Raw genomic sequence first — 55976 nt, 5'->3', positions numbered from 1 at the left:
GTCAGTCATGCCGGGGACGGCAACACCCACCCGATCGTGATCTTCGACGCCGCGGACGAGGGGCAGGCCGCACGGGCCCAGCGTTCCTTCGACGAGATCATGGCGCTCGGGCTGGAGCTGGGTGGCACGATCACCGGGGAGCACGGGGTGGGGCTGCTCAAGCGGGACTGGCTGGCCCGCGAGCTGGGCCCGGTGGCGCTGGACCTGCACCGGCAGCTGAAGGCGGTCTTCGACCCGCTGGGAATCCTGAACCCGGGCAAGATGGTCTGATTTTCGACGGCGCCCGTCGGCAGCTTTCCCGGGCCCGGGCCCGCGCCCGCGACGGCGCCCGCGCCCGCGACGGCGCCCGCGCCCGCGACGGCGCCCGCGCCCGCGACGGCGCCCGCGCCCGCGACGGCGCCCGCGCCCGCGACGGCGCCGGTCCCTACGCCGTTTCAGTGTGACTTTCCGATGGTCTGCGAATGGCTGAAAAGTCGACATGGAAGGGTGATCGAACTTTTTCGGGGGCGCGTTCGCGACCCGTCTGCGCCGGGGTGGTGCGCTTGGTGGTTCGCAGGGCGTCGAAGCGCCGCTCCAGATCGCTCTCGAACCAGCGGCCGTCCGGGCGAAGGGCCAGCTCATTGGCGGTGTGTCGGCGCGCCGTCCGGTTCTCAGGTCGTTATGCGCGGCCTGGATGGATATCACGCGAACGGGCGAAATCCTCCCGTCGAGCTAGTGCTTTGTCGATTTGTTGCGGAAGTCTGTCTTCCGGCGTCGCAGCCCGCAGGTGTTCGTCTGGCCGGCGAACCCCGCACACCATGCTCGACATTGCACTCTGAACAGATTTCTGGAGGCTTACATGGCTCGCATGCACACCCGACGGGGGGCCGGAGTCCTGCTCGCCGGCCCGCTCGCGGCCGGTCTGCTGCTGGCGGGTGCCGGCGTTGCCGCCGCCGACAACGGCGCGGGCGCCGCGGCCGGCTCCAACGCCGGAGTGGTGTCCAACGTCGGCACCGGCAACGTGTTCGGCGGGGTCGACGGCAACTACGTCTCCACGCAGCAGACGGCCACCGGCTCCGGCGCCTCGAACCAGAACAACACCCTCGCGGCGAAGGACAACGCGGGCGCCATCCTGGCCGGACAGGGCAACAAGAACGTCAACGTCATCTTCGCCCCGATCGTCCCCTGACCGTACGGCCGCACCGAGTCCCATCGAGTACCACCGAGGGCGGGGGCGCCGGAGGTGGGTGGCCGCGGGTGAGCTGATCGCTCGCGGACGGGCTCGGACCGGACCGGTTCGGGAAAGCGGAACGGAACACCGGAACCACCGGAACAAGCAAACAGAGGAAACCGCGCATCACCAAGGGAACAGCGCATGACCGGCCAGCGGAAAGGGTCACCGCGAAACCGGCCTTGTGGGCGGCGCCGCCATCGGCACCGCCCACGAGTGCGTCCGGCGCCGTTCCCCGCTGCCCCGCTGCCCCTGCTGCCCCTGCTGCCACCGCCGTCCCCGCCGACCGGCCGCGATCCCTCCACCGAGGGCCCGCGCCCGGGTCCGTCGGCCCACGGCGGTACGGTTGCGCTCCGACAGCACACCGCGCGCCAGGGCTTGAAAGGGACGGCCCGGGCCGGGGTGGCGACCGCGGCAATCGGAAGGAAGGGCTCGCGATGGCGGCGGAGGAGGAGGGCCTGAGCGGCCCGGACGAGGCGAGGCACGCATCGGAGCCGGAGCCGGGGGCGGGGGCACGCCCGGAGCCGTCCGCCGAGTCGGCCTGCGCGCGCCGGCCCGAGCCCAGGTCCGTCCCCGAGTTGCTGCTCGGTCGCCCGCCGATGGCCCGCCCGCTGCCGTCCTTCGACCACGAGGCCGCCTCCGCCGCGCCCGGCCCGCTGTTCGTGGAATGGCTCGCCACCGCCCTGGACGCCGGGGTGCTGGACCCGCAGGCGTTCACCCTCTCCACCGTCGACGCGGACGGCATGCCGGACGCCCGGGTGCTGGTGCTGCGCGACGTCGACGCGGCCGGCACCGGCTGGAACTTCTCCGCCGCCGCCGACAGCCCCAAGGGCCGTCAGCTCGCCGACCACCCGGCCGCCGCGCTGACCGTCTACTGGCCGCAGCTGGGCCGCCAGGTGCGGGTGCGCGGCACCGTCGAGCGGGCCGCCGACCTGGTCGCCGCCGCCGAGTTCGCGACCCGCTCGCCCGCCGCCCGGGCCTCCTCGCTGGTCGGTCGGCAGAGCGAGCCGCTGGCTTCGCTGGTCGAGTACGACGAGGCGGTGGGCGTCGCCCGGCGCCGGCTGGAGGCGCACCCGGACGTCGTTCCGCCCGGGCACGCCGTCTACACCCTGTGGGCGCACGAGGTGGAGTTCTGGCAGGGCGACTCCCAGCGCCGGCACGTCCGGCTGCGCTACACCCGCACCGGCCCGGTCAGCTCCCCGGACTGGTCGCGCACCCTGCTCTGGCCGTAGGACGTTCGGACCCCGCTCCGGCCGCCGGGCGCCCGAACGCCCGGGTCGGCGAGGGCCGGGTCAGCGACGGCCGGTCAGCGTGGCGCCCACGCTGGCCGCCACCACGCAGCCGATTCCGGCCAGCTGCGGCGCGCCCAGCAGTTGGCCCAGCACCACCAGGCCGACCAGCGCGCTGACCGCCGGCTCGAGGCTGACCAGCACGCTGAACACCCGCTGCGGCATCCGGCGCAGCGCGGTCATCTCCAGCGCGTACGGGATCACCGGCAGCAGCAGCGATACCCCGGCCACCGAGGCGAGCAGCAGCAGCGGCGAGGCGCCGGGTGCGGTCAGCCCGTCCCAGGCCTCGCCGAGCCCGAGCGGCGCCAGCGTCAGCGCGCCGACCGTCATCGACACCGCCAGCCCCTGGAACCCCTGGAAGGCCGCGCCGACCTTGTCGGTGAACAGGATGTACGCGGCGTAGCAGGCGGCTGCCCCGAAGGCGTACAGCAGGCCGACCGGGTCGAGCGAGCCGCCGCCGTCGCCCTCGCCGAGCAGGGTCAGCAGCACCACGCCGGCGGCCGCGAGCAGGGCCCAGAGCAGGTGGCTGGCGCGCCGGGCGAAGACCAGGGCGACCGCGAGCGGGCCGAGGAACTCGATGGTCGCGGCGGTGCCCATCGGCAGCCGGTCGATCGCCCCGGCGAACAGGCAGGTCATCCCGGCCGAGGCCATGCCGAGCAGGGCGGCCGCGCCGAGGTCGCGCGGGCGCTTGTCGCGCAGCTTCGGGCGGGTGACGGCGAGCAGGATGACGGCGGCGAAGCCGAGCCGCAGGAAGGTCGTGCCGCTGACCCCGAGCGGGCCGAAGAGCGGCTTGGACAGCGCGATGCCGGTCTGCACCAGGAACATCGCGGTCAGACAGAGAAGCGGCGCCGGGATCCGCTCCGGGCGCCGCAGGACCTTGCCGAACCGGCCACTGGATCGGCCGGGGTGGACCTCGGGTGGCGCCGCGGAGCCGGACGCCCCACCTCGTCGCCAGCTGCCCCGCTCGCCGGCAGGCTCGCCCTTGGGGGCGGGCGGCATGGCAAGGGCCTCGGCGACGGCGACGGCCGACGTCGAGGCGGTGGGGGTTTCGCTGGTATGGGAGGTGGGCATATCGGCGAGTTTGCCGTAAGGAGTGATGAACGGGCAAGCTCGTTACAAAAATCGGGACGGATGCGGATGGGTGCGCCCGAAAGGGTGGACCCGCGAGCGGGTGGCGGCGTGGCTGCCGCATTCATCCGATGGTCCGTCAGTACCAAGGCAGGGTGCGCTATCTCCGGCCCGCGGCCCTCCTCGCCGCCTCCCTCGTGCTCCTGCTGGCCACCGACGGGACGGGCGTGAGTGCCGAAGCCGTCGCCCCGGCCGCCGTCGCCGTCCCCCGCATCCGGGCCGCGACCCTCCCCGACAAGGGCGTCCCGCCACGGTTCCGCGAGAGCTGGAGCGGCCCCGCCTTCGACGTCTGCACCGCACCCCCGGTCGACACCCTGCGGACCTGGCGCACCGCCTCCCCGTACGGGGTGGTCGGCATCTACAGCAGCGGCTCCCAGCGCGGCTGCGGCCAGCCCCGGCTCACCGCCGATTGGGTGCGCCAGGCGCGCGCGATGGGCTGGCGCTTCCTGCCGGTGCACGTCGGGCTGCAGGCGCCGTGCGCCGACCCGAGTCGCAAGCCCAAGCGGATCGACCCGGCGAAGGCCACGCAGCAGGGCCGGGACGAGGCGGGCGAGGCCGTCCGCGCGCTGCGCTCGCTGGGGTTCGGCGCGGGCAGCCCGGTCTACCTGGACATCGAGGCCTACCCGATGCGCGACCCGGCCTGCGGACAGGCCGTGGTCGACTTCACCCTCGGCTGGACCCAGGCCCTGCACTCCGCCGGCTACCGCTCCGGCTTCTACTCCAGCCTCGACTCCGGGGTCGCCGACCTGGTCGCCGCCGCCCGGGCCGGCAGCTCCCCGCTGCCCGACGCCCTCTGGTACGCCCGCTGGGACGACCACGCCGACACGGCAGGCTCCGGCGCCGTCGACCCCGGGCTGTGGAGCCTCCACCAGCGCGTTCACCAGTACCGCGGCAACGTCGCCGAGACCTACGGCGGCGTCACCCTCACCATCGACCGCAACGAGGTGGACGGTCCGACCGCCGGCTGAGACCCCCGCCGGTAGGGTGGCCCCCGATCCGGCACAGGGGGGCGCAATGGCGAACGACCACGGACACGGCGGCGCGAACCGGCGCGACGGCGCGGCGGGTCACGGCACCGCCGGCGGCTACGGCGCGGTGCCGCCGCAGAACCCGTACGGGCAGCCGGCGCCGTACGGACAGAACCCGTACGCCCAGCCCGTCCCGCCGCAGTCGTACCCGCCGCAGTCGTACCCGCCTCAGTCGCACCCGGCACAGCCCTACCCGCCTCAGCCGTACGCCCCGCAGCCACCGGCTGTTGCCCAACCGCCTTACCCCGCGCCACAGTTCGGATCGGCGCCACAGTTCGACGCCGCCCCGCAGCCCGGCGGCTTCCCCGGCCCGGTGCCGCGCCGCAACCGTCTCGGCGTGCTGATCCAGTTCGTGCTGCAGTGGATCTACGCCCCGCTCTGGATCGTCGGTCTGGTGCTGCTCTTCGCCGTCCTGATCCTCGCGGACTACAACGGGGGCGGCCCCAGCTCCGACGGCTGGCTGAGGGTCAATCGCAGCTTCCTCCCGCCGCGTCGCGTGCGGGCCGAGCTCACCGGCCGTCCGGAGCACTGGGAGCGCTACGTCACCCCGCTCCTGGCGCGCCGGATCGCCGCCGCCGAGGCCAACCACGCGGCCGGCGGCGGCGAGGTGCAGGCCGACCTCGGCCGGGAGGTGTCGGTCCGGCTGGCCGTGCGCCTCTACCGGGGCCTCGGCGCGGACGGCGTGGTCCGGCTGGCCGAGCGGTACGGCTGGCGCGGGGTGCCGTCCGGTACCGACGTCGAGCAGGTCCGGCTGGTCCGCGGCTTCCCCGCCCCGACCGGCCTGAACGCCCCGTCCCCGCAGGACCCGCCCGCCGCCCCCGGCACCCCGTGGGGCCCGCAGCCGACCCGCTCCGCGCTGCTGCTGCCGTTCGTCTTCCTGTTCCAGATCGTCTACGTCCCGGTGTACGGCCTGGCCACCTTCTGGATGAACCGCCCCGAGCCCGACTACTGGGAGCGCTGGGGCGCCCGCTGGACGGTCGGCCCGCGCGCCTTCCGGGCCGAGTTCACCGACAGCCCCGCCGCCTGGGACCGCCACATCCGCCGCATCCTCGAACGCGACACCAAGCGGGAACTCGGCCGCACCGCCGACAGCTACCGCCGGGTCACCGCCCCCGACGGCACCTTCCTCCGCCGCGTCCAGCTCCACCGCGCCACCTACCGCGGGGCCGGCGCCCACCAGGCCCTGCGCATCGCCGCCGAGGACGGCTGGACCCTGGATCCCGCCTACACCCCCGACCCCGCGAACTCCCTGCGCCTCTGCCGCCGCGAACAGCACTGACCCTCCGTCCGACGGGGGTGGGTGGCCGCGACTTCGTGACCCTCGCAACGGGGCCGGAATGCTGACATCGGGTGCTGCGGGCGGCAAAATCGGGCATGTCCGCGCGCATTACCGCCCGGTAGGTGCCGCAGGCGCTGCCGTCAGTGCCGCCAGGTCAAGGAGGACCCGTGTTCAGCACGATGCAGGACGTACCGCTCACCGTCGCCCGAATCCTGGAGCACGGGTCCACGATCCACGGCCGCTCGACCGTCACCACCTGGGACGGCTCCGGACCGGTCGTCCGCACGTACGCCGAGGTGGGCGCCCGTGCCGCGCAGCTCGCGTGCGCGCTGCGCGACGAGCTCGGGGTGGCCGGGGACGACCGCGTAGCCACGCTGATGTGGAACAACGCCGACCACCTGGAGGCGTACCTGGCCGTCCCCGCGATGGGTTCCGTGCTGCACACGCTCAACCTGCGGCTGCCCGCCCAGCAGTTGTCGTTCATCATCAACCACGCCGCCGACCGCGTGATCATCGTCAACGGCACGGTCCTCCCGCTGCTCGCCGCCGTCCTGCCGGACCTCGCGCCCACGCTCAGGCACATCGTGGTGAGCGGTCCCGGTGACCGTTCGCTGCTGGCCGGCTTCGCGGGCGGCGTGCACGAGTACGAGGAGCTGATCGCCGGCCGCCCCACCGCGTTCCCGTGGCGGAGCGACATCGACGAGCGGCAGGCCGCGGTGCTCTGCTACACCTCCGGCACCACCGGCGACCCGAAGGGCGTGCTCTACAGCCACCGCTCGGTCTACCTGCACTGCCTGCAGGTCAACACCGGCGACAACTTCGCCTTCACCCCGCGCGACACCGCGCTGCCGGTGGTCCCGATGTTCCACGTGAACGCCTGGGGCATCCCGCACGCCGCCTTCATGTCCGGCGCCAATCTGCTGATGCCGGATCGTTTCCTCCAGCCCAAGCCGATGGCCGAGATGATCGCCGCCATCCGCCCCACCGTCAGCGCCGCCGTCCCCACCATCTGGAGCGGCCTGCTGGACGAGCTCGACGCGGGCGACTACGACACCTCCAGCCTGCGCATGGTGGTCATCGGCGGCAGCGCCTGCCCGCCGTCGCTGATGCAGGGCTTCCAGGAGCGCCACGGCATCCCCGTCATCCACGCCTGGGGCATGACCGAGACCTCCCCGCTCGGATCCTTCGCCCAGCCGCCGGGCGGCCTCACCCCCGAGGAGGAGTGGCCGTACCGGATCACCCAGGGCATCTTCCCGGCCTCCGTCGAGGCCCGGCTGATCGGCCCGGGCGGCGAGCGGATGCCGCACGACGGCGTCTCGGCGGGCGAGCTGGAGGTGCGCGGCCCGTGGATCGCCGGGGCGTACTACGGCGGCGCCGGGCAGGACCCGGTCCGCCCGGACGACAAGTTCTCCGAGGACGGCTGGCTGCGCACCGGCGACATCGGCACCATCACCGCCGACGGCTACCTGACCCTCACCGACCGGGCCAAGGACGTCATCAAGTCCGGCGGCGAGTGGATCTCCTCGGTCGACCTGGAGAACCAGCTGATGGCGCACCCCGAGGTGGCCGAGGCCGCCGTGGTCGCCGTCCCGGACGAGAAGTGGGGCGAGCGCCCGCTGGCCACCGTGGTGCTGCGCCCGGGCGCGACCGTCGGGCTGAGGGAGCTGCGGGCCTTCCTGGCCGAGCGGATCGCCTCCTGGCAGCTGCCGGAGCGCTGGTCGATCGTGGAGTCGGTGCCGAAGACCTCGGTCGGCAAGTTCGACAAGAAGGTGATCCGGGCCGCCTACGCGGCGGAGGAGCTGGACGTCACGGTGCTCGGCAAGGAGTAGCCGCCGGGACGGAAGAGGCCGGCCGCCCCCGTACGGAACGGGGGCGGCCGGCCCTTCCACGCGTTCGGGGCGTGTCCCGGTGTCTCGGCGTTCCTCAGCCCGCGGCGGCGACGCCCGCCTCGCCCATCGCGCCGATCCGGCCGAGCAGGTCCACGATCCGGCCCTGGACGTCCTCGCTGGTCGAGCGCTCGGCGAGGAACAGCACCGTCTCGCCGGTGCGCAGCCGGGGCAGTTCGCGCGGGTCGAGGCCCATCGAGGTGTAGACCACCAGCGGGGTGCGGTGCAGCCGGTCGTTGGCGCGCAGCCAGTCCAGCAGGCCGACCCGGCGGCGGCGGATCTGCAGCAGGTCCATCACCACCAGGTTGGGCTGCACGCTGCTGGCCCGGGCCACGGCGTCGTTCTCGTCCACCGCGTGCTCGACGTGCATGCCGCGCCGCTCCAGGCTGCTGATCATGGCGGCGGCGATGTCCGGGTCGCCCTCGACCAGCAGCACCCGCGGGGCGTGGTGCTCGCCGTCGCGCGGCGCGAGGGCGCGCAGCAGTACGGCCGGGTCGGCGCCGTACGCGGCGTCCCGGGTGGCCTGGCCGAGACCGGCGGTGACCAGCACCGGGACGCGGCGGTTGAGCGCCGCGGTGCGCAGCGACTGCAGTGCGGTGCGGGTGATCGGGCCGGTCAGCGGGTCGACGAAGAGGGCGGCGGGGAAGCCGGAGACCTGGGCGTCGACCTCCTCGCGGGAGCTGACGATCACCGGGAGGTAGCCGCGCGCCTGGAGGGCCTGCTTGGTCGCCGGGTCCGGCTCCGGCCAGACCAGCAGCCGACGGGTGTTGGCCAGTTCGCCACCGGCGGCCGGCGGCTGCTCGTCGGCGGGCCGGGCGTCGCCGGCCGGGAGCTGGGCCATCGGGCGCGGGGCGGTCCGGGCCTCGGCCGGGACGGACTGGTGCGGGACGGACGGCTGCGGGACGGCGGGCATCGGCGCGTTGCCGAGCGGCCGCGGCGGGGCGAGCTCGCCCAGGCCGGTGCCGACCGGGCGCGGGCCCGACGGGTCCTCGGCGGCGGGCAGCGCGGGCCGGGCGGGCTCCAGCGCGGTGCCGGGGGCACCCGCGTCCTGGCCGGACGGACCGGACGGACCCGTCGGAGCGGGCAGACCGGACGGATCGGAAGGCACGGGGGACACGGCCGAACCGGGGGCGCCCACCGGCGCGTCCGGGCCGGGCCCCGGCGGGACGGCCAGCCGACGGCGGCGGCCGGTCGGCGCGGAGGCCGGCTCGGGCGGCGCGGGCACGGGCGCGGGGCCGGCCGGCAGGGCGTGCTCCAGGCCGGGGTACACCGGAGTGTCGGTCGCCCCGGGCAGTGCGAAGCCGCCGGAGGAGTCGTCGGCGGAGGGCAGGGCGCGGCGCCGGCGGGGCTTGGGCCCGCCCGCGGTCTCCTCCGGGGTGGCCCCGTCGGTCGGGGTGCCGCCCGGCGGGGTGCCGTCGGCGGCCGGGGTGTCGGCGGGGGCCGGGCCGAGCGCGAGCGGCTCGCGCCCGCCGGACCGGTTCTGCGGCGCCCGCTCGCCCTCGACGGGCACGGCGTAGGCGGGGCCGGAGCGGCCGTCGTCCTTGCCCCACGGGTCGCTCTGCACGCCGTCGGGGCCGGCCAGGCCCTGACGGCCGTACGCCGGGTCGTTGCCGGTGCCGTTCCACTGCTCGGGGACGGCCCGCTCGACCCGGGCGGGGGCGTTCGGCCACTGGTCGGCGGCGGCGTCGGGCGCGAGGTTCGTGGGGTGCGCCGGGGTCTCGGCGGCCGGTCGGCCGCGCCGGCCGCGCCGTTCGGTGGCCGGGGGCTCCTCGGCGGGTGCCTGCTCGGCCTCCGGGGCCGTGCGGCCCGGCTGCTCGGCGGCCACGGCGGGCTCGGCGGCCGCGCTGCTGCTGGGCAGCTGCGGGATGCCCGGCAGCTCGGGCAGGACGGCGCTGTCGCTCTCCTTGGGCCGGTCGGAGCGGCCCTCGGCGGCGGCGCGTTCGGCGGCGGCCTTCGCGGCGACCGGGTCCAGCGGCAGTTCGACGACGTACGTGGTGCCGGCCTTGCCGGGCAGCTCGTGTGGCTGGAGCACGCCGCCGTGCCGCTCGACCACCGCGCGGGCTATCGGCAGGTGGACGGGGCTGCCGCCGACGCCGGGGCCGCGGATCTCGACCCGGGCGACCTCGCCGCGCTGGGCGGCGGCCAGGACGACGGTCGGCGGCTCGGGGGCGGGTGGCAGCGCGGGCGCCGCGCCGCCGACCAGACCGGGCACGGCCAGCCCGGGGGAGGGGGTGGTGGGGGCGTCCAGCGCGAGGCGGACGCCGCTGACGTCGGCGACCAGGTGGGCCAGCGCCTGGGCGAGCCGCCGTTCGTCGGCGATCACCTCGACCGCGGCGGCGTGCACCGAGAACCGCACCCGGCCCGGGCCGACCAGCTCGCCGGCCTCCTCGACGGCCCGGCGGACCACCGTGTCCAGGGCGACCGGCACCCGTGCGGCGGCCTTCCGCCGGCCCTTGCCGTCCTTGGCGTCCCGGCCGTCCCCGCCGTCCTTGGTGTCCTGGGCCTCCGCCGTGCCGCTCTCGCCGGCCTCGCTGCGCTGGTGGTCGAGGACCCCGTCGATCAGCTTCCCGAAGCGGCGGCACTCGTCGGCGAGCCGGCGCAGCGTCCAGTTGGCCTCCGGCCAGAGCTGCCCGGCCGGGTCGGCGGCGAGTGCGTCCAGCCGCTGGTTCAGCGCGTTCAGCGCGCCGCCCAGTTCGTTCTCCAGGACGGCGGTGAGGTGCTCGTTGCGGGCGATCAGGGCGAGTTCGCGGCTGCGGTCGGTGAAGGTCATCACCGCGCCGACGAGCTGGTCGCCGTCCCGGACCGGGGCGGTGGTGAGGTCGACGGTGACCGGACGGCCGTCCTTGCGCCACAGCACGGTGCCGCGCACCCGGTGCTTGCGCCCGGAGGTCAGGGTGTCCAGCAGCGCGGACTCCTCCAGCGCCAGCGGGCTGCCGTCGGCCCGGGAGTGCTGGATCAGCGGGTGCAGCTCGCGCCCGCCCAGCTCGCTCGCCCGGTACTCCAGGATGTGCGCGGCGGCCGGGTTGACCAGCACGCAGCGGCCTTCGAGGTCCACCCCGAGCACGCCCTCGGCGGCGGCGCGCAGGATCATCTCGGTCTGCTTGTGCTGGCGGCGCAGCTCCGCCTCGACGCCGAGCCGGCCGGAGAGGTCGCGGACCAGCAGCAGGAGCAGGTCGGAGGAGGACGGCGAGCGGGAGCCCTCGCGGTACGGGTCGTAGGGGACGAGCGGGGAGAGCGCGTAGCCGCGGCTGGTGTCGTTGTCGTCGGCGAAGTCGTTGCCGGAGACCTCGACCGGGAAGGTGGTGCCGTCGGTGCGGTGCGCGGTCATCCGGACCGGGCGCTCGAGGGCGTCGCCGTCGCGGGTGGCCGGGCGCATCGAGCCGGGGATCCGGCTGGGGTCGAACTCGGGGAGCAGGCCCAGCACGCCCATGCCGACCAGGGAGGTGCCCGGCGCCTGCAAGGCATGGACCGCCGCGTTGTTGGCGTCCACGACGGTGCCGTTGCTGTTCACCAGCAGCAACGCGTCGGGCAGGGCGTCGAGTATGGCGGCGAGGCGAGCAGCGCCTCGGATCGGCCTGCTGCTCACGTCGACAGGTCTCCTCGGCTCGGGGCAGCTCCTCCGGATACGGCAGTATCTCATTCTTCTTTGCGGCGGGGACGACCCGCCTAGTAACGTTGGCGGTGGTTGGTGCCGAACCCCAGGGTTGTGGCATCATCATCGACACACGGAACGGGTCCGCTTCGCGCGGGTGTGCTCCATGTGGGGAGGCTTCGCCTAGTCCGGTCTATGGCGCCGCACTGCTAATGCGGTTTCGGGGTTATTCCTGATCGAGGGTTCAAATCCCTCAGCCTCCGCCAGTCGGGAGCCCCCGTCGACGATCTCGTCGGCGGGGGCTCTTCGCGTTCCCGGGGCAGGGCGGGCCGGGTCCGTGCCGGTCCCCAGCCCTCCCCGGTGCGGGCCGGGACCAGGCCCGGAGCAGGCCGGGAGCAGGCCGGGAGCAGGCCCGGAGCGGGCCCCGGGCCAATCGATTTCGCCCCACGTCGCAGGTCATGTAATGTTGTCCCCGCAACGCCCCGGAGGCAACGTTCACCAGGGCGAGCGCTCATAGCTCAACGGATAGAGCACTTGACTACGGATCAAGAGGTTGCAGGTTCGAATCCTGCTGAGCGCACCAAACTCCGCAAGATCGGGTTCGCCCGTTCCTTGCGCTCATAGCTCAACGGATAGAGCACTTGACTACGGATCAAGAGGTTGCAGGTTCGAATCCTGCTGAGCGCACCAGCGAGAAGCCCCCGGCCACCGGCCGGGGGCTTCTCTCGTTTCCCGGCCCTCGGCCCGCTCGCCGCGCCGACGGGGGCGTGCCCGGCCAGACTCCGCCCGGCGGGCGGGCCGGTCGGACAGATTTCTCCGATGAATGGTCAGGTCCCGGCCGCTGGGGTCCGCTGAATTAGCCGGGATTTCCCGTTCCTACGTCCGTCCGGGTGTGCCGATTACCGCCTACCGGATGGAATGCGGCGGTTTCGGGCAGGTCCCGTCCGGCCGCCCGGACGGCCGCCAAACGGGTGGGACACGGTCGAAAGCGCAGGTGTCGCAGGATGACCGGTCCGGGATCCGTGATTCCTTTTTGTCGGATCTTGTGCCCAGACTGCCCGTCCTCGGCAGCCGACCGCGAAGGAGAGCCGGATGAGCCGACAGTTCCCCCGCACCGCTGCCGCCCTGGCCGTCCTCACGGCCGGACTGCTGACCGGCTGGAACGCTCCGCTCTCGGTGGCCCAGCAGTCCCCTGACTCCTGGTCGGGGGACCACCGGGCGGTGCTGCCCTCCGGACTTTCCGTCCGGATCGATTTCGATGCCTCTCCTGGGGTGGCGGTCACCGCCGGATCGGGAGAATTGGCGGACCGATCCGCCGGGGGTCATTCCGCCGCCCGCTATTCGGACGGAATGCACCCCGGAAGCCCCGCGCAGACCTTCGAGCTCACCCCCAGCGGTCCGCAGACGGACGGTTCCTGGAGCACGGCGGGGACGCTCCGGCTGACTTTCTCCCGGCCCGTCCGCAATCCCCGGCTGCACCTCAGCGGGCTCGCCGCCGTCGCCACCGGGAAATCCGGCACCACCGGCACCGCGACCCGGCTGACCCTCACCGGCGGCTCGCCCACCGCCCCCACCCTGGTCAGCCGCACCGACTGGCCCGGCTGGACGGTCGACGGCACCACCCTCGCCCCCGCGGGCCGCGACGGCGCCTCCGACGGCGCGCCCGGCTCCGCCGCCGAGGGCTCGCTGGAGCTCGCCGGGACCTTCCGCACCGCACTGTTCCGGATCGAGCAGCGCTCCACCGCCCGGGCCGGCAGCGCCACCGCCCCACCCGTCCTGCGCCAGGCCTACACCGTCACCGTCGACGAGGACCTCGGCACCGCGCCGCAGGCTTACGGCAACGCCTCGCACGTGGTCTCCGACCTCTTCCTCGGCGCCGACGCCGCCAACCCGTCGCGGCGCGCCCGGAACCGCTCCGCCGAGGCCGCGGACGACGAGCCGTTGGTCCGGCTCGACCACGGCGCCTCCCTGCGCAGCCCCTTCGCCGGCCCGCCGCCGCCCAAGCTCCAGCCCGGCCGCGGCGAGTACCGGGGCGCCGACCCGTCGATCAGCTTCCCCGCCGAGGCCGCGATCGGCCGCTACTACCGGCTGACCGTCCCGGTCGCGGTCGGCGACCAGCCCGCCACCCTGGCCGGCTGGATCGATTTCGGGCACACCGGACGGTTCGAGCCCGCCGGGCGGGTGCAGACCGAGGTCCTGCCCGGCGCCGACACCGCGACCCTGGAATGGACCGTCCCACCCGGCGCCGCCTCCGGCGAGACCTGGGCCCGGCTGCGGATCGGCCGCGACACCAGCCAACTCGTCCCCTCCGGCGGGTTCGCCGACTCCGGACAGGTCTCCGACCAGCGGATCAAGCTGACCGTCGGAGCCGCCCGGCCGGAGATCGCCGAACCCGTCGACGGCACCGTCCTCGCCGACGCCCGCCCGGAGGTCAGCGGCGAGGGCGCGGTGGCCGGCGCCACGGTCGAGATCCGGGAGGGCGACGCCGCGCTCTGCAAGGCCAAGGTCGGGCGTGGCGGCGACTGGTCCTGTCGCCCCGCCGCGGCGCTGCCCGCCGGCCCGCACAGCCTCACACCGGTCGAGACCACCAGCGGCGGCGTGGTGCTGCGCGGCGAGCCGGTCAAGGTCACCGTGAAGACCGCGCCGCCGACCGCCCCCGCACTCACCCTCCCGGCCTACACCAATGACCCCGGGCTGCCGGTCACCGGCACCGGCGACGCGGGCAGCACCGTCTCGGTGACCGACCGCCCTACGGGTGGCGAGCTGTGCAGCACGGCGGTGCGGAGGGACGGCCAGTGGTCCTGCCTGCCGGTCGAGGACCTGACGGAGGGAAAGCACCAGCTCACCCCGGTCGCGGTCGACGCGGCGGGGAACCGGACGGCCGGGCAGCCGGCCACGCTGGTGGTCGACACCGTTCCGCCGGACCGGCCGGTGCTCAACGCGCCGGCCCCGGGAGCGACCCTGCGGGTCAGCCGCCCCACGCTCGCCGGACGGGCCGAACCGGGCTCGAACGTGCTGGTCACGGCCGGGTCGAGCACGAGCTCGGACCAGAGGACCGTGCTCTGCGGGGCGACGGCGGCCATCGACGGCAGCTGGACCTGCACCGCCAACCGGGACCTGACGGACGGCGAGCAGTGGCTGACCGTCACGGCCACGGACCTGGCGGGGAACGGGACCTCGGCGGACCCGGTGCGCGTGCGGGTCACCGCTGCGGCGGTGGCGCCGACTGCGGCGGTGTCGGGCTCGCTCAGCCCGTCGGTGCCGGGTCCGACGACCCCCGGCCCGACGGCGTCGGCGCCGGTCGCGTCGAGCACGACCGTGGCTTCGGCTTCGGCTTCGGCTGCGGTTTCGGCCGCGGCGAGTCCGAGCCCATCCGTTGCGGTGGCGCCCGAGGTGCCGGTGCCGGTCCCGCCGGGGGTGCTGCCGATCCCCGTGCCGCCGCCGGTCGCCCCGTCGGCTGCGGCGAGCCCGGTGGTGTCCGGCCCGTCGGCGGTTTCGTCGGGCACCGCGAAGCCGAGTCCGAGTGCGGTGGGTTCGACGGTGTCTTCGCCGAGGCCGGCTCCGGCTCCGAGCCCGTCCGTTGCGCCGGGGGCACCCGTTGCGCCGGTGGTTCCGTCGGTGTCCCCCGTCCCGACCGCTGCGAGCGCCGCGACTGCCTCTCCGACCCCGAGCCCGACCTCTGCCCTCGGTTCGTCCCGGGCGGCCGTCGTCGCCGTGATGAGCCGGCCGTCGCCGACCGGACCGGCCGGAGCCGCCGCCGGAGCCGCCGCTGAAACCGCGGACTCCGCCGAGGCCGCGGTCCGGCCGCTGCCTCTGCCGGAGGGTCCGCAGAGCGTGGTGGGCCGGTCCGGGGATTCCGGCTGGCGCGGTGGGCTCGCCGGGATCCTGCTGGTGCTCACCGGGATCGGGCTGATCACCCGTCGGGTGTTCGTCCACGGTCCTGGTGCTCGACGGCGCTGACCTGCGCCGAACTGTCCCGACCATCCGTTCATGTGCCTGCGCGTCAGGTCGGCTTTGGACGATTCGTCAGTAAATGTCGACACACCTCGGCTCAAATGTCGCATTTGATGACGTATGAACTTAGCCTGACCCTGGCACTGCCCGTCAGATCCGGGCCGCCCGTTGCGCGACACACCGACCCCAGAGGACCCGTGCATGGACGTCACCCGCGATTCTTCGCAGCGACCCGACAACCTGCCCCAAAAGCTCCCGCCGGCGCTGCCGGAACGTTCCGCCTCCGGTGCCAGTCCGCTGGCCAGAGTCACGGCGGTCACGATGGCCAAGGTCGCCAAACCGGTCGGCCCGGCCGACGGCGGCCCGGCGACCACCCCGATGGCCGTCGTCCCCGCGCCGTCGTCCGCCGACCCGGCGGACCTGCGGGATCCGCTGGAGACGGCGGCCACCCCGGAGACCGTCGAGCTGCCGGACGCCACCGCGGTCGGCGCCGCCACCGCCTCCCGGCGCCCGCCGCGCGCCGACCAGGCAGTGCGCGAGCACGGCGCCACCACGCTGCCCGGCTGGATCGCCCTGCTGGTGGTGCTGCTCGGGCTGGCCGGAATGCTGTTCCTCCTGCTGCGCACCGGCGTCGTCCCGCACTGGGACGTGCTGCCCGACCTGCGCGGCGCCGCCGCGCGGGCGAGCGGGCGGGCGGACGTGGATGCCACGTCGATCGCCGAGGTCAGCGCGGTCGGCCTGCTGGTGGTGGTCGCGCTCGCCGGGCTGCTGGCCAACGCGGGCGGCGAGACCCGGGTGCTGACCCGCTGGGGCCGCTACCGGGGCACCGTCCGCCGGACCGGTCTGGTGTGGGTCAACCCGCTGCTGCGCCGCCGTCGGATGGACGTGCGGCTGCGGCACTGGCGCAGTGAGCCGGTGAAGGCGGTCGACCGGACCGGCACGCCGATCGTGGTCCGGCTGCTGATCGTCTGGCGGGTCAAGGACACCGCGCGGGCGCTGCTGGCGATCGAGGACCACGAGGACTACCTGCGCGAGCAGATCCAGGCGGTGCTCACCCGTACCGCGTCCATGCTGCCCTGTGACAGCAACGCGGCGCCCGGGCCCGCGCTGCGCGACGGGCAGTGGTTCGCCGACGAGCTGACCAGGTCGCTGGCCGCCGAGGCCGCCCCCGCGGGCCTGGAGGTGTACTCGGTGCAGCCGCTGGCGCTGGACTACGCGCCGGAGGTCGCCGAGTCGATGCGCCGCCGCCGGCTGGCCGACCTGGACGCGGGCCTGCGGACGGTGCTGGTGGACGACGCGGTGGAGGCGGCGGCGCTCGCCGTCCGACGCCTGGAGCGCGTCACCGCGCACGAACTGGACGAGGCCGCCCGCAGCGCGCTGATGGAACAGCTGCTGGTCGCCTTCGTCGCCCCGGCCGGAGTGGCCGCCTCGGTACCGTCCCCGGCCGCCCGTGCCGGGCGGAAGGAAGGACGACCCGCATGAGGATAGCCACCGGCGCGTACGCCGAACCCGCCGTCACGGTCGGCTCGGTCGGCCTCGACGAGGATCCCGGCCTGATCGGCTTCGAGGAGCGTCTCGGCAGCATCCCCGCGATCGCCGGCTGCGGCTGCCCGAACTGCGCCCCCCGGCCGCGCACCGCCCACGGCGCCGCGGCGGCCGGCGGCAGCCGGATACACCGCGCCGTGCGGAGCACCTGTCTGGCCACCACCGTGCTGGCGGGCGCCGGCGTGGTCGGCCTGACGGCCGGTGCCGGGTCCGCGCACGCCGCGGCCGGGAAGCAGGGCTGGGACGGGTCGAAGTACTGGTTCAAGAACAGTGCGGGCGAGTGGCGCTGGACCGGACACTACGACGTCTACGCGAGCCGCACCGGCCGGTCCACCGGCTCGAGCGGCTCCGGTGGGTCCGGTGGGTCCGGCGGGTCCACCGCCTCGGGCGCCAAGGCCGTCTCCAACGGTTCGGCCTCCTCCTACGGCCTGCGCCAGGGCTGGGACGGGTCGAAGTACTGGTTCAAGAACGGCAGCGGCGAGTGGCGCTGGACCAGCCACTACGACGTCTACCTGAACCGCACCGGTCAGTCCGGCGGCGGTTCGGCCCCGGCGCCCGCCCCGCCCGTGAGCCGTCCGTCCGCGGACACCGCGCCGGCCTCCGAGAGCGAGGAGACCGCCGTCGACTACGCGCTCGCCCAGCTGGGCAAGCCGTACGTCTGGGGCGGCAACGGCCCGTCCGGCTACGACTGCTCGGGACTGGTGCAGCAGGCCTACCGGCGGGCGGGGATAAGCCTGCCGCGGGTGGCCGACGACCAGTACGCGGCGACCACGCCGATCAGCGCGGGGCAGCTGCGCCGCGGCGACCTGGTGTTCTGGTCGGACAGCGGCCGCGCCTCGGGGATCCACCACGTGGGGATATACCTGGGCGGCGGCACGTTCGTCGAGGCGCCCCGGCCGGGCAGGACCGTCCGGGTCTCGACCCTCAACTCGGGCTACTACCCGACCCACTTCGGGCGGCCGTAGCGCCGGGAGACGCCACCGGGCCCCCGACAGCATCGCGCTGTCGGGGGCCCGGTGGCGTGCGCGGGTCGGTGCTCAGGCGAGGGAGGCGGCGTCCAGCAGGGCGGTCTGCTCCGGGGTGAGCTTCAGCGTGGCGCCGGCCAGCAGCGGCGGGAGCTGCTCGACGGTGCGGGCGCTGGCGATCGGGGCGGCGACCGTCGGACGGGCGGTGAGCCAGGCCAGGGCGACGGTGGCGAGCTCGACCTCGTGCTCGGCGGCGACGGTGTCCAGCGCCTCCAACACCTTGGGCCCGCGCGGCTCGTCGAGGTAGCGGGCGGCGCCCTCGGCGCGGGCGCTGTCCACGCCCGCGCCGCCCGGGCGGTACTTGCCGGTCAGGAAGCCGGAGGCGAGCGCGTAGTACGGGACGGTGGCCAGACCGTGCTCGGCGACCACGTCGGCCAGCGGGCCCTCGAAGGTGTCGCGCGAGACCAGGTTGTAGTGCGGCTGGACGGCGACGTACTTCGCCAGTCCCTCGCGCTCGGCGAAGGCCAGCGCCTCGGACAGCCGCTCGGCGCCGATGTTGGAGGCGGCGACCGCGCGGACCTTGCCCTCGCGGACCAGCTCGTCCAGGGCGGTGACGAACTCCTCGACCGGGGTGTCGTCGTCCCGGTGGGTGTAGTACAGGTCGATCCGCTCGACGCCCAGGCGGCGCAGCGACGCCTCGGCCGAGGCCTTGATGTTGGCGGCGCCGAGGCCGCGCGCGTCGGGGTGCATGCCGACCTTGGTGGCGATCACCACGCCGTCGCGGTTGCCGCGGCTGCGCAGCCAGTTGCCGAGGACGGTCTCGGACTCGCCGCCGGTGTTGCCCGGGGCCCAGGCCGAGTAGACGTCGGCGGTGTCGACGAAGTTGCCGCCGGCGGCCGCGTAGGCGTCCAGGACCGCGAAGGACTGCTGCTCGTCGGCCGTCCAGCCGAAGACGTTCCCGCCGAGGGAGAGCGGGAAGACGGACAGGTCGGAGGTGCCGAGGCTCACCCGGCTGTGGTTTCCGGTCATGATCGCAGTCAACCCGATTCCGCAGTGGGGCATTCCGTGCGCCGGGTGGTGTTCACGAGCCTGTCGTACCACCGTCGCACGCCGGGGTGGTGCGCCGGCCGGGAAGGGGGTCCGGGCTGTGCCTGAGGTGGGCCGATTCGTTAGAGTCCCTGCCATGGCTGACAACGACTACGACCCCGCCGGCAGCACCCAGATGTTCCGGGCGTTCGTCGACGAGACCCCGGCACGCCAGGAGCCGGGCAACGTTTCCACCTACGGCCGCAGCACCAGCGGCGGCGGCAACCGTACCGGCGTGATCGCGCTGGTCGCCGTCGTCGTGCTGGCCGTGCTGGGCACCGTCATCTGGCTGGCGGTCAAGTGACCCTCGCGCGGGTGACCCTCGTCCGGGTCACCCGCGCGACGGGAGTGGAACACCTCAGCAGGGCTTGCGCCAGGCGTTCAGCTCGAGCTTCTTCTGCATCGAACTGAAGCCCAGCGACTTGGCCTTGGCGCAGAACTGGTCCGTGTCGAGCTTGTACTCGACATGGAAGACCGCCTTGCCCGCCTTGACGAAGGGTGCGACGCGGTCGCACTCGTCGAACTGCGAGCACTCCTCGTTGACCGCGAAGTCGAAGTCCGGCAGCAGCGCGGGGATCTGGTCTAGGTCGTTCTTCAGGCCGATGGCCAGGCCGCGTTCGTGCGCGAGCCGGGCCAGCATCCGGTTGTACTTGAGCTGGTCGTCGGGCGTCAGCGGGAAGCCGCTGTTCTGGTTGTAGGCCTCGATGGTGTCCGGCTCGATGGCGTCGAAGCCCTTGCTCTTGCACATGTCGAAGCGGGCGGCCATCAGCGGCTTCAGCTGGTCGAGCTTGCGGATGTCGAACCACTTCTCGCCCTTCCAGCCGGTGTCCGAGCCCTGGAGGGCCTTGGCGAAGGCGGTGGCGTCCGGGCGGAAGTTCTCCCAGGAGCCGGCGTTGAGGTAGCAGATCACCTTGCGGCCCTTGGCGTGCAGCGCGGCCACCACCGAGGCGTCGTTCTCGAAGCCGTCGATGTCGTAGACCGGGACGTCCACCGACTGGTCCACGGTGCCGCCGCCGAGCTGCCACTGCCAGGCCAGGCCCGGGGTGGGCTGCCAGCGGGCGCCGGTCGGCGGCGGGGCGGTGGTGCCGGGCGGGGTGGTGCCCGGGGGAGTGCTGCCGCTCGGCGTGCCCGGGGTCGCGCTCGTGGCGGGGTCGCTGGGCGTGCCGTCGGGGGTGCCCGGGTCGGTGGTGCCGGGGGTGCCCGGGGCGGTGGCCGCGGGCGGGGTGCTCGGGGAGCCGTCGGCCGAGTCGCCGTCGTCCTCCGAGCCGGAGCTGCTGCACGAGGTGGCCAGCAGGGCGGTGGCGGTGGCGAGGGCCAGGGCGGCCGGCAGGAGCCGGGTGCGGCGGTTCACGGTAGTCGAACTCCGGATCGGGTCAGGTCAGTTCAGCAGCGGTCAGACCGTACGGCAGAGTGCGCCAGGGGTTCTCCCCGGCGCCGGGGACGGCGCAGCCGACACCGGCCCGACGGGCGGCGATCAGGGCGGTGGCGTCCTGGGCGTGCTCGGACGGGACGTCGTAGACCAGGTGGCAGAAGCGGGAGGCCGCGTGCCGGCCGGTCCACAGCGGTTGCGTCATCGCGCGGTAGGTGTCCCAGTCCCCCTCGAAGGTGACCAGCAGGTCGGCCAGGCCGACCTCGGCGTAGCCCGGGTCGGGGTGCTCGCCGTGGCCGAAGATCACGGTGCCGCAGCCGGCCGCGCGGGCCGCCGTGGCCAGCCGCCGGTAGTGCGCCAACGCGCCCGGGTGGGTGGTCACCTGGTCGAGGTAGACGCCGGTGATGCCATGTCGCTGGCGGTACGTCAGGATGTCCGCGACCACGGCCGCGTGGGACCTGTGGCCGTAGTCGGTGTCGGTGTACCCGACCAACGGCAGTCCCGCCGCGCGGAGTTCTTCGGCAGCCTCGGCGAAGACGTTGTCCGGGACCTCGCCCGGGCCGTCGGCGAGGTTGAGCACGACGGCGGCGATCCGGTCGGGGTCGGCGGCGGCGACCGCCTGCCAGGCCGCCGGGTCCACCGCGGGGTGGACGTACAGCGGCACCAGCAGGCGGCCGTCGGGGTGGTGCCCGGTGGTCATGCGACCACCGGGGTCGGCGTGGGCTCGGCGGTGCTGAGCCACAGGTCGCGCAGGGTGTCGGCGAGGTCCGTCTCCGGGTGCCAGCCGAGCTCCCGGGCGGCGGCCGAGACGTCGGCCTGCTGCCAGGAGACCGCGGCCGAACGCTCGGAGCCGGCCCCGCTCTCGTCGATCCGGCCGGTGAAACCGGCCGCGGCGACCAGGCCGTCGGCGATCGCCCGGACCTGCTTGGCCTGCCCGGAGGCGAGGTTGAGCACCCGGGGGAGCGGACGGTCGGCCGCGACCGCCAGGCCGACCGCCTCGGCGACGTCCCGGGCGTCGACGAAGTCGCGGTAGGCGGAGAGGTCGCCGACCGTGACCACGCCGTCGGTGCCCTCGGGCGCCACCCGGCGCAGCTCGGCGGCCAGCCGGCCGGGCAGCGAGCCCGCCGGTGCGCCGGGGCCGACCGGGTTGAACACCCGCAGCACGACGGCGTCCAGCGGCGAGCCGGCCACCGCGAGGGAGCCGGCCAGCTTGGTCGCGCCGTACACGCCGACCGGGCGGGCGTCGGCGTCCTCGGGCAGCGAGCTGCCCTGTGCGCAGACGCCGTACTCGCCGGCCGAACCGATGTGCACCAGGCGGGCCTTCGGGACGCCGAGCTGCAGCGCCTCGCAGAGCACCGCCGGGCCGCGGGCGTTCACCTCGGCGAGCTTGACCGCGCTGCCGGCCACCGCGCCGGCGAAGTTGACCACCGCGTCGGGGGCCAGCGCGGCCAGTTCCTCGCCGAGCGGGCCGGCCTGGGCGGTGGCCAGGTCCAGCCGAAGGTCGTGAGTGGACCGCCGGCCCGCGGTCAGCACGGTGGCACCGGGCAGCGACCGCAGGACGGTGGTGGCGTGACGGCCCAGGAAGCCGTCGCCGCCGAGGAGCAGGATTCTCACGCGGCCCGTCCGTCGCTCTCGGCGCCCGCGGCGGCGGGCTCGTCGGACGTGTCGTCCGGGGCGGTGCGGGCGGCCGGGAGCGGCAGCTCCGCCACGCCCGGCACGACGCCGACCGACTCGAAGGGCATCAGGACCGGGCGGATGGTCGAGAACTCGGCGTTGGCCCGGTCGTAGTCGTCCGGGCGGCCGATGTCGAGCCAGTAGCCGCCGAAGTCGTACGCGGCCGGCGGGGTCTTGGCGGCCAGCAGGTCCAGCACCAGCTCGTCGAAGCCCAGCGGCAGGCCGGGGGTGTACTTGGCGAGCGCCGAGCGCGAGACGCCGTACACGCCCATCGAGACGCGGTAGTCGATGCTGGGCTTCTCCTGGAAGCCGGTGATGGTGCCGGAGTCGGTGGTCAGCACGCCGAAGTCGATCTTGACCTGGCGGGCGTAGGTGGCGATGGTCAGCGGGGCACCGGACGTCTCGTGGTGCTTGAGCACCCCGGCGAAGTCCAGGTCGGTGAGGATGTCGCCGTTCATCACCAGGAAGTGCTCGGGCAGGCGGTCCTGCATGGTGAGCAGCGGGCCCATGGTGCCGAGCGGGCTGTCCTCGACGGCGTAGCCGACCCGCAGGCCCCACTGGGAGCCGTTGCCGACGTAGGCGCGGATGATGTGGCCGAGGTGGCCGATGGCCAGGGTGACGGTCTTGAAGCCCGCGGCGGCGAGCTGGCGCATCACGATCTCCAGGATCGCGTGCTGGTCGCCGATCGGAACGAGCGGCTTGGGAAGCGCGGTGGTGTACGGGCGGAGGCGGACGCCCTTGCCGCCGGCCAGGATCACTGCGTGCATGGTTTTTCCCCCACGGAAAGGATGTGCAGGCCACGAACCTTGGTTACCAGGACGAACATGATCGTGAAGGCGGTCAGACGTTGTAGATGTCGGTCTTGTAGCGAGCCAGGTTGGCCGGGTCGCGGAAGAACTCGATGGTCTGCTCCAGGCCCTGCTCCAGGCTGAACTGCGGGGCCCAGCCAGTGGCCTTGCGCAGCCGGGTCGCGTCCGCGACCAGGCGCATGACCTCGGAGTTGGTCGGACGGATGCGCTGCTCGTCCTCCTTCACCACCAGGTCGACGCCCATCAGCTTGCCGACCAGGGTGACCAGGTCGCCGACCGAGATCTCGCCGCCGGTGCCGGCGTTGAAGGTGCGGCCGACCACCGTCTCGGCGGGCGCGGTGCCCACCGTGCGGAAGGCGTTGGCGGTGTCCTTGACGAACGTGAAGTCGCGGGTCGGGCGCAGGTCGCCCAGGGTGATCTCGGTCTGGCCGGCCGCGACCTGCGCGATCACGGTCGGGATGACGGCGCGCATCGACTGGCGCGGGCCGAAGGTGTTGAACGGGCGCAGGGTGACGACCGGGGTCTCGAAGCTGGCGTGGTAGCTGTCCGCCAGCCGGTCCCCGCCGGCCTTGGAGGCGGCGTACGGGGACTGGGTGTTGATCGGGTGGTCCTCGGTGATCGGCACGGTCTGCGCGGTGCCGTAGGTCTCGCTCGTGGAGGTGTGCACCAGGCGCGGGATCTCCAGGTGGCGCACCGCCTCCAGCACGTTCAGGGTGCCGGTGACGTTGGTGTCCACGTACGAGTGGGGAGCGCGGTAGGAGTACGGGATCGCGATCAGGGCGGCCAGGTGGTAGACCGCCTCGGTGCCCTTGACCAGGCCGTTGACCGAGCCCGGGTCCCGGACGTCGCCGAGGATGATCTCGACCGAGTCCAGCACCTCCTCGGACAGGGTCTCCAGCCACCCGAAGGAGGAGAAGGAGTTGTACTGGACCATCGCGCGGACGTGGTGCCCGTCGGCGACCAGGGTCTCGACGAGGTGGGAGCCGATGAAGCCCTCGGCTCCGGTAACCGCGACGCTGCTCATGCGGGGTTCGCTTTCTCGATCTGCCGGGGCGGCCGGACGCTCTGTGGTGGTCGGCCGCCGGTGGCCCGGTGGGTGTCTCAGGTGAAGCGGGTACAGCGGTGCACGCGAAGGAGGCGTGCGGGATATTCGATGTGGATCAGAACTGGTTCGGATGTGGTGCGGGTGGTGCGGGTGGATCAGCGGTGCTGGGTGGTGCGGCCGAGCGCGGGCCCGGCGATGGCGGTGAGGAGGACGGCGGCCGCCCCGCAGCCGGTCAGCTGCAGGACGATCGGATCCACACCGGTCAGCAACCCGGCGCTCTCGGCACCCGCGGCGGCCAGACAGATGAGGGCGGTGCTCCAGCTGAACCCGAAGGCGTTCAGCAGCAGCGCCAGCCAGAGCGAGCCGCCGAGGAGCAGCATCGCGCCGAGCTGCGGCACGCCGAGCGCGGGAGCGCCGGGCCACAGCACGGTCGCGGCGGCGTCCAGCGCGGCCACGGTGGTGAGGTAGATGAACAGGCAGCCGAGCAGGATCCCGCCGGTGCGGCGGGTGAACTGGCCGCTCGTGTGGCTGATGCGCAACGCGGCCACCGCCATCGCCCGGTAGCGGAAGAGCAGCCACTCGGCGAGACCGAGACTGAGCGTCAGCGCGATCATGGCCGGGCCGGTCGGGGTGGTCGACGTCGCCTGCGTGGCGTGGCCGCCGGTCTGCACGGCCTGGTGGATGGTCGTGCCCAGGCCGGCGATCAACGTGAGCGCGCCGCAGGCCAGGCCGAACAGCAGGTGCGGGACCTCCTGGCGGAGCGGCAGCTTCAGCGACACGGACTCGCGTTCACCGCCGCGGACACAGACCAGCAGCTCCCGGACGGCCAGCCCGGTGGCCAGCACCACCGAGGCGAGCAGCACGACCGTACGGACCACCTGCGGGACGTCCGCCGCCAGCACCACGCCCGCGCCGACCGAAGCCGGCGCCAGCGCCAGCAGCAGGAACTTCTCCCGGCCGAGCACCAGCAGCACGGTGGCCGCGCCCAGGTAGCAGGACTGCCCGGCGGCGAAGCACAGCGCCCCGAGCGGCCCGCCCACCACGTACGCGGCGGCGGCCGCGATCAGCGCGCCGAGCGGTGCGCCGACGGTCAGGCAGACCGCGGCCTCCCGACGGCGCAGCCGGCCCAGCCAGCGGTACGCGCGGTGCGCCAGGGCCTGGTTGAAGCCCCAGCTGACCAGCGTGGCGATCGACAGCGCGAGCATGCCCGAGGGCAGGCCGAAACGCATCCGGGCGGTCGCGAACAGGTTGGCGCCGAGCAGGTAGCCGAGGCCGGGCAGGGCGAACACCAGGCCGCGCACGACGCAGCGCCAGGGGTCGGCCCGCCAGGGATTGGCGAACTCGGAGCTCTGGCCGGGGTAGCGGCGCGGGACCTTCTCGAACAGCTCCTCGGCGACGGTGAACGCGTCGGGGCGGCCGTACAGCAGGGCCGCCTGCTCGTCCGAGAGGCCGTCGGACTCCAGGATGGCCGCGATCTCGTACGGGTGGACGGCGTCGGCGCAGATGTCCCGCAGACGCTCGGCGAGTTCGTCCAGCGGGTCCGCGGAGAGGCCGAGCTGCTCCTCGGGCCCGGGCTCGGGCTCGGTCGGGGCGGGACGGCGGAGCTTGAGCGGCAGCGTGCGCAGCTGCATCGTCCGCTCGGAACCGCCCTCGTCCGGAACAAGACGCAAAGGACCGCTCATGCGCCCACCTCGCTCGGCTCGGGCCGGGCGGTGGCCAGCTGCTCGTCCCAGTCGGGGCTGGGGGCCTGGTCGGTGACGGCCACCATGCCGCCGGGCATCCAGCGGGCGGTGCCCAGGAGCTCGGTGTAGATGCCGCGGAAGCCGTCGATGTTCTGGCGCAGCGTGAACTGTTCGATCACCCGCAGTCGGGCTCCTTCGCCGAGCCGGGCGCGCCGTTCGGCGTCGCGCAGCAGCTCGATCGCGGCGGCCGCCATCGGCTCGGGCTCGCGCGGCGGGACGACCAGGCCGGTGTCGCCGACGGCCTCGCGGACGCCGCCGACGTCGGTGGAGACGGTCGCGCGGCCGCAGGACATCGCTTCGATCAGGGTGAACGGGAAGCCCTCGCTGATGCTGGAGAGCATGACCACGTTGCCCGCCGCGTAGGCGTCGGTGATGTCGGCGACGCGGCCTTCGAAGGCCACCGAGTCGGCTATGCCGAGTTCGGCGGCCAGGGTTATGCAGCCGTCCCGGTAGGCCTCGCCGCCCTTGGGCGTGCCCCCGAAGAGCCGCAGCCGCGCCTCGGGGATCTCGCGGTGGACGATGGCGAAGGCCCGGATCAGCGTCTCCAGGTCCTTGATCGGGTCGACCCGGCCGGCCCAGCTGAGGGTCGGGGTCTCGGGTTCGGGGCCGGCGGGCGGGAAGGCCGCCGGGTCCACCCCGTTGTAGACGGTGCGGATGTGCGCGGACGGCGTGCCGCCGCGCTCCTCCCAGCGCCGGTTGTACCGGTTGCCGGGGGTGACCAGCGCGGCCACCCGGTAGCTCTCCTCGGCGAGCATCCGGTAGAAGCCGAGCAGCAGCGCCTTGACCGGCCAGCGGTACGGGCCGGTGCGGTAGCCGAGGTAGCGCTCGCGCAGGTAGATGCCGTGCTCGGTGAGCAGAAACGGTACGCCGTACTGCTGGGCGGCGATCAGCCCGGGCAGGGTGGCGAGGCCGCCGCTGGCCGCGTGCGCGACGCCGTCCTTCGGCGGCTCGACCGAGAGCGGCCGCAGGGCGTGCTCCAGCAGGTCGGTCGCGTTCAGGGCGTCGTGCAGGGTGGGCCGGGAGACGGCGGTGGGCAGGTAGTCCCGGGTCCACACGTGCTGGAGGGTACGGAGCGCACGCTCGCTGCGCAGCGCCGGGCTGAGCAGCCCGCGCCGGGCGAGGTCGGCGAAGCCGTACAGCTCGGTGCCGAAGTGCGTGGTGTAGACCGGATCGAGGATGGAGTGCAGGAAGCGCTCGTACGCGTTGAGGAAGCGCCGCATCTCCTTGCCGCGGGGCGGCCTGGCCTCGGAGGCCGGGCCCCACAGTGGAGCGGTCGTGACCGACTTGACGTTGGCGGGCAATTCCCAGGCCAGTGCTTCGTGGCCGGTCCCGGTGACGGCGATGACGTCGAAGTCGACGTCCGGCATGCCCTGAACGAGCTGGTCGCACCAGACACTCACGCCGCCGTGCTGGTGCGGATACGTCCCCTCGGTGAGCAGGGTGACGCGCATCTCCTGTCCCCCCTCCTGTTCTTGCGTCGGTTCCGGCCTGGGTGGCCGGAACGGGCGCCGTGGCGGGGTCGGGCCGGTTGTCCGGTCCGACCCCGTCAGCGGCTGGTACGGGTTACCGGTTGCCGGAGCGTCCGGTGGTGCTGATCGGCGTGGCCGTCCCCCCAGAGGCCTTGCCGTTCTTCGCCGCGGTCTTGTCGCCGCGGCCGTTCTGGCCCTTGTCGCCGTGACCGTTGTTATCAGCGGTCACGCCCTTGCCGGGCACCGGGGCCCCGCTGCCCGGCACCAGGGACGGGGCCGGCTTGCGGGTGGTGTCGCTCGGGCCCACCGGGACCGGGGTGGCGACGCCCTGCGGGACGACCGTCTTGTCCGCCGGCGCCGGGGCCGGGACGGACTTGGCGGCGACGCTCGGCGCGACGGGCGCCGGGGCGGCCGGGGCGGACGGCAGCTGCAGGGTGATGTTGCTCTGCAGGGCGCCCGGGGACACCCAGCCGGAGAGCGTACCGGCATAGGACGAACCGAAGGCGGTCGATCCGATGGCCAGCTTCTGAGCGGTTCCGGTCGGCATGGTGGCCTGGACCTGAACGCCGGCCGGCGCGTTGACCGTGACGGTGTTGCCGACCCGGTAGGCGGTGATCTGGCCGGCGGCGAGGGCCGTGTTCCAGGCCGCGCGCTTCTGGAACTCCTGGCCGATCTCGCGCTCGCCGAGGTTCACGATCGGGGTGTTGGCGGCGTACAGCGACCGGTAGGTCCCGAGGATCTTCTCCAGCACCGGGTAGAGGATCTTGTCCTCGGACAGGTTCGACTGGTGGATGAAATGCGGCCGCGGGTCGTTGTTCAGCACGTGGCCGAGGTCGATCCGGGCCTCCAGCGGCACGATGTACGACTGGTAGCCGGTGTTGACGTCCAGCGGCGCCGACAGGCAGGTCGAGTTGGCGTTGTTCTCGCAGACGCCGCTGCCGCCGTTGGCCTTGCTGGTGTAGATCCAGTTGTACTCGTCGGCCTCCTCCTTCGCCGTGCCGGCGTTGTAGAAGACGTTCATCGGGTACCGCGGCACGGTCAGCGTGGAGGAGCCGACGGCCCGCTGGGCGGGCTCGCGCGAGGCGTCGCTGCCGGTGAACTTGATGCCGTTCGCGGCCAGCGCCGGAGCCAGGTACGGGTTGTCGCTGGTCTCCTGCGGGGCGGTCAGCAGGCCGGAGTGCTCGCCGGTGACCAAGGCCTGCGGGTCGGGCTTCAGACCGTTCGCCGTGGCCCAGTCGAAGTTGTTCTTGATCTGGGTGGAGATGGTGTTCTGGTCGACCCAGACCGTGCCGCCCGAGGCGTTCTTGGTGCAGACCCACGGCACCACCGAGACGTCCTGGACGCAGCCCAGGTACGGGTGGGTGTACGTGTGGTTGACCCAGCGGTAGCTGTTCTGGTCGGCGATCATCTGGTTCGCTGTCGGGTCCACGGTGGTCGCGTGGTCGGCCTTCCAGTCCTCGCTGCCGCCACCGTTGAACACCATGTCGAGGGTGAAGTTGTTGGCGGTCTGCCACTGCTTGAGGTACTGCGCGTCGGCCTGGGTCATCCGGATCGGGTTGGCGGTGTCCGGGGTGCCGGGCGGGCAGGTGACGTCGCCGGGGGTGCACTTCAGCACGGTGTCCCAGCGGTCGTCGGCCAGGAAGACGTCGTCCACGTGGGCCGCGAAGTAGTTGCGGTCGTAGCCGAGGTGGACGCCCTGGGTGATCCAGTCGACCATGCCGCGGGCCAGCAGGCGGTACTGCTGCTGGTACTGGTTGTAGACGAAGGTGACGACCAGCTCCTTGCGGCCGTCGTGGGTGTACTCGCCGACCAGGGACCCGCGCGAGGTGGTGCTGGGGATCGGGGCGTCGACCAGCGGGACGAAGGAGGCACCGGCCGGGAGGTTGGCGAGCGGGGCCGCCAGGTAGCCGTAGCTCTCACTGACGCTCGGGTCGTTGTCCTCGAACGGGACACTGCCCTTGAGGTACCCGAACGGTCCCGAAGTTCCGGCCGAGGTGGTGGCGCCCTGGAATCCGTCGAGAGTACCGACGAAACCGGGATTCTGAGCGTAGTTCAGCCCCACCGCCGGACTGGCCCACGTGTACGCGTCGATCTGGCGGATGTTGAAAGCGGCTTCGTAGCTCGCGATGGCCGTCATCTCGGCGACACTGTTGGGGAAGGGGTTTTCGTTGGGCAGCACGATGCCCTGGAACTTCCCCCGGGGCTGACCGTTCACCGTGTCACTCAGGAAAGCGGAGTTGATGACGGGACGGTTGGGGTCATTGAGGCTGATGACCTTGTACGGCGTGCCCTGGCTCTTCAGCTCTGCGGTGATGGCCGCGACCGAGGGGCCGCCGTCGTCGACGACCAGGATGGTGAGGTCGATCCTGGGCGGCGTGGTGTCGCCAAAGGCCAGGGTGGTCTGCAGGCCGCTGGCCAGCAGAACTGCCGCCGCGCACGCGGCGACTCTTCGGGTCGCTCGACCCATGGTTGATCCTCCCCTTGGGCCAGGCGTCGCGCTGCTCGGCGCTCGCCTGCCCGTGTAGCTGTTCGCGGGCAGCAGGCTGCCCGGGGCCCATCCTGGTCGAGGGTCGGCCGTGCGAGGGACCAAAAGGGCGAGAGTGCAGCGAACCTGTTACCAACGTTCATGGCGATGCCATGAAGGCGCTGATTGTGACCGGAACTGTACCGGTGGCGCAAATAATGAATTGAAAATGAAAAACCGGAAGCTGAGCGCTACACGTGGTTACCGACGGTGCGGCTCGTCGGTGCGGGCGCGACACCTACACTGTCGTCGTTGCGCATGACACTCTTGCACATCTTGCCGATCCAATGGGCAGGTTCATGCAATATCGGGCACCGCTGTGCCATGTGACAGTCCGAATATGCAATGGGGGCGCCCGTATGGCCGATCAGCAGACCGAGTCCGGGAGAATCGGGGGCGCACGGATATCGGCGTCGGAACCGGCCGGAACCGAGCTGGTCGGCCGCAGTCTCGGGCTGCGCGGCGCGGTCAACGCGCGTGATCTGGGCGGGTACCGGACCGCCGACGGGCGGACGCTGCGGTGCGGGGTGGCCCTGCGCAGCGATGGCCTGAACCACGTCACCGCCGAAGACCTGGGCCCGCTCGGCGCGTTGGGCCTGCGCCGGGTGGTGGACCTGCGCAGCATGGACGAGATCCGCGACGCCGGCCAGGATCGCCTCCCCGGAGGCGTCATGTTGCATCAACTGCCGTTGCTGGCAAAGGACTTCGACATCTATCTGATGATCAGGGGAGCCCTGGCCGACCCCAGCCCGCAGCGGCAGCGCGCGCTGCTCGGCGAGGGCCGGGCGAGCGCGACGATGGCCGGCCTCTACCGCTGGTTCGTCACGAACCCGGTGGCACGCGAGCGCTTCGCCGCCCTGCTGCGCCTCCTGGCCGCCCCGGACGGGCCGCCGCTGCTGTTCCACTGCTCGGCCGGCAAGGACCGTACGGGATGGGCGGCAGCGCTCCTGCTGACCGCCCTCGGGGTGGACCGCGAGACCGTCGTCGCCGACTACCTGCTCACCAACGAGCGCTCCGCCGCGGTCGTCGACCGGGTGCTGGACGACTTCGCCGCCCGCGGCCTGATGCGCGAACCCGAACTCCTCCTGCCGGTCTTCCGGGCCGACCGCGCCTACCTGGACGCGGCCTTCGCGGAGGTCGAGGCCGGCTGGGGCGGCTTCGACCCGTTCTGGCGGGAGGGGCTCGGGCTGGACGACGACGTGCTGGCCGGACTGCGCGTCAACCTGCTGGACGGCAGCTGAAGTCGAGCAGCTGAAGTCGAGGGAGCGGCTCGGCCCTCGCTCGAAGTCGGGGGACGGGCTCAGCTCCCGCTGATCAGCCCTCGCTGATCAGACCCTCGCGGAGCTGGGTGAGCGTCCGGGTGAGCAGCCGGGAGACGTGCATCTGCGAGATGCCGATCTCCTCGCCGATCTGCGACTGGGTGAGGTTGCCGAAGAACCGCAGCATGATGATCCGCCGCTCGCGCGGCGGCAGCTTGGCCAGCAGCGGCTTCAGCGACTCCCGGTACTCCACGCCCTCCAGCGCGAGGTCCTCGTAGCCCAGCCGGTCGGCCAGCGGCCCGTCGCCGTCGTCCTCGCCGGAGCCGGAGTCGAGCGAGCTGGCGGTGTACGCGTTGCCGACCGCGAGGCCCTCGACCACGTCCTCCTCGCTGACGCCCAGGCAGACGGCCAGCTCGGCGACGGTGGGGGAGCGGTCCAGTCGCTGGGACAGCTCGTCGCCGGCCTTGGTGAGCGCCAGCCGCAGCTCCTGGAGCCGCCGCGGCACCCGGACCGACCAGCTGGTGTCCCGGAAGAAGCGCTTGATCTCGCCGACCACGGTGGGCATCGCGAAGGTGGGGAACTCCACCCCGCGCTCCGGGTCGAAGCGGTCGATCGCCTTGATCAGGCCGATGGTGCCGACCTGGACGATGTCCTCCATCGGCTCGTTGCGGCTGCGGAAACGCGCGGAGGCGTACCGGACCAGCGGCAGGTTGAGCTCGATCAGGGTGTCGCGGACGTAGGTGTGCTCCTCGCTGCCGGGCTCCAGTGCGGCCAGCCGCAGGAACAGCGAGCGGGAGAGCGTCCGGGTGTCCAGCCCTGCGCCGGGCGGTGCCTCGGGTGCCGGGTCGGCGCCGAGCGGCGTCTTTGGTGCGGCGTCGGGGCCGGGCGGCTCGACGGACTCGACCCGCTGCCGCGGGACCAGGGCCTCGGCGACGGCAGTGCCGTTGGCCTGACCAGCGTGGATCTCCGCAGTGCCCAGCTCTCCGGACATGCACCCACCCCCTCGTGACTGTCACTTGAACGGGGGCCCTCGCGCGGAGGTTCCCGGCGGGGCCCTCCCCCCTCCATACCGGAACACGGTGCACGGCAAACCCGAACGTCGCAAGATGTCACACGGGGGTAACGCGCTGCAATCTCATTCTTCCCAGGAGTTGCCGGTCCGAAGCCGGGTGAGGATCCGCGAGAGCAGCCGCGAGACGTGCATCTGGGACATCCCCAGCTCGGTGCTGATCTGGGACTGGGTGAGGTTGGCGAAGAACCGCAGCATCACGATCCGGCGCTCCCGCTCGGGGAGTTGGACCAGCAGGTGGCGGACCATGTCGCGGTGCTCGACCTCGGCCAGCGCGGAGTCCTCGTAGCCGAGCCGGTCGAGCAGGGCGAGCCCGCCCTCGTGCTCCTGGGCGGCCTCGAGGGAAGCCGCGTTGTAGGCCCGCCCGGCGTCCAGGCAGGCCCGGACGTCCTCCTCGGGGATCCGCAGGCTGGCGGCGATCTCCGGCACCTTGGGCGCCCGCCCGTGCAGCACCGTCAGTTCCTCCATCGCGCCGCTGACCTGGACCCACAGCTCCTGGAGCCGGCGCGGGACGTGCATGGTGCGGACGTTGTCCCGGAAGTAGCGCTTGATCTCGCCCAGGATGGTGGGCAGCGCGTAGGTGGGGAACTGGACGCCGCGCTCGGGGTCGAAGCGGTCGATCGCGTTGATCAGGCCGATGGTGCCGACCTGGACGACGTCCTCCATCGGCTCGCTGCGGCTGCGGAAGCGGGTGGCCGCGTAGCGCACCAGCGGGATGTTCACCTCGATCAGCGCGGCCCGGACCCGCTCCCGCTCGGGGGCGTCCGGGGGCAGCTCGGTGAGCCGCTCGAACAGCACCCGGGTCAGCGTCCGGACGTCCACGGCGGGCCGGCCGCCGGGGCCGCCGCGCAGGCCGTCCGGGCGCAGCTCGCCGGCCGGGCTGATGATCGCAGCCAGAACCTCGTCCACGGACACGTCACCCCTCCCATAGTCGACAACGGCGGCGGGCCCTGCGGATCGGGTGTCGCGGCTGGTTCACCACCTCGCCATGTCCGGCAAAACCGGTCATAGCATCACAAGGTGGGCACAGGTCGGGCAAGCACCCGGTGGAGGTGTGTTGGTCGGGTGTTCAACCTTTACCGGGTCCAGCGGTGAAGCGCCGCAAGGGTCGTTCCGGGACAGAGCACGGCGCCCCGTCCGGAGGTCGGACGGGGCGCTGCGGGCCGTCCGAGGGAAGGACGGGGACGGACTCCGGGCGGGAGCGGGCCGGGATCGGTTCGCGATCGGGCCGGGACCGGGCCGGGATCGGGTCGGACGGGGGCTCAGACCTCGATGTCGGCGATCACCCAGGTCGCGAACTCGCGCCACTGGCCCGCCGCGGCCTGGTGGGCCGGGTGGGTCAGGTAGGCCTGCAGGGCGGTGCGGTCCTCGACCAGGCTGTTGATCGCATAGTCGTACGCGATGTCCCGCTCGGTGGTGTTCCAGCCGCAATCCCACTCGCGCAGCTCGGGGATGACCGCGCCGAGTTCGGAGAACGCCTTGGCGCCGGCGAGCGCGCGCTCGTCGTCCTTGCTGACGCCTTCGTTGAGCTTGAACAGAACCAGGTGCCGGATCACGATTGCCGCTCCTCGCGGACGGGGGGTGAGGGTCCCGCCCACCGTAGCCGGTGTGCCGAGGTCGGTGGACGGCCGTCCGCCACCCGGGCGCGGGCCACCTGCCCGGGCCGGTCCACTCGAGCGGCGGTCCGCTCGGTCGGCCCGATCTACCTGGTCAGCCTGGTCACCCGGTCACCCGGTCTACCTGATCAGCCCGGTCATGAAGGTGCCGACCGCCTTGGCCGCGTTCGAGATGCCCTCGAACCCCAGCTGGACGAGTTCGGCGGACCGGGCCGGCGACGTGATGATCGAGTAGAGCACGAAGACGAGCAGGAGGACCATGCCGATCTTCTTCGCCTGCGCCATCGGGTGACCTTCCTCCCAGCTGTGGGCCGCCGTCGTTCGGTCCCCGAGCGGCCTGCAGGGGGCAGCTTATCCACCCGGACGGGCTATCAAGTGTGTGACGCGTTCGGCCGGCGGGACGAAGGTCCCCGCGAGTGGGGCCTTTCTCCGGGTGCCCGGCCGCGACCCGGGCGGCAGGATGGATGACGTACCGAGGATCTGGCAGGAATCCCCGGTACGTGGATCCGGAGCTCCCCGCTGTGGGACCGGCCGCCGCGGCTTCCCCCCGACGCGGTGCCGGTTGTGGGACTCCGTCGGGGGAGCGGTCAGTCCCCCCGAGCCGCTCCCCCTCCAGGCTCCGTACGAGCCGGGTGTCGGTGGTCGTCGGCCCGGTGTGCGGAGCCATTTCCATGTCAGAGGGCGGACACGTCCGAGGGTGCGTCCGTCCGAGGGCGCGCGGAAACGCCGAGGGCCCGTCCGGATCGGACGGGCCCTCGGGCTTTCTGGCGGTAGCGGTGGGATTCGAACCCACGGTGGAGTTGCCCCCACACACGCTTTCGAGTTCTGAGGTGGCGATCAAGGGCCTTGGTCGCCGCCCTGGTGAAGGCCGTCCCACCTCGTTCCCGCCGGTTTCCTGAACTGTGGCGAACTCTGGCGACCGGGGATGAACGAGACGAGAACTGAGACGAGAATCGTGGCCCGACCAGCGCCCCCACTACGAGTCATTCCGAAGTGATCGTGATCAGCTTGTCGATGGGCAAGGGGCCATTCGGGGGTGTGCTGCTGATCAGTGGACATGCAGGCCTCCCGCGCCAAGGCGGGCTTCGCATCCCCTGAGAAGCCGGCGAAGTAGATGACGCTCGCCGCGCAATGGAGGCCGGAGCTGGTGCTGCGTGTCCCGGGTCGCTTACGACAGCTGCCGAATCGCTCCGGGGTTCAACTCAGCTGGTCGCGCACGAGATCAAGGAATGCCTGTCGGCTCGGACGGATGTGCGCCCAGACCTTCTCGTCCTGCGGATCTTCCGGATCTTCGGGACCCTTCCTGATCACCTCCTGCACTGCCCACGCGAGGCTGCGTGCCGCTTCGCCGACCTCGGATGCGCACAGTACATGGATCGTCTTCTGCATCACCCACACCCTGTCAAGGACCTGCCGTGCCCGGGCCTGCCACTGCTCGTCAGCCAGGTTGTGGTGATACCGATCCACCGCGACTCGTTCAGCTTCCTGCACCGCAGACAGAAATTCGATGAGGTGAGTAAGCCGCTCGTTGCGGCGCGCCTCGGCACGTTCACGAGCACTGCGGCGCGCCTCGCCGCGTTCCAAGGCGCGTCCTGCCGAGCGCTGGGCCAGCATCGACATGAGCCCGCCGAGCAGGACGCCGATGAGCGGCGCAAGCGTTGTCCACACAACGTCCGACTATGACATCGATGGCGTGAACACGGTACGGGGTTCGGGCAATCTCGGGCGGGGGCCGGGACGCGGCCAGGTCGTCGCCGCCTTCGACAACGGCGGGCAGCAGACGGCGGAAGATCTGAGATCTTCGCGCTGCCCCTGGTCGCTCTTGGCCACAGCGCGGACCGGGAGATCCAGCACGGGCGGCCATGGCTGCGACGTCCGGTCTCGGTGGCGCGCTGGCCTACGGCGTCGCTGTCTGGCCTCCCACTTGCGGCCCGAGAAGAATGCGCCATGCGCCTACGGGTTCCCCCTGCTGAGCGCGTTCAGGTGCTCAAGGTACGTCTGCGTAGCCGCGACGGTCCTCCTGCTGCTCGGCGTGAGCGAGCGCGCGGTGATGGCCACCATGGGCTGGTCGTCCACCGCCATGGCCGCGAGGTACCAGCACATGGTGGATCCGATCCGCCGGGACATCGCCAAGCGGGTCGGCGGGCTGCTCTGGCAGTCGGCGGAGGCCCGCGCCGAGGCTGAGCCGGACGCCTCCGAGCAGGGCCCCGAAATGGGCAAGTGAGACGGAAACTGAGACGACGAACGAACGAAGCCCCGTCCGGATCCCGGGCGGGGCTTTCGTTTTTACTGCTCAGTGGCGGTAGCGGTGGGATTCGAACCCACGGTGGAGTTGCCCCCACACACGCTTTCGAGGCGTGCTCCTTTGGCCGCTCGGACACGCTACCGAGGGGAACTCTACCGGACGGGTGGCTCAGGGACGAAATCCTTCTCGGAGGGCTGTCGGCGGGCGCCGGGAGGGTGTTCGGCCGGGAGGGGGTTCAGCGGTGGGTGTCGAAGAACGCCCGCAGCTGCTCGCCGCACTCCTCGGCGAGGACGCCCCAGATCACCTCGGGGCGGTGGTTGAGCCGGCGGTCGCGCATCACGTCGAAGAGCGAGCCGGCCGCGCCGGCCTTCTCGTCGAGGGCGCCGTAGACCACCCGGTCGATCCGCGAGAGCACGATGGCGCCGGCGCACATCGTGCACGGCTCCAGGGTGACGACCAGGGTGCAGCCGGAGAGCCGCCATTCTCCGATCTTGGCGGCTGCCTGCCGGATCGCGACCACCTCGGCGTGCGCCGTCGGGTCGCCGACCGCCTCGCGCTCGTTGTGGCCGCGTCCGATCACCTCGCCGTCCGGGCCCAGGACGAGCGCCCCGACCGGGACGTCCCCGGTGGCCGGCGCCAGGGCGGCCTCGGCCATGGCGAGGCGCATCGGCGCCGACCAGCGGTCGCGGACCGGGTCGGGGCGGACGGGGGCGGGCAACGGGGGGACGTACGGGACGGGCTGCGCGGTGGATGCGGGCTGCATGGCATCCAGTGTCGGGTATCCGGCCGCTACCGGACGGCCTCCAGGACCTCACCGCAGCCCAGGGCCTCGGCGATCTGCTCCAGTGCGTCGCCCGGCACCGCGCCCTCGCCGCTGAGGGAGAGCAGTTCGTCGGAGGCCAGGCCGAACTCGGTGAGCAGGTGGGCGTCGCCCAGCGGGCCGACCGGGACGCCGCCGTGCGGCTCGGCGTCCTCGTCGTCCAGGTCCTGGGTCTCCTCGTCCTCGTCCAGCAGGTGGTCCAGGTCGCCGAACTCGCTCTCGCCGGCCTGGTCGACCAGTTCGTCGGTGAGGACGGAGCCGTAGGAGCTGCGGGCGGCGGCGGCGCCGTCCGACACGAAGATCCGCGGGTCGTCCTCACCGTCCACGCGGACGATGGCGAACCAGGAGTCCTCCTGTTCGATGAAGATCAGGACGCTGTCGTCGTCCTGCGTGGAGTCGCGGGCCAGGTCGGCCAGATCGGCCAGGGATTCGACGGTGTCGAGCTCGGTCTCGCTCACATCCCACCCGTCCTCGGAGCGAGCAAGCACTGCAGCGAAGTACGCCACCAGGGACACTCCCAAGATCATCGGTCTCGGCTGTCGGCGCGCTCGGGCAACGCGGAAAACTGGCCGCCCCCGCGCCAGAGGCGGCCCGCTTGTTCGGACCGTCCCCTCGGAATCGTGACAGAAAGCCCGCCCTTGCGGGGGGTGTTCGGCAGCGCGTCTTTGCAGGTCGTGTCGGAAGGGCCGGGCCGCGGAGGGCGGAGTCGCGCCGGGGCGGTCCGAAGCCGGTCGAAATTTGCTCCGAACGCCCGCCGGGGCCGATCGCGGCCTGCCGTGGGGCCAGCCGTGGGGCCAGCCGTGGAGCGCGCCGTGGACCTCGCCGCGGACCCCGCCCGGAGGCCCGTCAGATCCGGAAAGTTCGCATCCGCATGGCCTCGCGCATCCGCCGTTCCTTGGTCCGCCGGGGCTGGACCCGCTCCCGCAGTTCGCGCGCCTCGGTGAGCTCGCGCAGGAAGACGGCCCGCCGCTTGCGGCGCTCCGCCTCGGTCTCCGGAGGGTCGTGCGGCGGGCCCGGGCTCGGACCCGCCCCGCCGACGGGCTCGCCCGCCGAGCCGTCCCCGGCCTTCGGGTTGCTCGTCATAAGACGTGACATTCCCAGAACGGCCCGGTTGATACCACAGCAGACGCATCCGTCCGGACATTCGCCCTGCGTCACGGCGTGTCACGGCGGGGTGACCCGGCCCGTCGCCCGGTCCGTCAGCCGGCTCGTCACCCGGCCCGTCACCAGGTCCGATGCCCCGGCCGGGCACGGCGTGTCGTACAGGCGTCCAGACCCGGGCTAACCTCGGTACATGCGTCTCCACGTCGTCGACCACCCCCTGGTCGCCCACAAGCTCTCCACCCTGCGCGACGAGCGCACCGACTCGCCGACCTTCCGTCGCCTGACCGACGAGCTGGTGACCCTCCTCGCCTACGAGGCCACCCGGGACGTCCGCACCGACGAGGTGGAGATCACCACGCCCGTGGCGGTCACCCACGGCACCCGGCTCAGCTACCCGCGCCCGCTGGTGGTGCCAATCCTGCGGGCCGGTCTGGGCATGCTGGACGGGATGACCCGCCTGCTGCCGACCGCCGAGGTGGGCTTCCTCGGCATGGTGCGTAACGAGGAGACCCTGGAGGCCTCCACCTACGCCACCCGGATGCCGGACGACCTCTCCGGCCGCCAGGTCTACGTGCTCGACCCGATGCTGGCCACCGGCGGCACCCTGGTCGCCGCGATCAAGATGCTGATCGAGCGCGGCGCCACCGACGTCACCGCCGTGGTGCTGCTGGCCGCCCCCGAGGGCGTCGAGCTGATGCAGCGGGAGCTGGCGGACCTGCCGGTCACCGTGGTCACCGCCGCCCTGGACGAGCGGCTCAACGAGAACGGCTACATCGTTCCCGGCCTCGGCGACGCGGGCGACCGGCTGTACGGCACCGCGGGCTGAGCCCCTCAGGAACAGCAGGAACAGAACGACGAGGGCCCTCCGGCGTGCTGCCGGAGGGCCCTTCCGTTCGTGCCGTTCGTACCGGGTGTCAGCAACTGCCGTTCGCGGTCGGGGTGGGGGAGGGCTTGGTGGCCAGGGCGAGGGCGGCGGCCGCCTGGGTCTCGTCCAGCAGGGCGTTGTAGCTGTCGCCGATCACGAAGTCCACGCTGGTGTCGGTGCGGGCGTCGGCGGTGACGGTGGCTCCGGCGATCTGCGAGCCGACCAGGGTGCCGGCTCCGGCGCCGGTCGGGCCGGCGATCACCTGGGCGGTGCCGGGCACCTTCTTGTCCAGCTCGGCCGGGGCGTTGCCGACCTTGCCGATGGTGAAGCCGCGCTTCTTGAACTCCTCGGCGGTCCGCCCGGCCAGACCGGCCTTGGTGGTGGCGTTGTAGATGTTCACGGTGACCGTGGCGGGCTGCGGGACGGCGTGCGGGTCGCCCTGGGCGGCGGCGGGCGCGCCGGAGGCGGCGGGGGCGCCCGGGGTGGCGCCCGGCGTGGGGGCGGCCAGCGGCTTGCCGGACGCGGTCGCGCAGGCCTGGGCGGAGGAGTTCTTGTTCCTGCCCGTGAAGATGTCGTACAGCTGCAGGCCGCCGAGGGCGATCAGGGCCAGGGCGAGCAGACCGGCGAGTGCGGCGATCACCTTGCGGCTCTTCTTCGGGGGCCGGCCAAGCCGTGGGTAGGAGTTGCCGGTGATGCGGTACTGCTTCCCCTTGAGGCCTTGGGGAGTCAACATGCTCATGGTTTGTCTCCCCCTTGTACCGGGGCGGGGTCGGGATGACGGTCGGCCGGGTAGGGGCATCTCCCGGTGCGGGCGGATTCCCTGGTCGCGGCCGTAGTCAGCAGCGTAGTGCCGTACAGCTGCGAAGGTACTAAACGATCATCATCTGGAGTACCCCGGTACCCGAAAGGGGGTACCGGGCACACGTGGACCGCCCTCCGCCGGGGTGGCGAGGGGGCGGTCGGGAAGCCTGCGGTGGATGCGACGAGCCCGGTGCCGGCGGCCCGTCACTCCATTTCGAGGACGCGGGCGTGCAGCACCTGGCGCTGCTGCAGCGCGGCCCGTACGGCCCGGTGCAGCCCGTCCTCCAGGTAGAGGTCGCCGTGCCACTTCACCACGTGGGCGAAGAGGTCCCCGTAGAAGGTCGAGTCCTCGGCCAGCAGGGTTTCGAGGTCGAGTTGGCCCTTGGTGGTCACCAGCTGGTCGAGCCGCACCGGACGCGGGGCGACGTCAGCCCACTGTCGGGTGCTCGTCCGGCCGTGATCCGGGTACGGCCGCCCATTGCCGATGCGCTTGAAGATCACACGGAAAGCCTACCGTTTGGGCGGCGAATGGCGCAGCAGCCGCGACGGCGCCACGCGCGCCGGTGTGAACTGCGGGTGGATGAATGCGGCTGTTTGATGGGAAATGTCGCGAACATCGGCCCGGTACCGATCGGGTCCGGTTCCGGCGCCGAAGCGTTCCGACGCGTTTTGATGCGTTCCGACGCGTTGCGACGCGTTCCGATCCGCCCAGGAGTGTGCACCGATGTCCTCCGCCCCCACCCCCCAGGCCGTCCGGGAGATCGCCGACGGGTACGCCTTCACCGGGCCCGCCCTCGACCTCGGTGCGGTGCTGCTGGACGGCACCGTCTACGCGGACGCCCAGGTGCGCATCCCGCTGGGCGTGCTCAACCGGCACGGACTGGTCGCCGGGGCCACCGGCACCGGCAAGACCAAGACCCTGCAGCTGATCGCCGAGCAACTCTCCGGACAGGGCGTGCCGGTGTTCCTGGCCGACATCAAGGGGGACGTCTCCGGCGTCGCCGCGCCCGGCACGCCGAGCGAGCGCACCAGCGCCCGGGCCGCCGAGGTCGGCCAGCAGTGGGCCGCGCAGGGCTGCCCGGCCGAGTTCTACTCGCTCGGCGGGCAGGGCGCGGGCATCCCGATCCGGGCCACCGTCACCAGCTTCGGACCGCTGCTGCTGTCCAAGGTGCTCGACCTGAACGAGACCCAGGAGTCCTCGCTCAGCCTGGTGTTCCACTACGCCGACAGCAAGGGTCTGGAACTCTACGACCTCAAGGACCTGACCGCGGTGATCGCCTTCCTCGCCTCGCCCGAGGGCAAGGAGGAGCTGAAGACCATCGGCGGCCTCTCGGCGGCCACCGCCGGGGTGATCCTGCGCGCGCTCACCGTGCTGGAGAACGAGGGCGCCGGGGCGTTCTTCGGCGAGCCCGAGTTCGACACCGCCGAACTGCTGCGGACCGCGTCGGACGGCCGGGGCGTGGTCTCGGTGCTGGAACTGCCCGCCGTGCAGGACCGGCCGCGGCTGTTCTCCACCTTCCTGATGTGGATGCTCGCCGACCTCTACCAGGAGCTGCCCGAGGTCGGCGACCTCGACAAGCCCGAACTGGTGTTCTTCTTCGACGAGGCGCACCTGCTGTTCAAGGGCGCCTCCAAGGCCTTCCTGGAGGCGATCACCCAGACCGTGCGGCTGATCAGGTCCAAGGGCATCGGCATCTTCTTCGTGACCCAGACGCCACGGGACGTCCCGTCCGACGTGCTGGCGCAGTTGGGCAACCGGGTGCAGCACGCGCTGCGCGCCTTCACCCCGGACGACGCCAAGGCGCTCAAGGCCACCGTCTCGACCTTCCCGCACTCCTCGTACGACCTCGGCGAGGTGCTGACCTCGCTCGGCACCGGCGAGGCGGTGGTGACCGTCCTGTCCGAGAAGGGCGCGCCGACACCCGTCGCGGCGACCAGGCTGCGGGCGCCGCAGTCGCTGATGGGGCCGATCGAGGCGGAGGCGCTGCGGACGGCCGTGGACGCCTCGCCGCTGACGGCGCGCTACCGGGACGCGATCGACCGGGAGTCGGCGTACGAGAAGCTGGCGGCGCGGGCACCCCGGCCGGAGGCGGTGCCGACTCCGGTGCCGACTCCGGTGCCGACGGAGGGGGCCCCGGAGCCGGCTTCGGAGCGGCGGGAGTCCCGGGAGGCGCAGAAGGAAGGTGTGGGCGGGCTGCTCGGGTCGCTGCTGAGCAATCCGACGGTGAAGTCCTTCGCGCGCTCGGCCGGACGGCAGCTCGGGCAGGAGATCTCGCGCAGCCTGTTCGGGACGTCCAAGCGGCGGCGGTGACGCCCCGGCCGGAGTGGACGGATGGCGGTGGGGACGGCGGTGACGGCGGTGGCGGCGACGGTGGTGGCGGTGGTTCAGCCGGAGAGCGCGGCGCCGATCCGGTCCAGGGAGGACAGGCGCATCAGGCCGTAGTGGTAGAACTCGACCTCGGGGACGCCGAGTTCGCGCAGGGTGGCGATCTTGGCGGCGAGGTTCTCCGGGCCGTCGCAGTCGGAGGACATCGGGCGCAGGATCACCGCCATGTCCCGTGGGCGGACACCGTGCAGAGCGAAGGCGGCGATCTTCTCCCGGACGGCCTCCGGCGTCCTGGCGTAGCCGAGCGTCTCGATCTGGTCGGCGGCCCTGGCGAGGGCGGACAGGTCGATCCCGGAGAGCCAGCCCTTTCCGGGGCCGCCGCCGTCCATGAAGCTCAGCCGCATGCCGTGGCGCCGGGCCTGCTCGGACAGGTCGGCGGCCAGCGAGGTGACGGTGGCGGCGGAGGCGTCCACGTACGCGGCGAAGGCGCCGTCGGCGAGGGCGCTCAGGTCGGCGGGCTCGGCGGCGGCGGACTCGTCGGCCAGCCGGCGACGCACTTCGGCGCGGACGGCCCCGGCCGCCTCCTCGGCCGGGACGCCGGCGGCGGTGGCGGCGGCGCGGCAGTGCGGGCAGAAGCAGACCCCGAGCAGGGCCTCGGCGGTCGGGCCCAGCTCCTCGAAGTAGCGCTCGTGGTGGTAGCCGTGGCGCAGCCCGTGGAAGTGCAGCGACTCGGCGCGGATCGCGTCCACGCCGTACCGGGCCAGCTCGGCGACCAGGGTCAGCGCGTACGCGCGGACCTCCGGGTGGGCCGGGCAGAGCTCGGTGAGGTGGCGGTCGCCGAAGGCGTTGGCCGGGGCGCAGTCGGGGTGGGCGAAGCCGAGCCGGTCGTTGTGGCAGAACACCGTCCAGGCGTGCAGCTTCAGCCCCCGGCGGCGGGCCTCGTCGGCGGCCTCGGCGAAGGGGTCGCGCCCGCCGATGGCGGTGGAGGGCGTGGGCGCCAGGCGGCGGCCCCGCCAGGCAGCCGGGTCGGGACGGAAGTACGCCGCGCCCGGCTCCAGGTAGCGGACCACCCGGTGGGGGTTGTGCGGGAAGACGTCGCGGGCCCCGTGGTAGACCGAGGCGAGGGTGACGCCGCCGACCCCGGCGCGGTCGGTGAGGTTGCCGAAGAAGGTGTCGGCGCCCTCGTCGAGCAGGTCGGTGGCGAAGGCGAGGACGGACGACTCCACGGTGCGGCTCCGGGGCTGGGGGCAGGTGCGCTGTTCACGCCGCTGTTCACGCTAGCCGCAGGGGTGGGGTTGGTCTAGACCTGACCGGGGGAGTCGCGGAGGGGGCCTCAGAGGCCGAGGTCGTCCAGTTCCTTGAGCAGGGCGGACCTGGAGTCGGCCGGGGCGCCGGGCTTCGCGGCGGGCGCGGGCTTCGGCTGCGCCGCCCGGTTGCGGAGCAGGACGGCGGCGGCCAGTCCGCCGATCAGCCCGCCCAGGTGGCCCAGCCAGCTGATGTGCTCGTCGAGCGGCAGCACGCCGAGCAGCAGGCTCGAGTAGAGGACGGCGACCACGATGCCGACCACCGCGTCCAGCACCTTGCGGTCGAGGACCCCGCGCAGCACCACGTAGCCGAGGTAGCCGTAGACCATGCCGCTCGCGCCGACCGTCACGGTGTTCGGGCGCTCCAGCAGCCAGATCGTCAGCCCGCCGGACACCGTGATCACGAGGCTGGCCAACAGGAACGTCCGCAGGCCGCGGTAGGCGGCCAGGAAGCCGAGCACGAACAGCGGCCAGGAGTTGGCCTCGATGTGATCCCAGCTGCCGTGCAGGAACGGCATGGTGAACATCTCGGGCAGATCGCCCAACTGCCCGGTGCGCAGGCCGTAGTCCCTCGACAGCCCGTAGTCGTTCAGCCAGTTCACCACCTGTACCGACCAGATGACGACCTGGAGTCCGAGCATCGTGAACAGCGCGCGGCGAGAGTCCGAGAACAACTGGGCGATTTTGGCGGCCATACGTCGACTCTAGGGGCGGCCGGATCGGACGTGCACCCCATTACAGTGACTCGTGTCATTCCGATCGTGAGAGGTGACCACCCCATGAGCAAGCGCCCGCCGCTGCCGTACGAGTTCCTGCCGCAGGTACCGTCCTTCGGACTGAGCAGTCAGGACTTCACCGAAGGCGGCACGCTGGCCCGGGAGTTCATCCACGCCGGCGGCAACCTCTCGCCGCAGCTGGCCTGGTCGGGCCTGCCGGCGGGCACCCGGAGCATCGCCGTCACCTGCTACGACCCCGACGCGCCCACCGGCTCCGGCTGGTGGCACTGGCTCGCCCTCAACCTGCCCGCCGACACCGCCGAACTGCCGCGCGGCGCCGGCGCCTCGGACGGCAGCCTGCCCGGCGCGGCCTCCTTCCACGGCCGCAACGACTTCCCGGGCAACAAGTACGACGGTGCCGCCCCGCCGCCCGGTGCCCCGCACCGCTACGTCTTCGCCGTGCACGCCCTGGACGTGGAGAAGCTGGACGTCGCCGCCGACACCCCGCCGGCGCAGGTCGGCTTCCACATCACCTTCCACACCCTCGGCCGGGCGCTGCTGACCGGTGAGTACGGGGTCTGAGCATGGCCGCCGGCCGATCGTCCGGTCGAGGTCCGGCGGCTGCCCGAGGCCGAGTGGCGGGCCGGCCGCCGGGCCCTGACCTGCCCGGTCGACCCGGACGGGGAGCCGGCCGTCGAGCCGAGGAGCTGACGGACGGATGGGCGCGCAACGGTCCGGCCCCGGCCTAGCCCGCCCCTCCCGCGGCCCGGCCGGCGCGGGTGGCGACCGTGCGCAGGTGGTCGCGCAGCTCCGGGGGCTCGTGCACCTCGAAGTCGCAGTCGAGCAGCAGCAGTCCGCTTGCCAGCCACTTGAGGGACTCCGCGCGGGAGGTCAGGCGGCAGCTGTGGTCGTCGATCGGCTCGACCTCGTAGTCGCCGGTCCAGGGCATCCAGTTGTCGACCTCGGCGGCGGGGCGGTGCACGGTGGCGACCATGGTGTGGGCGTGCGTCCGGCGGCGCAGCTTGCTCGCCACGAACACCGCGGCGTTCTCGGCGGGCAACGGGCGCGGGGTGAAGCGGGCGCCGGTGGCGAGGGGGCCGCTCAGCCGGTCGACGCGGAACAGCCGCCAGTCGTCGCGGTCCAGGTCGAAGCCGACCAGGTACCAGCGGCGCCCGGTGGAGACCAGGCGCTCGGGCTCGACGTGCCGGCGGGTCTCGGCGCCGTCGCGGGCACGGTAGGCGAAGCGCAGGCGTTCGTGGTTGGTGACGGCGCCGGCGAGCACGGTGAGGTCCTCCGGGTCGACCGTCGGGCCGTCCCCAGTGAGCAGCGGCACGGTCGCGGTGTTGAGCGTGCCGACCCGGTGCCGCAGCCGGCTCGGCAGCACCTGGAGCAGTTTGCCGAGCGCCCGGACCGAGGCCTCCTCGATGCCGACGACCGCGTGCCCGGCGGCCGCCCGCAGCCCGACCGCGATGGCCACCGCCTCCTCGTCGTCGAGTAGCAGCGGCGGCATCGCCGTGCCCGCGACCAGCCGGTAGCCGCCGACCGCGCCCATGGTGGCCTGCACCGGGTAGCCGAGGTCGCGCAGCCGGTCGATGTCGCGCCGGATCGTCCGGGGGCTGACGTCGAGCCGCTCGGCGAGCTCGCTGCCGGGCCACTCGCGCGGGGTCTGGAGCAGGGACAGCAGGTTCAGCAGCCGGGCCGGGGTGTCGCTCATGCCCTCCAGCATGCCGGATGAACTGGGACAGGATCTGACCTACATGGCCCGTACTGTCGTGGAGGTCGAGATGAGCGAGAAGTACGGGACGTACGGGACGTGCGAGAAGTGCGGGGCGTTGGGGACGTGCGAGAAGTCGAGGAGTACGGAATGAGCGTGGCGGGAGCCGACCGGCGGAGGTGGATCGCGCTGGCGATCGTGATGGTGGCCTCCTTCATGGACCTGGTGGACGTCACCATCGTCAACATCGCCATCCCCAGCATCCAGGCGGACACCGGCGCCTCCTTCAGCGCCGTGCAGTGGGTCACCGGCGGGTACGCGCTGGCCTTCGCGATCGGGCTGATCACCGGCGGGCGGCTGGGTGACATCCACGGCCGCAAGCGGGTGTTCCTGATCGGGATCGGCGGCTTCACCCTGGCGTCCGCGCTCTGCGGGCTGGCCGCCGGGCCGGAGATGCTGATCGCGACCCGGCTGCTGCAGGGCGGGACGGCGGCCCTGATGGTGCCGCAGGTGCTGTCGATCATCCACGCGACCTTCCCGGCGGAGGAGCGCGGCAAGGTGTTCGGCATGTTCGGCGCGGTGGTCGGACTGGGCGCCGTCTCCGGTCCGATGATCGGTGCGCTGCTGACGGAGGGGGACCTGTTCGGCCTGGCCTGGCGGCCGATCTTCCTGATCAACCTGCCGGTCGGCATCGCCGGACTGCTGCTCGGCCGCCGCTTCATCGACGAGTCGAAGGCCGACCAGGCCCTGAAGCTCGACCTGGTGGGCGTGGTGCTGGCCAGCCTGGGCCTGCTGATGCTGATCTACCCGCTGACCCACGGGCGGGAGGCCGGCTGGCCGCTCTGGGGATACCTGTCGATGGCCGGGAGCCTGCCGGTGTTCGCGCTGTTCGTGGCGTACGAGAAGGTCAAGACGCGGCGGGACGGCTCGCCGCTCGTGGAGCTCACGCTGTTCCGGGTGAAGTCCTTCGCGGCCGGGATCTGCGTGCAGCTGGCCTTCGGTGTGGCACTGGGCATCTTCTTCCTGGTCTGGACGCTCTACATGCAGATCGGCCTGGGCTGGAGCCCGCTCAAGGCCGGTGCGACCGGCATCCCGTTCTCGATCGCGGTCTCCACGGCGGCCGGGCTGTCGGTGCAGAAGCTGGTGCCGCGGTTCGGACGGAAGGTGCTGCAGGCGGGCGCGCTGGTGATGGCGGCGGGTGTGCTCACGTACATCTGGGAGGCCGACCGGTACGGGACGGCGATCTCGCCCTGGCAGATGGCGCTGCCACTGGTGGTGATGGGCCTGGGCATGGGGCTGATCGTCGCGCCGATCACGGACGCGGTGCTGGCGGAGGTGCCGCGCGAGCACGCCGGTTCGGCCTCCGGACTGATCAACACCGTGCAGCAGGTGGGGAACGCGCTCGGGCTCGGCCTGATCTCGGTGGCCTTCTTCGGGGCGATGGACGATGTGGTCGCGCCGGAGGCGGTCGGGACGGCGTTCGGCGGGGCCTTCGTGCACGCGCTGTGGTGGGTCGCGGGGGTGCTGCTGGTGGTGTTCCTGCTGATGTTCGCGCTGCCGCGGCGGCGCAAGGCCGTCGGTGCGGCCGCCGAGGACGTGGTGGAGCGGGAGGCCGCTCTGGTCTGACGGGACGCACCCGTTGTGAGGGCCCCGGTCGCGCCGCGCGACCGGGGCCCTCGTCGCACACTGGGAGGGCGATGGACCGTACGGCGGTGGACTCCTCGGTGCTGCGCTCGGTCGGGTACGACCCGGCCGCGCGGCTGCTGGAGCTCGAGTTCACCGGCGGGCGGGTGTACGTGTACGCGGGCGTACCGGCCCGGGTGCACCGCGAGCTGCTGGCCGCCGACAGCCACGGGCGGTACTTCGTCCGGCGGATCCGGGGGCGGTACGCTTACCGGCGCTCCGAAACCAGCCGGTAGCTGCTGCCGTCCCGGGGGCGGGCGAGGTGGCCGGCCTCGACCAGGGCGCGGCGCAGGGCGGGGGCGTCGTCGTGCACGGTGTGCAGCACGGCGTTGACCTCGGCCTCGGTGTAGCCCCGGCCGGCTTCGAGCAGGGTGTCGGCGAGGTGGGCCAGGAGCTGCTCCCGGCGGGCTGCCTTGCGGGGGACGGTGATCAGGCGCCCGTCGGGGGCGAACAGGGCGGACACACTCGGCGGCGTCGGGGCGGTTGCGGTCATGCCGGGAGCGTCGCCCGCTGGGGCGGGGCGGGGCAACCGGTTTTCAGTGCGCGCCGGTCGGAGTCGGCGCGGCCGTCGTCCGGGTGGTGGTGCGCGGTTTGGCGGCGGCCTTGGCCTCCTTCGCGGCTCGCTTCACCTCCTGCTTGAACTCCCGTACCAGGGTGAGAGATTCGGGGCCGGTGATGTCGGCGACCGAGCGGTGCGCACCCTCCTCGCCGTACGCGCCGGCCGCGTCGCGCCAGCCCTCGGGCCGTACGCCGTACTGCTTGCCGAGCAGGGCGAGGAAGATCTGCGACTTCTGCTTGCCGAAGCCGGGCAGGGCGTTGAGGCGGCTCAGCAGCTCCTTGCCGGTGCGGACGTTCTTCCACAGCGCGGCGGCGTCGCCGTCGTACTGCGCGACGAGGAACTGGCAGAGCTGCTGCACCCGTTTGGCCATCGCGGCGGGGTAGCGGTGGACGGCGGGTTTCGCGGAGAGGAGCGCGACGAACTCCTCCGGGTTGTAGGTGGCGATCTCGTGGGCGTCCAGGTCGTCCCGGCCGAGGCGCTGGGCGATGGTCAGCGGGCCGGTGAACGCCCACTCCATCGGCACCTGTTGGTCGAGCAGCATGCCGACGAGCGCGGCGAGCGCACTCCGCCCGAGCAGTTCGTCGGCCTCGGGCTGCTGTGCGAGCCGAACGGTGGCGTTCATGGGCTTGCCCTCCTCGGAGTTGACGTCGGGTCGGCGCCCAGTCTGGTGGACGCGGGGTTGACCGAGGCGGTCAACACGCCCGTACCAGGGGAAGTCTTGGTGTTCCAAGCCTTGCCATGCCTGCATTGTTCGTTGGCGGAGCGGTTGTTGGGGTCGCCGGAGGGGGCGCGGAATATTTTTTGCCCGCGCCTGTCACATCCGCCGGGGGCGCCGGGTCAGAGGGGTGTCGAACCGAATCGCCACCGAGTGGGGAGCACTTCAATGTCCGTCGCCTACACCATCGTCACCGTCCTCGGCGCCCTCATGGTCGGCTTCTCGGCCTACTCGGTCTTCGTCGGCTCCGAGTACGTCGTCAAGCCCCTCGCCGACTACGGCGTCCCGCGCGCCTGGTGGACCTGGCTCGGCGTCGCCAAGGCGGCCGGCGCCCTCGGCCTCCTGGTCGGCCTCGCCGTCCCGGCCATCGGCTACGCGGCCGCGGTCGGCGTGATCCTCTACTTCCTCGGCGCCGTCGTCACCGTCGTCCGCGCCCGGGCCTACACCCACCTCCCCGCCCCCCTGCTCTACGTCGCCCCGGTCGTGGCGGCGCTGGTCCTGCGGCTGGCGGCCTGAGGGGGACCGGCCCGAGGGGACTGGTCCGAGGGCCATCCGACGGGGGCGGACCGATCGCGGTCCGCCCCCGTGGAGTTGGGCCTTCGCGGCGGAAACGGGTGTTGTGCGGGTGGTGCGCGGGGGCTGGGGTGCGCGTGGGGGTGGGGGTGCGCTCGGCCGGATGGGTGGTTCTGGTGGGGGTGGGAGGGGTGGTGGGGCGGGGCCGTACGTACGATGCAGGGCTGGTCGCTTGCTCGGGCGGTCGTCCGAGCGGGAGTTCGAGCAGTTTGGTCATCTCATATGACTGTTCCTGTTGTGCCGGTGTGGAGTCCGGGTCGCGGGTCATTCTTGGTCCAATCGACGCGTCCAGAAAGGCTCGCCCGCCGTGACCCAGCCGTTCGAACTGCCGTCCTTCTACGTGCCGCACCCGGCACGCCTCAATCCCCACCTGGACGACGCGCGGGCCCATTCCACCGACTGGGCCCGGGAGATGGGCATGTTGGAGGGTTCCGGCGTCTGGGAACAGGCCGACCTGGAGGCCCACGACTACGGCCTGCTCTGCGCCTACACCCACCCCGACGCCTCCGCCGAGGCGCTGTCGCTGGTCACCGACTGGTACGTCTGGGTCTTCTTCTTCGACGACCACTTCCTCGACATGTTCAAGCGCACCAACGACCGGGAGGCGGGCAAGGCGCACCTGGACCGGCTGCCGCTGTTCATGCCGGCCGACCCGGCCACCCCCACACCCGAGCCGGAGAACCCGGTCGAGGCGGGTCTGGCCGACCTCTGGCGGCGCACCGTTCCGGTGATGGGCGAGGACTGGCGGATCCGGTTCGCCGAGAGCACCCGCAACCTGCTGAACGAGTCGCTCTGGGAGCTCGCCAACATCAACGCGGGCCGGGTGGCCAACCCGGTCGAGTACATCGAGATGCGCCGCAAGGTCGGCGGTGCGCCGTGGTCCGCCCAGCTGGTCGAGTACGCCGCTGCCGCCGAGGTACCGGAAGAGGTGTCGGGCTCACGCGCGCTGCGGGTGCTGATGGACGCCTTCTCCGACGGCGTGCACCTGCGCAACGACATCTTCTCGTACCAGCGGGAGGTGGAGGACGAGGGCGAACTGAGCAACGGCATCCTGGTGCTGGAACGCTTCCTGGAATGCACCACCCAGGAGGCCGCCGAGGCGGTCAACGACCTGCTCACCTCGCGGCTCCAGCAGTTCGAGAACACCGTGTTCACCGAACTGCCGGTGCTGTTCGCGGAGACCGGGATCGGCCCGGAGGGCCGAGCGAAGGTCATGGCGTACGTCAAGGGCCTGCAGGACTGGCAGTCCGGCGGGCACGAGTGGCACATGCGTTCCAGCCGGTACATGAACGGCGCTGGGGAGTCGGCGGATTCGGGCGGCGAGGTGGCGCCCGGGGCGGGCGGCGCGCTGCCGGGGCTGCCGGGCACCGGTAGCTGGTGGGACCCGTACGCGATCGGCGGCATCGGTACCTCGGCGCTGGACATCCTGCGCAGCGGCGCCGCGCGGGCGACCGCAGGCGAGGCCGAGCAGGCGGTGAAGGCCGCGGTCACGGGCGGGGCCGGTCCGGCCGAGCGGCGGGCGCGTTCACACGGGCACGTGCCGTTCCAGGCCGTCGGTCCGTCCCGGCTGCCGGAGTTCAGGCTGCCGTTCGCGCTGTCGCTGAGCCCGCACCTGGACGGCGCCCGGGAGCGGGTCCTCGAGTGGGCCGAGCGGATGGGACTCCTGGAAGCCGACCCGGCCGTCCCCGGATCCGGCATCTGGGACGCCGAGTCGATGCGCGACTACGACCTCCCGCTCTGCGCGGCCGGCATCCACCCGGACGCCACCGCCGAGCAACTCGACATCGACTCGGCCTGGTTGGCCTGGGGCACCTGGGCGGACGACTACTACCCGGTGGTCTTCGGCCGCACCCGTGACCTCGCCGGCGCCAAGCGCGCCAACGAGCGGCTGACGCTGTTCATGCCGGTGGACGGCAGCCCCGCACCCGAGCCGGCCAACGCGCTGGAGCGCGGCCTCGCCGACATCTGGGAGCGCACCGCCGGTCCGATGACCGTCGAGGCCAGGGGACGGTTCCGCAAGACCGTCGAGGACATGACGGCGAGCTGGGTCTGGGAGCTCGGCAACCAGATCCAGCACCGGATCCCGGACCCGGTCGACTACCTGGAGATGCGCCGCGCCACCTTCGGCTCCGACCTCACCGCGAGCCTCTGCCGCCTCGGCCACGGGCAGACGGTGCCGCCGGAGGTCTACCGGCACGGTTCGATGCGTGCGCTGGAGTACTCCGCCATGGACTACGCGGCCATGATGAACGACCTCTTCTCGTACCAGAAGGAGGTCGAGTACGAGGGCGAGCTGCACAACGTCGTCCTGGTGGTGCAGAACTTCTTCAACTGCGACTACCCGTCGGCAGTCCGGATCGTCGACGACCTGATGCACTCCCGGCTGAGCCAGTTCCAGCATGTGGCGCAGAAGGAACTCCCGGTCATGTACGAGGACTTCGGGCTGGAACCGGCGGCACGGGAGACCCTCGACGGGTACGTGAAGGAGCTGGAGAACTGGCTCGCCGGCATCCTGCGCTGGCACGAGGACTGCCGCCGGTACCGCGAAGCGGACCTGCAGCGGCACTTCGGGGCCGAGCGGGACCTGGCGATGGCGGCGGACGCCCGCCGGGCCGCTTCGGCGGGGGCCGAGCACGCCCCCGAGCGCTCGGCCGCCGTGGATCTTTCTCGGGTGACCGGCGTGGTGCCGCTCGGTCCGACCGGACTGGGCACGACCTCGCTGCGGCCGCCGCTGAGCGGGGCGGTGCCGAGCGGGGTGGTGCCGCTGAGCTGGGCGGCGTCGAAGGGCTGAGCGGTCGTCGCGACAGGTGACCACCCGGCGCACCCGTGCGGGCCATCCCGCGCGGGTGCGCCGCGTCGTGGCTAGGCTGGCGAGTCGGGGGCCGGCGTGCGCCTTCCGGCGTGCGCACTTCGCCGCACACGAGGGCAGAGAGATGGCTGCGCTACCTGAGGGCACACCCTGTTGGGCCGACGCGATGTTCACCGACGTGGAGGCCGCGAAGGACTTCTACGGGGACGTACTGGGCTGGACCTTCGGCGAGAGTTCGTCGGAGTTCGGCAACTACACGCAGGCGTACTCGGACGGCAAGGCGGTCGCCGCAGTCGTCCCACCGATGCCCGGCCAGCAGGCGCAGTCCGCCTGGTGCCTGTACCTCGCCTCGCCGGACGCCGGCGCCACCGCCGCGCGGATCCGCGCCAACGGCGGCGAGGTGGTCATGGGGCCGATGCAGGTCGGCGACTTCGGCACGATGGTGATCGCCAAGGACCCGGGCGGCGTCGTGTTCGGCGTCTGGCAGGCCGGGCGCCACGAGGGCTTCGAGAAGCAGGGCGAGCCCGGTGCGTACAGCTGGGCCGAACTGGTGACCCGCGAGCCGGCGAAGGCGGACGCCTTCTTCCCGGCGGTCTTCCCGTACGACGTGAAGAAGATGGACTCCGAGGAGTTCGACTACCGGATGTTCCGGATCGGCGACCGGCCGGTGCTGGGCCGGATGGGGGCGGAGGGCGACTTCCTGCCGCCCGAGGCACCCTCGTACATCAGCGTCTACTTCGCCGTGGACAACACCGACGCCGCGATCGAACGGCTGACGGCGCGCGGCGGCAAGGTGTACTTCGGGCCGATGGACACCCCGTTCGGGCGGTTCGCGGCGGTCGGCGACCCGCAGGGCGCGGCCTTCGGGATCATCGACCTCGGACGGACGGTCGGCGAGCAGCCGAACACGGTGGACGTCTGATGGGGGCGTGGCTGTCGGGGGAGGGGTTCTCGGGCGAGCGGCTGTCGGGCGAGCGGTGGTCGGGCGCGTGCCTGCCGGGGCGCGTCCGATGAGCGAGCGCGAGGAATTCGTCGAGACACTCGACAAGCACCGCGGCCTGCTGCTGCGCACTGTCCGCGACCTCACCGACGCGCAGGCGGCCGAGCGGACCACGGTCAGCGAACTCTGCCTCGGCGGCCTGATCAAGCACGTCGCGGCGGTCGAGGCCCGCTGGGGGCGGTTCATCACCGGCGGCGCGGAGGCGATGCGGAGCGGGGACGCGAACCCGGGCGGGGACGGCGGCGCCGGGGCGTGGGCCGCCCAGTTCCGGATGGCGGACGGCGAGACGCTGGCCGGGCTGCTCGACGCGTACGAGCGGGTGGCGCGCGCGACGGACGAGCTGGTCCGGACCCTGCCCGACCTCGACCTCGCCCACCCGTTGCCGCCGGCGCCGTGGTTCGAACCGGGCGCGACCTGGTCGGCCCGGCGGGTGCTGCTGCACCTGATCGCCGAAACCTCGCAGCACGCCGGGCACGCGGACATCATCCGGGAGTCGCTGGACGGGGCGAAGTCGATGGGCTGAGGGCGGAACGGCACGCGTGAGGGCGGAACGGCACGCGTGAGGGCGGAACGGGCGTCGTCAGGGCGCTTCCACGCCGAGGAGTTCGCGCAGCGCCCGGCCGCCGTCCGGGGTGACTCGCAGGGCCCGGCCCGAGCCGATCCGCTCCACCCAGGCGCGGTCCAGGGCGGTCCGGAAGAGCGCCGCGCCCAGCGCCCCGCCGAGGTGGCTGCGGCGCTCCGTCCAGTCCAGGCAACTGCGCACCACCGGGCGAGCGCCGCGCCGGCCCGAGCGCGGCGGCAGCTCGATCGCCTGTGCGGCCAGCCAGTCCCGGCCGCGTTCGGTGACGGCGAGCCCGGCCTCGTCGGCGACCAGGCCGCGGGCGAGCAGCGCGTCGGCGACGGCCACGCCGAGGCGGCCGGCCAGGTGGTCGTAGCAGGTGCGGGCGCGGGCCTCGGCGCTCAGCCGGGTGGCCTCGCCCAGGCTGCGGGGTGTGGACGTGCCGCTGCCGCCGGACTCGGCGAAGGACGTGAGGTCCTCGAGCAGCGTGGCGACGGCGGGCGAGGCCAGCCGGACGTAGCGGTGTCGGCCCTGGCGTTCCTCGGCCAGCAGCCCGCCCGCGATCAGCCGTGACAGGTGCTCGCTGGCCGTGGACGGTGCGACGCGCGCGTGCCGGGCCAGCTCGCCGGCCGTCCAGGCGCGGCCGTCGAGCAGGGCGGAGCAGAAGGCCGCGCGGGTGGGGTCGGCGAGCAGGGCGGCGAGGGCGGCGAGCGCCGTGCCGCCGTGGTCGGAATGCCGGGGCGGCCGGGGCTGGAGAGTCGGGCGCGTCGGGTGGGTCGACGGAGTCGGGGGCATGCCTCCATGGTCGCTCCGGCACAGTTCGGCCGGGGCCGAAGCGACCCGGGGCCACGATGGCGGCATGAGCGAACCGACGGTGATCTCCGGCTCCGCAACCATGGCATCCGCAACCATGACCTTCTCCCGGTACCACGACGTCACGGCGGCCCTGGCCGACCCGGCGCTGGTCCCGCTGCCCGCTGCGCCCGTCGCCCCGGGCGGGCCCGCCGGGGTGGCCCGGCTGCGGGCCGCCGTCGCCCGGTTCAGCTCGGGCGAACCGCATGCCCGGCGCCGGGCGCTGGTGCTGGCCGACCTGGAGCGGCTGGACCCGGTCGCGCTGCGGGTGGCCGCCGCGGGCGGCTTCGAACCCGACGTGCGGCTGCGGGTGGTCCGGGTACTGGCGGCGGCGCTCGGCCTGGCCGACCCGGAGGCCGTGGCGCGGGACATCGCGACGGTCGCCCGGTCGTACTTCGCGGACACGCCGGACGACCCGGCGGCGGACGCGGCGGTGGCCCGGCTGCTGCCCGCGATGGGCGACCCGGACGAGGAGACGGCCGCGAACCGGATCGGCCTGCTCGTCCAGGCCTGCGACGCCACCGCCGAGCTGGTCGAGTGCGCCCGCCGGCATGCGGACGGACTGGCCGGCGCGCTGCGCGAGGACCCGCCGGTGCGGGTGATGCGCCGCCTCGCCGCCCGGGCGACCGAGGTCGGCGGGCACGCCGTACCGGCCGGGACGCATGTGGTGCTGGACATCGCGGCCGCGCAGCCGGAGGCGCCGGACGGCGTGGCACTCACCTTCGGTGCGCTGCCCCGGATCTGCCCGGGGCGCTCGCACGCGCTGGTCATCGCGGCGGGCATCCTGTCCGGGGCCTCCGATCCTGCCGACCTGGCGTCGGTGGACTCCGAAACGGCGGCTCGGAGTGGCGTCGGCAAGGCCGAACTTGCCGGACTGGTACCGGAGATGGTCGACCACGTGCTCGCCCTGGCCGCCACCTGGACGGCCTGGGACGGACGTCCGATCGTCAACGCCGACGGCCGAACCTATACGCCACACAAGGCGGTTCGCCGCGTCACCGACCATCTCCTGGACCACCTCGCCGAGTTGGAGGCCCGGCTGGCCGACGAGCCGACCGAGCCCGACCACTGGCACGCCTCCAACGTCACCACCCCGGCCGACCTCGCCCCGTTCACCGCCGCCGACCTGGACGAGGCTCGCAGCCGCCTCACCCGGCTGGCCGGGATCTGGGCCCGCCGGGTGGCCGCGCTGCCGGACGCGTCCCTGGACGACTCGCCGGGTACCGGCTGGAGCTTCCGGCGGATCGTTCGCCACGTCGCGGGGTCCGGGTACTACGCGGACTCGGTGGGCGACCTCCGGCGGCCGGAAGCGGTGGCGGCGGCACGGGAGGACGCATGAGCCCGGCAGAACACCCAAGCCCGGCAGAACACCCAAGCCCGTACGGGCAGTTGAAGCAGAAGAACGCTGGAAAGCCCATGGACCACGGAGACCGCGCCATGACCCCGTTCGCCGCCCTGCACCACCGCCCCGGCCGCCCGCTGCTGCTCCCCAATGCCTGGGACCACGCCTCGGCAGTCGCCCTCGCCGCCGCCGGCCACCCCGCGATCGGCACCACCAGCCTGGGCGTGGCGGCCGCCGCCGGGCTGCCCGACGGCGCGGCCGCGACCCGCGCGGAGACCGTACGGCTGGCGCGGCGGCTGGGGCGCGGCGGCTTCCTGCTCAGTGTCGATGCGGAGTCCGGCTTCAGCGACGACCCGGACGAAGTCGCCGAACTGGCCGTCGAGTTGGCGAAGGCGGGGGCGGTCGGCATCAACCTGGAGGACGGTCGGGCGGACGGCACGCTGGCGCCGGT

47 protein-coding genes, 4 tRNA genes and 3 pseudogenes (2 of these 54 cut by a window edge) are annotated in these 55976 nt (G+C 72.9%); 26 read left to right on the top strand and 28 right to left on the bottom strand.

Going from position 1 to position 55976, the window contains the following annotated elements:
- The 3 genes from ACZ52R_RS01770 to ACZ52R_RS01760 all read left to right on the top strand — a co-directional run.
- A protein-coding gene (locus tag ACZ52R_RS01770; protein WP_465622298.1) for an FAD-binding oxidoreductase crosses the window boundary here: on the top strand, positions 1-270 show its final stretch. Its footprint begins 1095 nt before the window's first position; the window shows 270 of its 1365 coding nt (coding positions 1096-1365); its start codon lies off the left edge, out of view; its stop codon occupies positions 268-270.
- 568 nt (positions 271-838) lie between these two features.
- Positions 839-1168 carry a hypothetical protein gene (locus ACZ52R_RS01765; RefSeq protein ID WP_465622299.1) on the top strand — a complete coding sequence of 110 codons (330 nt, stop codon included), beginning with the start codon at positions 839-841 and terminating at the stop codon, positions 1166-1168.
- A gap of 479 nt (positions 1169-1647) precedes the next feature.
- Complete coding sequence (locus ACZ52R_RS01760) at positions 1648-2442, top strand: pyridoxine/pyridoxamine 5'-phosphate oxidase (RefSeq protein ID WP_465661490.1); 795 nt, start codon at positions 1648-1650, stop codon at positions 2440-2442.
- A gap of 60 nt (positions 2443-2502) precedes the next feature.
- On the opposite strand, the gene ACZ52R_RS01755 is transcribed toward ACZ52R_RS01760, so the two are convergent.
- The gene (locus ACZ52R_RS01755; protein WP_465752489.1) at positions 2503-3570 is read right to left on the bottom strand and encodes an EamA family transporter; all 1068 of its coding nucleotides are present in this window, start codon (positions 3568-3570) and stop codon (positions 2503-2505) included.
- Between the two features lie 152 nt (positions 3571-3722).
- Between ACZ52R_RS01755 and ACZ52R_RS01750 the strand changes: the two genes are divergently transcribed.
- The 3 genes from ACZ52R_RS01750 to ACZ52R_RS01740 all read left to right on the top strand — a co-directional run bounded on the left by ACZ52R_RS01750 (position 3723) and on the right by ACZ52R_RS01740 (position 7763).
- On the top strand, positions 3723-4595 hold the full coding sequence (locus ACZ52R_RS01750) for a DUF1906 domain-containing protein (protein ID WP_465752487.1): 873 nt from the start codon (positions 3723-3725) through the stop codon (positions 4593-4595).
- Positions 4596-4641: 46 nt separating this feature from the next.
- A complete protein-coding gene (locus tag ACZ52R_RS01745; protein ID WP_465752485.1) occupies positions 4642-5934 on the top strand; it encodes a hypothetical protein in 1293 nt (430 codons plus the stop codon).
- A gap of 167 nt (positions 5935-6101) precedes the next feature.
- Entirely contained in the window at positions 6102-7763 is a 1662-nt protein-coding gene (locus ACZ52R_RS01740) for a long-chain fatty acid--CoA ligase (RefSeq protein WP_465661484.1), read from the top strand.
- Between the two features lie 94 nt (positions 7764-7857).
- Here the strand turns inward: ACZ52R_RS01740 and ACZ52R_RS01735 are convergent, their stop codons facing one another.
- Positions 7858-11406 (bottom strand): hybrid sensor histidine kinase/response regulator, encoded by a 3549-nt coding sequence (locus ACZ52R_RS01735; protein ID WP_465661482.1) that lies wholly within the window; start codon positions 11404-11406, stop codon positions 7858-7860.
- A 178-nt stretch (positions 11407-11584) separates the two neighbouring features.
- On the opposite strand from ACZ52R_RS01735, the gene ACZ52R_RS01730 reads away from it, so the two are divergent.
- The 6 genes from ACZ52R_RS01730 (at position 11585) to ACZ52R_RS01705 (ending at position 17876) form a co-directional block, all read left to right on the top strand.
- Positions 11585-11678 (top strand) — tRNA-Ser (locus ACZ52R_RS01730).
- A 241-nt stretch (positions 11679-11919) separates the two neighbouring features.
- Positions 11920-11995: transfer RNA gene (locus ACZ52R_RS01725), tRNA-Arg, on the top strand.
- 31 nt (positions 11996-12026) lie between these two features.
- Positions 12027-12102: transfer RNA gene (locus ACZ52R_RS01720), tRNA-Arg, on the top strand.
- A 402-nt stretch (positions 12103-12504) separates the two neighbouring features.
- Positions 12505-15372 (top strand): Ig-like domain-containing protein, encoded by a 2868-nt coding sequence (locus ACZ52R_RS01715; RefSeq protein WP_465661480.1) that lies wholly within the window; start codon positions 12505-12507, stop codon positions 15370-15372.
- A 195-nt stretch (positions 15373-15567) separates the two neighbouring features.
- Entirely contained in the window at positions 15568-16848 is a 1281-nt protein-coding gene (locus ACZ52R_RS01710; protein WP_465661478.1) for an SPFH domain-containing protein, read from the top strand.
- Positions 16845-17876 (top strand): C40 family peptidase, encoded by a 1032-nt coding sequence (locus tag ACZ52R_RS01705; RefSeq protein ID WP_360496502.1) that lies wholly within the window; start codon positions 16845-16847, stop codon positions 17874-17876. Before ACZ52R_RS01710 ends, ACZ52R_RS01705 begins: the two co-directional genes overlap by 4 nt.
- 72 nt (positions 17877-17948) lie before the next feature.
- On the opposite strand, the gene ACZ52R_RS01700 is transcribed toward ACZ52R_RS01705, so the two are convergent.
- A complete protein-coding gene (locus ACZ52R_RS01700; RefSeq protein ID WP_465661476.1) occupies positions 17949-18905 on the bottom strand; it encodes an aldo/keto reductase in 957 nt (318 codons plus the stop codon).
- 154 nt (positions 18906-19059) lie between these two features.
- On the opposite strand from ACZ52R_RS01700, the gene ACZ52R_RS01695 reads away from it, so the two are divergent.
- Entirely contained in the window at positions 19060-19266 is a 207-nt protein-coding gene (locus ACZ52R_RS01695) for a hypothetical protein (RefSeq protein ID WP_360496496.1), read from the top strand.
- A gap of 54 nt (positions 19267-19320) precedes the next feature.
- On the opposite strand, the gene ACZ52R_RS01690 is transcribed toward ACZ52R_RS01695, so the two are convergent.
- The 8 genes and pseudogenes from ACZ52R_RS01690 to ACZ52R_RS01655 form a co-directional block, all read right to left on the bottom strand.
- Positions 19321-20313, bottom strand: a complete 993-nt coding sequence (locus tag ACZ52R_RS01690) for an endo alpha-1,4 polygalactosaminidase (RefSeq protein ID WP_465622316.1) — start codon at positions 20311-20313, stop codon at positions 19321-19323.
- Positions 20314-20335: 22 nt separating this feature from the next.
- Entirely contained in the window at positions 20336-21031 is a 696-nt protein-coding gene (locus ACZ52R_RS01685) for a spherulation-specific family 4 protein (protein ID WP_360496490.1), read from the bottom strand.
- On the bottom strand, positions 21028-21945 hold the full coding sequence (locus ACZ52R_RS01680; RefSeq protein ID WP_465622317.1) for an NAD-dependent epimerase/dehydratase family protein: 918 nt from the start codon (positions 21943-21945) through the stop codon (positions 21028-21030). Before ACZ52R_RS01680 ends, ACZ52R_RS01685 begins: the two co-directional genes overlap by 4 nt.
- Before the next feature lie 125 nt (positions 21946-22070).
- Positions 22071-22772 (bottom strand): annotated as a pseudogene (locus tag ACZ52R_RS01675) (nucleotidyltransferase family protein); the annotation flags it as partial.
- Positions 22773-22845: 73 nt separating this feature from the next.
- Positions 22846-23838 (bottom strand): SDR family NAD(P)-dependent oxidoreductase, encoded by a 993-nt coding sequence (locus tag ACZ52R_RS01670; RefSeq protein WP_465622319.1) that lies wholly within the window; start codon positions 23836-23838, stop codon positions 22846-22848.
- A 176-nt stretch (positions 23839-24014) separates the two neighbouring features.
- Positions 24015-25541, bottom strand: coding sequence for a hypothetical protein (locus ACZ52R_RS01665; protein ID WP_360496481.1), 1527 nt, complete (start codon positions 25539-25541; stop codon positions 24015-24017).
- Positions 25538-27052: a GT4 family glycosyltransferase PelF gene (pelF, locus tag ACZ52R_RS01660; protein WP_465661474.1), complete on the bottom strand. Its 1515-nt coding sequence runs from the start codon at positions 27050-27052 to the stop codon at positions 25538-25540. The genes ACZ52R_RS01665 and pelF overlap by 4 nt, the downstream gene beginning before the upstream one ends.
- 112 nt (positions 27053-27164) lie before the next feature.
- Positions 27165-29537, bottom strand: coding sequence for a hypothetical protein (locus ACZ52R_RS01655; protein ID WP_465752484.1), 2373 nt, complete (start codon positions 29535-29537; stop codon positions 27165-27167).
- A 416-nt stretch (positions 29538-29953) separates the two neighbouring features.
- Here ACZ52R_RS01655 and ACZ52R_RS01650 point away from each other — a divergent pair, with 416 nt between their 5' ends.
- Positions 29954-30835 (top strand): tyrosine-protein phosphatase, encoded by an 882-nt coding sequence (locus ACZ52R_RS01650; RefSeq protein WP_360496472.1) that lies wholly within the window; start codon positions 29954-29956, stop codon positions 30833-30835.
- A 73-nt stretch (positions 30836-30908) separates the two neighbouring features.
- Here the strand turns inward: ACZ52R_RS01650 and ACZ52R_RS01645 are convergent, their stop codons facing one another.
- From ACZ52R_RS01645 to ACZ52R_RS01625, 5 genes are all read right to left on the bottom strand, one after another.
- Positions 30909-31844 (bottom strand): RNA polymerase sigma factor SigF, encoded by a 936-nt coding sequence (locus ACZ52R_RS01645; RefSeq protein WP_360496469.1) that lies wholly within the window; start codon positions 31842-31844, stop codon positions 30909-30911.
- A gap of 144 nt (positions 31845-31988) precedes the next feature.
- Entirely contained in the window at positions 31989-32789 is an 801-nt protein-coding gene (locus ACZ52R_RS01640; RefSeq protein WP_465622398.1) for an RNA polymerase sigma factor SigF, read from the bottom strand.
- Positions 32790-33184: 395 nt separating this feature from the next.
- Positions 33185-33478 carry a Dabb family protein gene (locus ACZ52R_RS01635; protein WP_360496466.1) on the bottom strand — a complete coding sequence of 98 codons (294 nt, stop codon included), beginning with the start codon at positions 33476-33478 and terminating at the stop codon, positions 33185-33187.
- A gap of 180 nt (positions 33479-33658) precedes the next feature.
- The gene (locus ACZ52R_RS01630; protein WP_465622326.1) at positions 33659-33823 is read right to left on the bottom strand and encodes a hypothetical protein; all 165 of its coding nucleotides are present in this window, start codon (positions 33821-33823) and stop codon (positions 33659-33661) included.
- 912 nt (positions 33824-34735) lie between these two features.
- Positions 34736-35206, bottom strand: a complete 471-nt coding sequence (locus tag ACZ52R_RS01625; RefSeq protein ID WP_465661472.1) for a hypothetical protein — start codon at positions 35204-35206, stop codon at positions 34736-34738.
- 337 nt (positions 35207-35543) lie between these two features.
- Here ACZ52R_RS01625 and ACZ52R_RS01620 point away from each other — a divergent pair.
- A pseudogene (locus ACZ52R_RS01620) lies at positions 35544-35762 on the top strand (site-specific integrase); the annotation flags it as partial.
- A gap of 73 nt (positions 35763-35835) precedes the next feature.
- Here ACZ52R_RS01620 and ACZ52R_RS01615 read toward each other — a convergent pair.
- From ACZ52R_RS01615 to ACZ52R_RS01600, 4 genes are all read right to left on the bottom strand, one after another.
- A tRNA-Ser gene (locus tag ACZ52R_RS01615) sits at positions 35836-35925 on the bottom strand.
- Positions 35926-36018: 93 nt separating this feature from the next.
- Positions 36019-36546, bottom strand: coding sequence for a tRNA adenosine(34) deaminase TadA (tadA, locus tag ACZ52R_RS01610; RefSeq protein ID WP_396287917.1), 528 nt, complete (start codon positions 36544-36546; stop codon positions 36019-36021).
- Between the two features lie 26 nt (positions 36547-36572).
- Positions 36573-37130, bottom strand: coding sequence for a tRNA adenosine deaminase-associated protein (locus tag ACZ52R_RS01605; RefSeq protein ID WP_360496463.1), 558 nt, complete (start codon positions 37128-37130; stop codon positions 36573-36575).
- A gap of 319 nt (positions 37131-37449) precedes the next feature.
- Positions 37450-37686, bottom strand: a complete 237-nt coding sequence (locus tag ACZ52R_RS01600; protein WP_360496460.1) for a hypothetical protein — start codon at positions 37684-37686, stop codon at positions 37450-37452.
- 211 nt (positions 37687-37897) lie between these two features.
- Here ACZ52R_RS01600 and upp point away from each other — a divergent pair, with 211 nt between their 5' ends.
- A complete protein-coding gene (gene upp, locus ACZ52R_RS01595) occupies positions 37898-38533 on the top strand; it encodes a uracil phosphoribosyltransferase (protein WP_360496457.1) in 636 nt (211 codons plus the stop codon).
- Positions 38534-38621: 88 nt separating this feature from the next.
- On the opposite strand, the gene ACZ52R_RS01590 is transcribed toward upp, so the two are convergent.
- Positions 38622-39311, bottom strand: a complete 690-nt coding sequence (locus ACZ52R_RS01590) for a LytR C-terminal domain-containing protein (protein WP_360496454.1) — start codon at positions 39309-39311, stop codon at positions 38622-38624.
- A gap of 266 nt (positions 39312-39577) precedes the next feature.
- Positions 39578-39874, bottom strand: a complete 297-nt coding sequence (locus ACZ52R_RS01585; RefSeq protein WP_030061387.1) for a type II toxin-antitoxin system VapB family antitoxin — start codon at positions 39872-39874, stop codon at positions 39578-39580.
- Between the two features lie 223 nt (positions 39875-40097).
- On the opposite strand from ACZ52R_RS01585, the gene ACZ52R_RS01580 reads away from it, so the two are divergent.
- Positions 40098-41684: a helicase HerA-like domain-containing protein gene (locus ACZ52R_RS01580; RefSeq protein ID WP_465752482.1), complete on the top strand. Its 1587-nt coding sequence runs from the start codon at positions 40098-40100 to the stop codon at positions 41682-41684.
- Between the two features lie 74 nt (positions 41685-41758).
- Here ACZ52R_RS01580 and ACZ52R_RS01575 read toward each other — a convergent pair whose 3' ends face one another.
- Positions 41759-42925 (bottom strand): hypothetical protein, encoded by a 1167-nt coding sequence (locus ACZ52R_RS01575; protein ID WP_465752480.1) that lies wholly within the window; start codon positions 42923-42925, stop codon positions 41759-41761.
- A 107-nt stretch (positions 42926-43032) separates the two neighbouring features.
- Positions 43033-43698, bottom strand: coding sequence for a rhomboid family intramembrane serine protease (locus ACZ52R_RS01570; protein ID WP_465752478.1), 666 nt, complete (start codon positions 43696-43698; stop codon positions 43033-43035).
- 84 nt (positions 43699-43782) lie between these two features.
- Between ACZ52R_RS01570 and ACZ52R_RS01565 the strand changes: the two genes are divergently transcribed.
- Positions 43783-44301, top strand: coding sequence for a YbhB/YbcL family Raf kinase inhibitor-like protein (locus tag ACZ52R_RS01565; RefSeq protein WP_465752476.1), 519 nt, complete (start codon positions 43783-43785; stop codon positions 44299-44301).
- Between the two features lie 163 nt (positions 44302-44464).
- On the opposite strand, the gene ACZ52R_RS01560 is transcribed toward ACZ52R_RS01565, so the two are convergent.
- Entirely contained in the window at positions 44465-45433 is a 969-nt protein-coding gene (locus tag ACZ52R_RS01560) for a helix-turn-helix transcriptional regulator (RefSeq protein WP_360496439.1), read from the bottom strand.
- A gap of 150 nt (positions 45434-45583) precedes the next feature.
- On the opposite strand from ACZ52R_RS01560, the gene ACZ52R_RS01555 reads away from it, so the two are divergent.
- Together ACZ52R_RS01555 and ACZ52R_RS01550 are read left to right on the top strand one after the other, a co-directional pair.
- Positions 45584-47059 carry an MFS transporter gene (locus ACZ52R_RS01555; protein ID WP_465661470.1) on the top strand — a complete coding sequence of 492 codons (1476 nt, stop codon included), beginning with the start codon at positions 45584-45586 and terminating at the stop codon, positions 47057-47059.
- A 71-nt stretch (positions 47060-47130) separates the two neighbouring features.
- Positions 47131-47352: a KTSC domain-containing protein gene (locus ACZ52R_RS01550; protein WP_465622366.1), complete on the top strand. Its 222-nt coding sequence runs from the start codon at positions 47131-47133 to the stop codon at positions 47350-47352.
- Here the strand turns inward: ACZ52R_RS01550 and ACZ52R_RS01545 are convergent.
- Together ACZ52R_RS01545 and ACZ52R_RS01540 are read right to left on the bottom strand one after the other, a co-directional pair.
- Entirely contained in the window at positions 47325-47609 is a 285-nt protein-coding gene (locus tag ACZ52R_RS01545; protein ID WP_465622367.1) for a DUF2087 domain-containing protein, read from the bottom strand. The two genes, ACZ52R_RS01550 and ACZ52R_RS01545, sit on opposite strands and share 28 nt — an antisense overlap.
- 43 nt (positions 47610-47652) lie before the next feature.
- Positions 47653-48297, bottom strand: a complete 645-nt coding sequence (locus tag ACZ52R_RS01540) for an HhH-GPD-type base excision DNA repair protein (RefSeq protein ID WP_465661468.1) — start codon at positions 48295-48297, stop codon at positions 47653-47655.
- Positions 48298-48558: 261 nt separating this feature from the next.
- Here ACZ52R_RS01540 and ACZ52R_RS01535 point away from each other — a divergent pair, with 261 nt between their 5' ends.
- The 4 genes from ACZ52R_RS01535 to ACZ52R_RS01520 all read left to right on the top strand — a co-directional run bounded on the left by ACZ52R_RS01535 (position 48559) and on the right by ACZ52R_RS01520 (position 53295).
- On the top strand, positions 48559-48906 hold the full coding sequence (locus ACZ52R_RS01535) for a DoxX family protein (protein ID WP_465622370.1): 348 nt from the start codon (positions 48559-48561) through the stop codon (positions 48904-48906).
- A gap of 364 nt (positions 48907-49270) precedes the next feature.
- Positions 49271-51754 carry a terpene synthase family protein gene (locus ACZ52R_RS01530; RefSeq protein ID WP_465752474.1) on the top strand — a complete coding sequence of 828 codons (2484 nt, stop codon included), beginning with the start codon at positions 49271-49273 and terminating at the stop codon, positions 51752-51754.
- A gap of 142 nt (positions 51755-51896) precedes the next feature.
- Positions 51897-52694: a VOC family protein gene (locus tag ACZ52R_RS01525; RefSeq protein ID WP_465752472.1), complete on the top strand. Its 798-nt coding sequence runs from the start codon at positions 51897-51899 to the stop codon at positions 52692-52694.
- An 88-nt stretch (positions 52695-52782) separates the two neighbouring features.
- The gene (locus ACZ52R_RS01520) at positions 52783-53295 is read left to right on the top strand and encodes a DinB family protein (RefSeq protein WP_465622374.1); all 513 of its coding nucleotides are present in this window, start codon (positions 52783-52785) and stop codon (positions 53293-53295) included.
- Positions 53296-53352: 57 nt separating this feature from the next.
- On the opposite strand, the gene ACZ52R_RS01515 is transcribed toward ACZ52R_RS01520, so the two are convergent.
- Complete coding sequence (locus tag ACZ52R_RS01515) at positions 53353-54126, bottom strand: ArsR/SmtB family transcription factor (RefSeq protein ID WP_465752470.1); 774 nt, start codon at positions 54124-54126, stop codon at positions 53353-53355.
- Between the two features lie 64 nt (positions 54127-54190).
- On the opposite strand from ACZ52R_RS01515, the gene ACZ52R_RS01510 reads away from it, so the two are divergent.
- Both ACZ52R_RS01510 and ACZ52R_RS01505 read left to right on the top strand, forming a co-directional pair.
- The gene (locus ACZ52R_RS01510; RefSeq protein WP_465622377.1) at positions 54191-55522 is read left to right on the top strand and encodes a cytochrome P450 family protein; all 1332 of its coding nucleotides are present in this window, start codon (positions 54191-54193) and stop codon (positions 55520-55522) included.
- Between the two features lie 92 nt (positions 55523-55614).
- Positions 55615-55976 (top strand): annotated as a pseudogene (locus ACZ52R_RS01505) (isocitrate lyase/PEP mutase family protein); its annotated part runs 508 nt beyond the window's last position; the annotation flags it as partial.

The organism is Kitasatospora sp. NPDC034023 (assembly GCF_055575795.1).
Note: the sequence above shows the minus strand (reverse complement) of the source record. Positions and strands in the feature narration are given on the sequence as shown.

Bases quoted from the DNA above. Each gene is read 5' to 3' on its own strand.
- ACZ52R_RS01685 (WP_360496490.1), bottom strand. From the start codon at position 21,031: ATGACCACCGGGCACCACCCCGACGGCCGCCTGCTGGTGCCGCTGTAC.
- ACZ52R_RS01570 (WP_465752478.1), bottom strand. From the start codon at position 43,698: ATGGCCGCCAAAATCGCCCAGTTGTTCTCGGACTCTCGCCGCGCGCTG.
- ACZ52R_RS01525 (WP_465752472.1), top strand. From the start codon at position 51,897: ATGGCTGCGCTACCTGAGGGCACACCCTGTTGGGCCGACGCGATGTTC.
- ACZ52R_RS01630 (WP_465622326.1), bottom strand. From the start codon at position 33,823: ATGGCGCAGGCGAAGAAGATCGGCATGGTCCTCCTGCTCGTCTTCGTG.
- ACZ52R_RS01645 (WP_360496469.1), bottom strand. From the start codon at position 31,844: ATGTCCGGAGAGCTGGGCACTGCGGAGATCCACGCTGGTCAGGCCAAC.
- ACZ52R_RS01715 (WP_465661480.1), top strand. From the start codon at position 12,505: ATGAGCCGACAGTTCCCCCGCACCGCTGCCGCCCTGGCCGTCCTCACG.
- ACZ52R_RS01605 (WP_360496463.1), bottom strand. From the start codon at position 37,130: ATGATCTTGGGAGTGTCCCTGGTGGCGTACTTCGCTGCAGTGCTTGCT.
- ACZ52R_RS01550 (WP_465622366.1), top strand. From the start codon at position 47,131: ATGGACCGTACGGCGGTGGACTCCTCGGTGCTGCGCTCGGTCGGGTAC.
- ACZ52R_RS01700 (WP_465661476.1), bottom strand. From the start codon at position 18,905: ATGACCGGAAACCACAGCCGGGTGAGCCTCGGCACCTCCGACCTGTCC.
- ACZ52R_RS01665 (WP_360496481.1), bottom strand. From the start codon at position 25,541: ATGAGCGGTCCTTTGCGTCTTGTTCCGGACGAGGGCGGTTCCGAGCGG.
- ACZ52R_RS01710 (WP_465661478.1), top strand. From the start codon at position 15,568: ATGGACGTCACCCGCGATTCTTCGCAGCGACCCGACAACCTGCCCCAA.
- ACZ52R_RS01695 (WP_360496496.1), top strand. From the start codon at position 19,060: ATGGCTGACAACGACTACGACCCCGCCGGCAGCACCCAGATGTTCCGG.
- pelF (WP_465661474.1), bottom strand. From the start codon at position 27,052: ATGCGCGTCACCCTGCTCACCGAGGGGACGTATCCGCACCAGCACGGC.
- ACZ52R_RS01650 (WP_360496472.1), top strand. From the start codon at position 29,954: ATGGCCGATCAGCAGACCGAGTCCGGGAGAATCGGGGGCGCACGGATA.
- ACZ52R_RS01580 (WP_465752482.1), top strand. From the start codon at position 40,098: ATGTCCTCCGCCCCCACCCCCCAGGCCGTCCGGGAGATCGCCGACGGG.
- ACZ52R_RS01565 (WP_465752476.1), top strand. From the start codon at position 43,783: ATGAGCAAGCGCCCGCCGCTGCCGTACGAGTTCCTGCCGCAGGTACCG.
- ACZ52R_RS01515 (WP_465752470.1), bottom strand. From the start codon at position 54,126: ATGCCCCCGACTCCGTCGACCCACCCGACGCGCCCGACTCTCCAGCCC.
- upp (WP_360496457.1), top strand. From the start codon at position 37,898: ATGCGTCTCCACGTCGTCGACCACCCCCTGGTCGCCCACAAGCTCTCC.
- ACZ52R_RS01545 (WP_465622367.1), bottom strand. From the start codon at position 47,609: ATGACCGCAACCGCCCCGACGCCGCCGAGTGTGTCCGCCCTGTTCGCC.
- ACZ52R_RS01560 (WP_360496439.1), bottom strand. From the start codon at position 45,433: ATGAGCGACACCCCGGCCCGGCTGCTGAACCTGCTGTCCCTGCTCCAG.
- ACZ52R_RS01590 (WP_360496454.1), bottom strand. From the start codon at position 39,311: ATGAGCATGTTGACTCCCCAAGGCCTCAAGGGGAAGCAGTACCGCATC.
- ACZ52R_RS01765 (WP_465622299.1), top strand. From the start codon at position 839: ATGGCTCGCATGCACACCCGACGGGGGGCCGGAGTCCTGCTCGCCGGC.
- ACZ52R_RS01670 (WP_465622319.1), bottom strand. From the start codon at position 23,838: ATGAGCAGCGTCGCGGTTACCGGAGCCGAGGGCTTCATCGGCTCCCAC.
- ACZ52R_RS01600 (WP_360496460.1), bottom strand. From the start codon at position 37,686: ATGACGAGCAACCCGAAGGCCGGGGACGGCTCGGCGGGCGAGCCCGTC.
- ACZ52R_RS01555 (WP_465661470.1), top strand. From the start codon at position 45,584: ATGAGCGTGGCGGGAGCCGACCGGCGGAGGTGGATCGCGCTGGCGATC.
- ACZ52R_RS01540 (WP_465661468.1), bottom strand. From the start codon at position 48,297: ATGAACGCCACCGTTCGGCTCGCACAGCAGCCCGAGGCCGACGAACTG.
- ACZ52R_RS01705 (WP_360496502.1), top strand. From the start codon at position 16,845: ATGAGGATAGCCACCGGCGCGTACGCCGAACCCGCCGTCACGGTCGGC.
- ACZ52R_RS01760 (WP_465661490.1), top strand. From the start codon at position 1,648: ATGGCGGCGGAGGAGGAGGGCCTGAGCGGCCCGGACGAGGCGAGGCAC.
- tadA (WP_396287917.1), bottom strand. From the start codon at position 36,546: ATGCAGCCCGCATCCACCGCGCAGCCCGTCCCGTACGTCCCCCCGTTG.
- ACZ52R_RS01510 (WP_465622377.1), top strand. From the start codon at position 54,191: ATGAGCGAACCGACGGTGATCTCCGGCTCCGCAACCATGGCATCCGCA.
- ACZ52R_RS01520 (WP_465622374.1), top strand. From the start codon at position 52,783: ATGAGCGAGCGCGAGGAATTCGTCGAGACACTCGACAAGCACCGCGGC.
- ACZ52R_RS01655 (WP_465752484.1), bottom strand. From the start codon at position 29,537: ATGGGTCGAGCGACCCGAAGAGTCGCCGCGTGCGCGGCGGCAGTTCTG.
- ACZ52R_RS01535 (WP_465622370.1), top strand. From the start codon at position 48,559: ATGTCCGTCGCCTACACCATCGTCACCGTCCTCGGCGCCCTCATGGTC.
- ACZ52R_RS01755 (WP_465752489.1), bottom strand. From the start codon at position 3,570: ATGCCCACCTCCCATACCAGCGAAACCCCCACCGCCTCGACGTCGGCC.
- ACZ52R_RS01745 (WP_465752485.1), top strand. From the start codon at position 4,642: ATGGCGAACGACCACGGACACGGCGGCGCGAACCGGCGCGACGGCGCG.